This window comes from Methylobacterium sp. BTF04 (genome assembly GCF_010692745.1).
GTDB lineage: Bacteria > Pseudomonadota > Alphaproteobacteria > Rhizobiales > Beijerinckiaceae > Methylobacterium.
Window position 1 is genome coordinate 55872 of sequence record NZ_JAAHTB010000013.1, and the last position, 54143, is coordinate 110014.

62 protein-coding genes (2 of these 62 cut by a window edge) are annotated in these 54143 nt (G+C 68.4%); 35 read left to right on the forward strand and 27 right to left on the reverse strand.

Annotated elements, in window-relative coordinates:
* The 16 genes from G3T14_RS10435 to folK form a co-directional block, all read left to right on the forward strand.
* Window positions 1-845, forward strand: the 3' portion of a protein-coding gene (locus G3T14_RS10435; protein WP_163642403.1) for a formyltransferase. It extends 235 nt beyond the left edge of the window; only the last 845 of its 1080 coding nucleotides appear in the window; its start codon lies beyond the left edge, outside the window; it ends in the stop codon at window positions 843-845.
* Window positions 839-2482 carry a formylmethanofuran dehydrogenase subunit A gene (locus tag G3T14_RS10440; protein WP_163642405.1) on the forward strand — a complete coding sequence of 548 codons (1644 nt, stop codon included), beginning with the start codon at window positions 839-841 and terminating at the stop codon, window positions 2480-2482. The genes G3T14_RS10435 and G3T14_RS10440 overlap by 7 nt, the downstream gene beginning before the upstream one ends.
* A gap of 33 nt (window positions 2483-2515) precedes the next feature.
* Window positions 2516-3472 (forward strand): formylmethanofuran--tetrahydromethanopterin N-formyltransferase, encoded by a 957-nt coding sequence (fhcD, locus tag G3T14_RS10445; protein ID WP_163642407.1) that lies wholly within the window; start codon window positions 2516-2518, stop codon window positions 3470-3472.
* Entirely contained in the window at window positions 3469-4266 is a 798-nt protein-coding gene (locus tag G3T14_RS10450) for a formylmethanofuran dehydrogenase subunit C (protein WP_163642409.1), read from the forward strand. Before fhcD ends, G3T14_RS10450 begins: the two co-directional genes overlap by 4 nt.
* 118 nt (window positions 4267-4384) lie before the next feature.
* On the forward strand, window positions 4385-4591 hold the full coding sequence (locus G3T14_RS10455) for a hypothetical protein (protein ID WP_163642411.1): 207 nt from the start codon (window positions 4385-4387) through the stop codon (window positions 4589-4591).
* A gap of 130 nt (window positions 4592-4721) precedes the next feature.
* On the forward strand, window positions 4722-6335 hold the full coding sequence (locus tag G3T14_RS10460) for a sensor histidine kinase (RefSeq protein WP_163642413.1): 1614 nt from the start codon (window positions 4722-4724) through the stop codon (window positions 6333-6335).
* The gene (locus tag G3T14_RS10465; protein WP_163642415.1) at window positions 6332-7036 is read left to right on the forward strand and encodes a response regulator transcription factor; all 705 of its coding nucleotides are present in this window, start codon (window positions 6332-6334) and stop codon (window positions 7034-7036) included. Before G3T14_RS10460 ends, G3T14_RS10465 begins: the two co-directional genes overlap by 4 nt.
* 199 nt (window positions 7037-7235) lie before the next feature.
* Window positions 7236-7325 (forward strand): pyrroloquinoline quinone precursor peptide PqqA, encoded by a 90-nt coding sequence (pqqA, locus tag G3T14_RS10470; RefSeq protein WP_007564431.1) that lies wholly within the window; start codon window positions 7236-7238, stop codon window positions 7323-7325.
* A 45-nt stretch (window positions 7326-7370) separates the two neighbouring features.
* A complete protein-coding gene (gene pqqB, locus G3T14_RS10475; RefSeq protein ID WP_163642417.1) occupies window positions 7371-8270 on the forward strand; it encodes a pyrroloquinoline quinone biosynthesis protein PqqB in 900 nt (299 codons plus the stop codon).
* Window positions 8271-8418: 148 nt separating this feature from the next.
* On the forward strand, window positions 8419-9501 hold the full coding sequence (pqqC, locus tag G3T14_RS10480) for a pyrroloquinoline-quinone synthase PqqC (RefSeq protein ID WP_163642419.1): 1083 nt from the start codon (window positions 8419-8421) through the stop codon (window positions 9499-9501).
* On the forward strand, window positions 9498-10655 hold the full coding sequence (pqqE, locus tag G3T14_RS10485; RefSeq protein WP_163642420.1) for a pyrroloquinoline quinone biosynthesis protein PqqE: 1158 nt from the start codon (window positions 9498-9500) through the stop codon (window positions 10653-10655). The genes pqqC and pqqE overlap by 4 nt, the downstream gene beginning before the upstream one ends.
* Window positions 10652-11365, forward strand: a complete 714-nt coding sequence (locus G3T14_RS10490; RefSeq protein ID WP_163642422.1) for a hypothetical protein — start codon at window positions 10652-10654, stop codon at window positions 11363-11365. The genes pqqE and G3T14_RS10490 overlap by 4 nt, the downstream gene beginning before the upstream one ends.
* Window positions 11346-11717, forward strand: coding sequence for a hypothetical protein (locus G3T14_RS10495; protein ID WP_163642424.1), 372 nt, complete (start codon window positions 11346-11348; stop codon window positions 11715-11717). Before G3T14_RS10490 ends, G3T14_RS10495 begins: the two co-directional genes overlap by 20 nt.
* A 202-nt stretch (window positions 11718-11919) precedes the next feature.
* Window positions 11920-12693: a dihydropteroate synthase gene (gene folP / locus G3T14_RS10500; RefSeq protein ID WP_246733188.1), complete on the forward strand. Its 774-nt coding sequence runs from the start codon at window positions 11920-11922 to the stop codon at window positions 12691-12693.
* On the forward strand, window positions 12690-13079 hold the full coding sequence (gene folB, locus G3T14_RS10505) for a dihydroneopterin aldolase (RefSeq protein ID WP_163642428.1): 390 nt from the start codon (window positions 12690-12692) through the stop codon (window positions 13077-13079). The genes folP and folB overlap by 4 nt, the downstream gene beginning before the upstream one ends.
* Window positions 13076-13549 carry a 2-amino-4-hydroxy-6-hydroxymethyldihydropteridine diphosphokinase gene (gene folK / locus G3T14_RS10510; protein WP_163642431.1) on the forward strand — a complete coding sequence of 158 codons (474 nt, stop codon included), beginning with the start codon at window positions 13076-13078 and terminating at the stop codon, window positions 13547-13549. The genes folB and folK overlap by 4 nt, the downstream gene beginning before the upstream one ends.
* Before the next feature lie 54 nt (window positions 13550-13603).
* Here the strand turns inward: folK and xoxJ are convergent, their stop codons facing one another.
* From xoxJ to G3T14_RS10540, 6 genes are all read right to left on the reverse strand, one after another.
* Complete coding sequence (xoxJ, locus tag G3T14_RS10515; RefSeq protein WP_163642433.1) at window positions 13604-14458, reverse strand: rare earth element methanol dehydrogenase accessory protein XoxJ; 855 nt, start codon at window positions 14456-14458, stop codon at window positions 13604-13606.
* Window positions 14458-15087, reverse strand: coding sequence for a c-type cytochrome, methanol metabolism-related (locus G3T14_RS10520; RefSeq protein WP_281409803.1), 630 nt, complete (start codon window positions 15085-15087; stop codon window positions 14458-14460). Before G3T14_RS10520 ends, xoxJ begins: the two co-directional genes overlap by 1 nt.
* A 113-nt stretch (window positions 15088-15200) precedes the next feature.
* Window positions 15201-17003, reverse strand: a complete 1803-nt coding sequence (gene xoxF1 / locus G3T14_RS10525) for a lanthanide-dependent methanol dehydrogenase XoxF1 (RefSeq protein ID WP_163642435.1) — start codon at window positions 17001-17003, stop codon at window positions 15201-15203.
* A gap of 682 nt (window positions 17004-17685) precedes the next feature.
* Window positions 17686-18462, reverse strand: coding sequence for an ATP-binding cassette domain-containing protein (locus tag G3T14_RS10530; protein ID WP_163642437.1), 777 nt, complete (start codon window positions 18460-18462; stop codon window positions 17686-17688).
* On the reverse strand, window positions 18443-19180 hold the full coding sequence (locus tag G3T14_RS10535) for an ABC transporter permease subunit (protein ID WP_163642439.1): 738 nt from the start codon (window positions 19178-19180) through the stop codon (window positions 18443-18445). The genes G3T14_RS10530 and G3T14_RS10535 overlap by 20 nt, the downstream gene beginning before the upstream one ends.
* A 44-nt stretch (window positions 19181-19224) precedes the next feature.
* Window positions 19225-20211, reverse strand: coding sequence for an ABC transporter substrate-binding protein (locus tag G3T14_RS10540; RefSeq protein ID WP_163642440.1), 987 nt, complete (start codon window positions 20209-20211; stop codon window positions 19225-19227).
* A gap of 218 nt (window positions 20212-20429) precedes the next feature.
* Between G3T14_RS10540 and G3T14_RS10545 the strand changes: the two genes are divergently transcribed.
* The gene (locus G3T14_RS10545) at window positions 20430-20807 is read left to right on the forward strand and encodes a 4a-hydroxytetrahydrobiopterin dehydratase (RefSeq protein WP_163642442.1); all 378 of its coding nucleotides are present in this window, start codon (window positions 20430-20432) and stop codon (window positions 20805-20807) included.
* 57 nt (window positions 20808-20864) lie between these two features.
* Here G3T14_RS10545 and G3T14_RS10550 read toward each other — a convergent pair whose 3' ends face one another.
* From G3T14_RS10550 to G3T14_RS10560, 3 genes are all read right to left on the reverse strand, one after another.
* Window positions 20865-21086: a hypothetical protein gene (locus G3T14_RS10550; protein ID WP_163642444.1), complete on the reverse strand. Its 222-nt coding sequence runs from the start codon at window positions 21084-21086 to the stop codon at window positions 20865-20867.
* A gap of 103 nt (window positions 21087-21189) precedes the next feature.
* The gene (locus tag G3T14_RS10555) at window positions 21190-22035 is read right to left on the reverse strand and encodes a metallophosphoesterase (protein WP_163642446.1); all 846 of its coding nucleotides are present in this window, start codon (window positions 22033-22035) and stop codon (window positions 21190-21192) included.
* A 10-nt stretch (window positions 22036-22045) separates the two neighbouring features.
* Window positions 22046-22666 carry a cation transporter gene (locus tag G3T14_RS10560; protein ID WP_163642448.1) on the reverse strand — a complete coding sequence of 207 codons (621 nt, stop codon included), beginning with the start codon at window positions 22664-22666 and terminating at the stop codon, window positions 22046-22048.
* A gap of 346 nt (window positions 22667-23012) precedes the next feature.
* Here G3T14_RS10560 and croR point away from each other — a divergent pair, with 346 nt between their 5' ends.
* From croR to G3T14_RS10605, 9 genes are all read left to right on the forward strand, one after another.
* Complete coding sequence (gene croR / locus G3T14_RS10565; RefSeq protein WP_163642450.1) at window positions 23013-23492, forward strand: 3-hydroxybutyryl-CoA dehydratase; 480 nt, start codon at window positions 23013-23015, stop codon at window positions 23490-23492.
* Window positions 23493-23500: 8 nt separating this feature from the next.
* A complete protein-coding gene (locus G3T14_RS10570) occupies window positions 23501-24298 on the forward strand; it encodes an RNA methyltransferase (protein ID WP_163642452.1) in 798 nt (265 codons plus the stop codon).
* A 129-nt stretch (window positions 24299-24427) separates the two neighbouring features.
* Window positions 24428-26008, forward strand: coding sequence for a phytoene desaturase family protein (gene crtI, locus G3T14_RS10575; RefSeq protein ID WP_163642454.1), 1581 nt, complete (start codon window positions 24428-24430; stop codon window positions 26006-26008).
* 47 nt (window positions 26009-26055) lie between these two features.
* Window positions 26056-26448, forward strand: a complete 393-nt coding sequence (locus tag G3T14_RS10580) for a DUF2141 domain-containing protein (protein ID WP_348645255.1) — start codon at window positions 26056-26058, stop codon at window positions 26446-26448.
* Between the two features lie 11 nt (window positions 26449-26459).
* Entirely contained in the window at window positions 26460-27464 is a 1005-nt protein-coding gene (locus tag G3T14_RS10585; RefSeq protein ID WP_163642458.1) for an ABC transporter ATP-binding protein, read from the forward strand.
* Complete coding sequence (locus tag G3T14_RS10590; RefSeq protein ID WP_163642460.1) at window positions 27461-28663, forward strand: ABC transporter permease; 1203 nt, start codon at window positions 27461-27463, stop codon at window positions 28661-28663. The genes G3T14_RS10585 and G3T14_RS10590 overlap by 4 nt, the downstream gene beginning before the upstream one ends.
* A 112-nt stretch (window positions 28664-28775) precedes the next feature.
* A complete protein-coding gene (gene crtI / locus G3T14_RS10595; protein WP_163642462.1) occupies window positions 28776-30302 on the forward strand; it encodes a phytoene desaturase family protein in 1527 nt (508 codons plus the stop codon).
* A 128-nt stretch (window positions 30303-30430) separates the two neighbouring features.
* Entirely contained in the window at window positions 30431-31189 is a 759-nt protein-coding gene (locus G3T14_RS10600) for a lysophospholipid acyltransferase family protein (RefSeq protein WP_163642534.1), read from the forward strand.
* Window positions 31189-32319, forward strand: coding sequence for a glycosyltransferase family 2 protein (locus G3T14_RS10605; RefSeq protein ID WP_163642532.1), 1131 nt, complete (start codon window positions 31189-31191; stop codon window positions 32317-32319). Before G3T14_RS10600 ends, G3T14_RS10605 begins: the two co-directional genes overlap by 1 nt.
* Here the strand turns inward: G3T14_RS10605 and cutA are convergent.
* Entirely contained in the window at window positions 32298-32645 is a 348-nt protein-coding gene (gene cutA, locus G3T14_RS10610) for a divalent-cation tolerance protein CutA (RefSeq protein WP_163642464.1), read from the reverse strand. The two genes, G3T14_RS10605 and cutA, sit on opposite strands and share 22 nt — an antisense overlap.
* Before the next feature lie 129 nt (window positions 32646-32774).
* Between cutA and G3T14_RS10615 the strand changes: the two genes are divergently transcribed.
* A complete protein-coding gene (locus tag G3T14_RS10615) occupies window positions 32775-33545 on the forward strand; it encodes an NAD kinase (RefSeq protein ID WP_163642466.1) in 771 nt (256 codons plus the stop codon).
* A 16-nt stretch (window positions 33546-33561) separates the two neighbouring features.
* Here the strand turns inward: G3T14_RS10615 and G3T14_RS10620 are convergent, their stop codons facing one another.
* From G3T14_RS10620 to G3T14_RS10630, 3 genes are all read right to left on the reverse strand, one after another.
* Window positions 33562-34995, reverse strand: coding sequence for a DUF2336 domain-containing protein (locus G3T14_RS10620; protein ID WP_163642468.1), 1434 nt, complete (start codon window positions 34993-34995; stop codon window positions 33562-33564).
* Window positions 34992-36134 carry a lytic transglycosylase domain-containing protein gene (locus tag G3T14_RS10625; protein WP_163642470.1) on the reverse strand — a complete coding sequence of 381 codons (1143 nt, stop codon included), beginning with the start codon at window positions 36132-36134 and terminating at the stop codon, window positions 34992-34994. Before G3T14_RS10625 ends, G3T14_RS10620 begins: the two co-directional genes overlap by 4 nt.
* 99 nt (window positions 36135-36233) lie before the next feature.
* Entirely contained in the window at window positions 36234-37922 is a 1689-nt protein-coding gene (locus tag G3T14_RS10630; RefSeq protein WP_163642472.1) for a methyl-accepting chemotaxis protein, read from the reverse strand.
* Between the two features lie 493 nt (window positions 37923-38415).
* Here G3T14_RS10630 and G3T14_RS10635 point away from each other — a divergent pair, with 493 nt between their 5' ends.
* Window positions 38416-39180 (forward strand): abortive infection family protein, encoded by a 765-nt coding sequence (locus tag G3T14_RS10635; protein ID WP_348645256.1) that lies wholly within the window; start codon window positions 38416-38418, stop codon window positions 39178-39180.
* A 3-nt stretch (window positions 39181-39183) separates the two neighbouring features.
* On the opposite strand, the gene G3T14_RS10640 is transcribed toward G3T14_RS10635, so the two are convergent.
* On the reverse strand, window positions 39184-40431 hold the full coding sequence (locus G3T14_RS10640; RefSeq protein ID WP_163642474.1) for a tyrosine-type recombinase/integrase: 1248 nt from the start codon (window positions 40429-40431) through the stop codon (window positions 39184-39186).
* Between the two features lie 533 nt (window positions 40432-40964).
* Between G3T14_RS10640 and G3T14_RS10645 the strand changes: the two genes are divergently transcribed.
* The 3 genes from G3T14_RS10645 to G3T14_RS10655 all read left to right on the forward strand — a co-directional run bounded on the left by G3T14_RS10645 (window position 40965) and on the right by G3T14_RS10655 (window position 42609).
* Window positions 40965-41525 (forward strand): metallophosphoesterase family protein, encoded by a 561-nt coding sequence (locus tag G3T14_RS10645; protein ID WP_163642476.1) that lies wholly within the window; start codon window positions 40965-40967, stop codon window positions 41523-41525.
* Window positions 41526-41707: 182 nt separating this feature from the next.
* The gene (locus G3T14_RS10650; RefSeq protein WP_163642478.1) at window positions 41708-42058 is read left to right on the forward strand and encodes a hypothetical protein; all 351 of its coding nucleotides are present in this window, start codon (window positions 41708-41710) and stop codon (window positions 42056-42058) included.
* Window positions 42058-42609: a hypothetical protein gene (locus tag G3T14_RS10655; protein ID WP_163642480.1), complete on the forward strand. Its 552-nt coding sequence runs from the start codon at window positions 42058-42060 to the stop codon at window positions 42607-42609. Before G3T14_RS10650 ends, G3T14_RS10655 begins: the two co-directional genes overlap by 1 nt.
* Before the next feature lie 45 nt (window positions 42610-42654).
* Here G3T14_RS10655 and G3T14_RS10660 read toward each other — a convergent pair whose 3' ends face one another.
* The 10 genes from G3T14_RS10660 to G3T14_RS10705 all read right to left on the reverse strand — a co-directional run bounded on the left by G3T14_RS10660 (window position 42655) and on the right by G3T14_RS10705 (window position 48368).
* Window positions 42655-43836, reverse strand: coding sequence for a hypothetical protein (locus G3T14_RS10660; RefSeq protein WP_163642482.1), 1182 nt, complete (start codon window positions 43834-43836; stop codon window positions 42655-42657).
* Complete coding sequence (locus tag G3T14_RS10665) at window positions 43833-44354, reverse strand: hypothetical protein (protein WP_163642484.1); 522 nt, start codon at window positions 44352-44354, stop codon at window positions 43833-43835. Before G3T14_RS10665 ends, G3T14_RS10660 begins: the two co-directional genes overlap by 4 nt.
* Window positions 44355-44357: 3 nt before the next feature.
* Window positions 44358-44564, reverse strand: a complete 207-nt coding sequence (locus G3T14_RS10670; RefSeq protein ID WP_246733181.1) for a hypothetical protein — start codon at window positions 44562-44564, stop codon at window positions 44358-44360.
* A gap of 74 nt (window positions 44565-44638) precedes the next feature.
* Window positions 44639-45202 carry a hypothetical protein gene (locus tag G3T14_RS10675; protein ID WP_163642488.1) on the reverse strand — a complete coding sequence of 188 codons (564 nt, stop codon included), beginning with the start codon at window positions 45200-45202 and terminating at the stop codon, window positions 44639-44641.
* Between the two features lie 61 nt (window positions 45203-45263).
* A complete protein-coding gene (locus G3T14_RS10680; RefSeq protein ID WP_163642490.1) occupies window positions 45264-46040 on the reverse strand; it encodes a hypothetical protein in 777 nt (258 codons plus the stop codon).
* Window positions 46041-46125: 85 nt separating this feature from the next.
* On the reverse strand, window positions 46126-47031 hold the full coding sequence (locus tag G3T14_RS10685) for a hypothetical protein (RefSeq protein WP_163642492.1): 906 nt from the start codon (window positions 47029-47031) through the stop codon (window positions 46126-46128).
* An 11-nt stretch (window positions 47032-47042) separates the two neighbouring features.
* A complete protein-coding gene (locus tag G3T14_RS10690) occupies window positions 47043-47342 on the reverse strand; it encodes a hypothetical protein (protein ID WP_163642494.1) in 300 nt (99 codons plus the stop codon).
* Between the two features lie 11 nt (window positions 47343-47353).
* Complete coding sequence (locus tag G3T14_RS10695) at window positions 47354-47593, reverse strand: hypothetical protein (protein WP_163642496.1); 240 nt, start codon at window positions 47591-47593, stop codon at window positions 47354-47356.
* On the reverse strand, window positions 47590-48153 hold the full coding sequence (locus G3T14_RS10700; RefSeq protein WP_163642498.1) for a GcrA family cell cycle regulator: 564 nt from the start codon (window positions 48151-48153) through the stop codon (window positions 47590-47592). Before G3T14_RS10700 ends, G3T14_RS10695 begins: the two co-directional genes overlap by 4 nt.
* Window positions 48150-48368: a transcriptional regulator gene (locus G3T14_RS10705; protein ID WP_163642500.1), complete on the reverse strand. Its 219-nt coding sequence runs from the start codon at window positions 48366-48368 to the stop codon at window positions 48150-48152. Before G3T14_RS10705 ends, G3T14_RS10700 begins: the two co-directional genes overlap by 4 nt.
* Window positions 48369-48554: 186 nt before the next feature.
* Between G3T14_RS10705 and G3T14_RS10710 the strand changes: the two genes are divergently transcribed.
* On the forward strand, window positions 48555-49475 hold the full coding sequence (locus G3T14_RS10710; RefSeq protein WP_163642502.1) for a hypothetical protein: 921 nt from the start codon (window positions 48555-48557) through the stop codon (window positions 49473-49475).
* 66 nt (window positions 49476-49541) lie between these two features.
* Window positions 49542-50159: a hypothetical protein gene (locus G3T14_RS10715; RefSeq protein ID WP_163642504.1), complete on the forward strand. Its 618-nt coding sequence runs from the start codon at window positions 49542-49544 to the stop codon at window positions 50157-50159.
* Between the two features lie 52 nt (window positions 50160-50211).
* On the opposite strand, the gene G3T14_RS10720 is transcribed toward G3T14_RS10715, so the two are convergent.
* From G3T14_RS10720 to G3T14_RS10730, 3 genes are all read right to left on the reverse strand, one after another.
* The gene (locus G3T14_RS10720; protein ID WP_163642506.1) at window positions 50212-50535 is read right to left on the reverse strand and encodes a hypothetical protein; all 324 of its coding nucleotides are present in this window, start codon (window positions 50533-50535) and stop codon (window positions 50212-50214) included.
* A 185-nt stretch (window positions 50536-50720) separates the two neighbouring features.
* Window positions 50721-51128: a hypothetical protein gene (locus G3T14_RS10725; protein WP_163642507.1), complete on the reverse strand. Its 408-nt coding sequence runs from the start codon at window positions 51126-51128 to the stop codon at window positions 50721-50723.
* A 158-nt stretch (window positions 51129-51286) separates the two neighbouring features.
* Window positions 51287-51445: a hypothetical protein gene (locus G3T14_RS10730; protein WP_163642509.1), complete on the reverse strand. Its 159-nt coding sequence runs from the start codon at window positions 51443-51445 to the stop codon at window positions 51287-51289.
* Window positions 51446-51928: 483 nt separating this feature from the next.
* Here G3T14_RS10730 and G3T14_RS10735 point away from each other — a divergent pair, with 483 nt between their 5' ends.
* Together G3T14_RS10735 and cydB are read left to right on the forward strand one after the other, a co-directional pair.
* Complete coding sequence (locus tag G3T14_RS10735) at window positions 51929-53371, forward strand: cytochrome ubiquinol oxidase subunit I (RefSeq protein ID WP_163642510.1); 1443 nt, start codon at window positions 51929-51931, stop codon at window positions 53369-53371.
* A 5-nt stretch (window positions 53372-53376) separates the two neighbouring features.
* On the forward strand, window positions 53377-54143 hold the 5' portion of the coding sequence (gene cydB / locus G3T14_RS10740; protein WP_163642512.1) for a cytochrome d ubiquinol oxidase subunit II. It continues 247 nt past the right edge of the window; only the first 767 of its 1014 coding nucleotides appear in the window; it begins with the start codon at window positions 53377-53379; its stop codon lies beyond the right edge, outside the window.

The following is a 54143-nucleotide window of genomic DNA, read 5'->3' on the forward strand; positions in this document are numbered from 1 at the left end:
CCCCGGCCGAGGCCATCGGCCGGGCCGACACACTGCTCATCGTCGGCAATGCGCCCTGGGACCGGTCGATCGTCCAGGAGATTGCCGAGTCGGTGCCGTCGCGCGGCAGGGCCGCCGGCACCGAGCGGAGCATTCTTTCCCTCGGCGGTCCGCGCAACGGCGCCACCCGCCACGTGGCCTATCCTGCCGAGACCGGTGGTCTTGCGATCTCCGTGGCGCATCTGCGCGCCTTCCTGAAGGGACATCTGGCCGGCGAGGCCGCCTATGCGGATCTGGCCAAGCGGCTGGCCGCCGCCCAGTACGGCGTCGTCCTCTACGATCCGAGTGAGCTGGGCGAGCTTGGTGTCGAGATGCTGCAGGGCATGGTCAAGGATCTCAACGAGGTCACGCGGTTCTTTGCGCTCGCCGTCTCCGACCCGTTCCAGGGGCGCGCCTTGCTGCAGCTCGCCGCCTGGACCACCGGTCAGGCCCCGCGCGTCGGCTTCGGCCGCCATGTGCCCGAGCACGATCCGTGGCGCTTCGACAGCGCCCGTCAGATCGCCGCCGGCGAGGTCGATGCCGCCCTGTGGCTCGCCTCCCTGCCCGCCCCGCGGCCGGATTGGCTCGCCACGCTTCCGAGCATCGCCATCGTCGGCGAGGGCAGCCCCGAGGCGGCCGGCGACGTCGCCGACATCGTGATCGCGGTGGGCGTGCCCGGTGAGAGCACCGGTGGCGCCCTGTGGAACGAGCGTCGCTCCACGATCACCTACACGCCGCCGGCCGGACAGCCGGCCGAATTGAACGCAGCCGGCGTGATCGCCGCCATCCAGGACCGTCTCGTGCAGATGAAAGGCGCCTCATGCTGATCCGGATCAGTGGTGGCCGGGTGGTCGATCCGACGGCCGGGCGCGATGGCGTCGGCGACGTCTGGATCGAGAACGGCCGGGTCGTGGCCGCCTCGGAGCGCGTGCCCGACCGGACCATCGACGCCAGCGGCTGCGTGGTGATGGCGGGCGGCGTCGAGGTGCATTCGCATATTGCCGGCGGCAACGTGGTGATGAGCCGCCTGCTGCTGCCCGACCTCTACGCCAGCGAGGCCGCTCCCGACGGGCATCCCTTCGCGCATGCCGGCGGCTCGGCCGCCTGGATCGGCGCGAACTACGCGCGGATGGGCTACACCATCGCGGTCGAGCCGGCGATGCCGCCGGCCAATGCGCTGGCGACCCATCTCGAACTTGCCGATATTCCGCTGCTCGACCGCGGCGCGCTCACGGTGATGGGCAACGACGACCACCTACTGCAGCTCCTGCGCGAGCGCGAGGGCAAGGCCGCCGTGCGCGATCTCGTGGCGTTGTCCGTCGCCACCTCGCGCGGGTTGGGCGTCAAGTGCATCAATGCGGGCGGCGCCTCGGCCTTCAAGGACGGGATGCTGAAGCTCAGCCTCGACGACGAGATTCCCGTCTACGGCCTGTCGACGCGCAAGATCATGACGGCGCTCCTCGACGCGGTCGAGGAGATCGGCGTGCCGCATCCGCTTCACGTCCACGCCAACAACCTCGGTATTCCGGGCGCTGACGATTCCTTCGTCGCCACGATGGAGGCGGCCGAAGGCCGGCGCATCCACTTCGCCCACGCCCAGTTCTATGCCTATGCGGTCGCCGACGCGGAGAACCCGGCCACCGGCGGCTTCCGCTCCGCGGCCGAGCGCATCACGGAGGCGATGGAGAAGCACCCCAACGCCACCTACGATGTCGGCCAGGTCGCTTTCGGTCAGACCGTGACGATCTCGCTCGACATCCTGCGCCAGTTCGCTGGCCGCAAGGGCGCCAATCCGAAGAAGTGGATCCTGACCGCAGGCGACGCGGAAGGCGGCGGCATCGTACCGTTCGTCTACAAGCCGCGCGGGGCGGTGAGCTCACTGCAATGGGCGATCGGCCTCGAGCTGATGCTGCTGTCCAAGGAACCCGAGCGGACGATCCTGACCACCGACCATCCCAATGGCGGTCCGTTCACGGATTACCCGCACATCATCCATCTGCTGATGGACAAGGAAGAGCGCGATCGCGAGATCGCGGGCCTTCACAAGGTCATCGGCGAGCGCTCGGGGCTCTGCGCCATCGAGCGCGAATACAGCTTCTCGGAAATCGCTCAGCTGACCCGGTCCGGCCCGGCCAAGCTGCTCGGCCTTTCCGATCGCGGGCACCTGCGCGAGGGCGCGCGGGCCGACGTCGCGATCTATCGCGACGACAAGAACCGCACGGCGATGTTCGCACGGGCCAAGATGGTGCTGAAGGACGGCGACGTGATCGTCGAGGACGGCGAGATCGTGAACTGGCGCGCCGGCCGCACCCTCGAACTCACCGTCGAATCCGACAAGGCCATGGTCGCCCGCTCCGAGACCTACCTGCAGGACCGCTTCGGCGCCGGGGTAAGCAGCTTCGCGGTGCCGGATGAGGCCTTCCCGAAGGCGGACGTGTTCGAGGATGTCGCATGCCGGGCTTGAACGGAACACGTCGCGTGGGGACCGGTGACTGAGATGGCGGAACTCATCCTCAACGGCATTCCGGTGATCGACACCTTCGCCGAGGCGTTCGACGTCGCCGGCACGGCGATCATCATCACCAACGACACACCCAAATGGGCAATGATCGCCGCGACCACGATGACGGGCTTCGCCACGTCCGTGATCGGATGCGGTGCCGAAGCCGGCATCGATTGCGAACTGTCTCCCGACGAGACTCCCGATGGGCGTCCCGGCGTGCGCGTGCTGCTGTTCGGCTTCGAGCCGAACGGGCTGAAGGACCAGCTCCTCAAGCGCGTCGGCCAGTGCATCCTCACCTGCCCCGGCACCGCCTGCTACGCCGGCGTCGACGGGCCGACGAAGATCAAGCTTGGTGGCGCGATCCGCTATTTCGGTGACGGTTTCGCGGTCGCCAAGCGCCTGCCCGATCCGATCACCGGCAAGTCGAGGCGCTACTGGCGCATCCCGGTCATGGACGGCGAGTTCCTGTGCGAGGATTTCGTCCGCGCCGTCGACGGCGCCGTGGGCGGCGGCAATCTGCTGTTCCTCGGCCGCAATCACGCCGAGACCCTCAAGGTCGCCGAGATCGCCGTGGATGCGGCCCGGACCGTATCGGGGGCGATCCTGCCCTTCCCCGGCGGTATCGTCCGCTCCGGCTCGAAGGTGGGGGCACGCACCAAGGGCATGATGGCGTCCACCAATGACGCCTATTGCCCGACGCTGAAGGGCCGGGCCGGCACCGAACTCTCGTCCGAGGTCGGTGTGGTGCTGGAGATCGTCATCGACGCGCTGACCTCGCAAGGGGTCGCCGATTCGATGCGTGCGGCGCTTCATGCCTCGACGGCGGCGGGAGCGGCCCATGGGCTGGTCGCCGTCACCGCCGGCAATTACGGCGGCAATCTCGGCCGCCATCATTATCATCTGAAAGACCTGCTCACATCGGGGCCGGCAAGCGAGGCTGGAGCGGCATGACCACCCTCACCCTGCGCCAGGAGCCGTCCGAGCGGCTCGACTTCCTGCACGTCAACCCGCTCGCCCTGAGCGGTCTGTCCGAGAGCGAGGCCGCCAAGCTGCCGGTCGGCACCAGCCGGCGCGGCTTGACGCTCGGGGATTGCTTTTCGCTGTCCCTCGACGGCTCCGATACCCTGATCATCGAAGGCGGTTCCTCACGTCTCGACCGGGTCGGCGCGGCCTTGAGCGGCGGCACGATCCGGGTCGTCGGCGATGTCGGCCAGCGCCTCGGTGAGGGCATGAAAAGCGGCAGCGTGACGGTCACCGGTTCTGCCGGACCGTTCGCGGGCGCCGGCGCCACCGGCGGTACCATCACCATCGAGGGCGATGCCGGGGATCATGCCGGCGGCGCGGTCTATGCCGCGAAGGCCGGCCTCGACGGTGCCACCCTGGTGATCCGCGGCACAGCCGGCGACCATCTCGGCGACCGCATGCGGCGCGGCCTCATCCTGGTCGGCCGGGCCGGAGCCTATGCGGGTTCGCGGATGATCGCCGGCACCATCGCCGCCACGGCGCTGGGCGACCACCCTGGCTTCGGCATGCGCCGCGGCACCATCCTGGCCGGTGCCGCCGGGGCCATCACCCCGAGCTTCGTCGAGACCGGCACCCACGACCTCGTGTTCCTGCGGCTGCTGGCCCGCTCCCTGCGACCGCTGAGCCCGGCCCATGCCGATCTCGCGGCCAGCGCGCTCACGCGCTATTCGGGTGACCTGGCGACGCTGGGCAAGGGCGAACTCTGGGTCGCGGCGACCTGAGGTCGCCGATCGCACCGGATTGCGTGATGTCCCCGCCGCCTTTTCCGGTCTTGCCCGGGAGCATCGGCACAAAAGTGCAGATGGCGGGTTGTCCTCGGAGTGAAACGAGGCCCGGCCGATGCTCATCCTGCTTTCGATCTGCCTCGTGGCGCATCCGGCGCAATGCCGCGAGGACAGGATCGACCTGTCGTTCGAATCCCGCTCTCCGACGGTTTGCCTGCGCAATTCGCAGAGCGCCATCGCCAAGTGGCAGGCCGAGCATCCCGACTGGCATGTGAACCGCTGGCGCTGCGCCGTGCGCGAAAACCTGCCCAAGGATCTGTAGTCGACCCCGTACTTTCCGGCAGCCTGCTCTTGCGAGCACTGAGCGCCTGAGCCTAGACAGCTTGCCCGCCACGGTTGATCGCATGGTCATTCGAGTCGTGTGGGAGGAAGTGGCAAGAATTGGCACGAGAATGCGCTCGCTGAAGGTCAGGTTCGCGCTGCTCCTGGGCAGCACTGCGCTCCTCGTCATCCTGGCGGCCCTGGGCGTACTCGGCTCGATCGGCGCGGCCGAGCGCACCATCGACCGGACGCTCGCCGCCCAGGGGCGTCTCGAATTGCTGGTCGAGCTGTCCGGCCGCATGACCCAATACGGTCTCGCGGCTCTGGAGGCCGTCAGCAACCCGGATGCCCAGCCGGAAGGCCTCTCCGTCGCCCGTACCAATGTCGACCGCGCGCTGGTGGCGGTGGATGAATCCCTCGGCCGCAGCATCGCCGTCAGCGACGATCCCCTCGACCGGACGCAATATGCCGCCCGCACCCGCCCGCTGGCCCAGCTCCGTTCGGCCCGCGCCGTCCTCGACCGTCAGGTCGCCCAGGTCCTGCGCCAATCCGAGGACGAGCAGCGCAGAAATACGATCCGCGGCGCGCTCAACGGCTTCGGTGCCATGACCGGGCAGCCACTCTCGTTCCTGATCGAGGTCGAGCGCCGCTCGATGATCGCCGGGTCAGACGCCGCCCGCACCCTGTCGCAGACCCTTCGGATCGCCTCCCTGGCCGCGGTGGCCGTGGCGCTCACCATCGTCTTCGTCCTCTACCGCGCGGTGACGCGTCCGACCCTGGCGCGCATCGAGGCGATGCGGCGCGCCGCCGGCGCGGTCGGACGCGGCGAACTCGAGACCCGCCTCTCGGTGGCCACCCGCGACGAACTCGGCCTCCTGGTCGCCAACTTCAACCGCATGGCCGCGCGTCTCGCCCGCCGCGAAGGCAACCTGGCCGCCGACAGGGCCGCACTCGAGGACACCGTGGCGGCCCGCACCACGGATCTGCGTGCCGCCAACGAACGCCTGGAGGCGGTGGACCGCTCGCGCCGGCGCTTCTTTGCCGACGTCAGCCACGAGCTGCGTACGCCGCTCACGGTCATTCTCGGCGAATGCGATATCGCCGCGCGTTCGGCCGGGCGGCCGGGCGTCGATTACGCGCCGGTCTTCTCCACCATCCGCAAGCGGGCGCTGCGCCTGCAGCGCCGGGTGGAGGATCTGTTGCGCGTTGCGCGCTCGGAATCCGGCCAGATCGAACTCGACCGACGGGCGGCGAGTGCGGCCATCATCCTCGCCGATGCGGTGGACGGCATGGCCTCGGAGGCCGCCCGTCGCCGGGTCGGGCTGACCCTGGAGACGGGGCCGCACGATGCCACCCTGCTCGCCGATCGCGAATGGCTGCGTCAGGTGGTGGAGAGCCTCATCGACAATGCGCTGCGCCACGCATCCGGGGCGACCCGCATCGGCGTCGCGCTCCATGCCGGAGACGGCCCGGTCGCCACCATCACCGTCAGCGACGACGGGCCGGGCTTTCCCGAGACCGGGGACGGCCTGTTCGAACGATTCCGCCGGGCGAGTCCGTCGCCCGAAACCGGTTTTGGCATCGGCTTGGCCCTGGCGCGTTGGGTCGTCGAACGCCATGATGGCACGATCCGCCTCGGAACCGGCGAGAACGGACGGGGTGCCCGCGTGGCGCTCGAGATGCCGGTGCTCGATCTGAGCCTCGGCCCGGACGACGAGCGAATGGACAGGGAGACGACGGCATGACGCGCGTACTCATCGTCGAGGACGACAGCGATATCCGCGCCATGCTCGCGCGCGGGCTCGAAGCCGAGGGCTTTTCGGTGGGCGTCGCCGGCTGCGTCGACGATGCGCTCGCCGCCGCCCGAGACGAAGCCCCGCAGGCGGTCGTTCTTGATATCACCCTCCCCGACGGCTCGGGACACGACGTCTGCCGGTCCCTGCGCGAGGGCGGCTATCCCGGCCCCATCCTGTTCCTGTCGGCCCGCGACGAGGTCCGCGATCGGGCGGAGGGCCTGGCGCTCGGTGCCGACGATTACATCGTCAAGCCGTTCGTCTTCGACGAATTGCTCGCCCGCCTTCAGACGCATCTTCTCCGGCGCAAGGAATCGGATGAGCCGCGCACCATCGTCACCGCCGGCCGCCTCGTCCTCGATCTCAACATCCGCCAGGTCGCCTTCGCCGATGCGACCGCGCGCCTCACCCCGCGCGAGGCGGAACTGCTCGCCTTGCTGATGGACAAGGCCAACCAGCCGGTGCCGCGCGGCGACATCTTCGACAAGCTCTGGGCCGGCCAGGGTGGCCTCTCGCTGAATGTCGTCGATGTCTACGTGGGTTACCTCCGTACCAAGCTCTCCGACTTCGTGCGCTTCGGAGGTCCGGTGATCGTCACCGTACGCGGCCGAGGCTTCATGCTCGATCTGCGCGGCCAGGATTTTCGCCATTGAGCCACCCGGCAGGGTGTTAAGCTTGAGAGGTTTCTCAGAGAGTCGCGGGACGATCCGGCAATTTAGCGCTTGAAGTGAGGTCCGGAATTGTCGATATAGCTCCCGCGACAGAAAATGACTGCGCCGTCAGGGTCTTACGATCTCCTTAAGGAGATATTCGGACCCTGTTACGTTCAGAAAAATCTCCAGGAGAAACACCATGAAGTGGGCAGCCCCCGTCGTTTCCGAGATCTGCGTTGGCATGGAAGTCACCAGCTACGAGTCCGCTGAGATCGATACCTTCAACTAACGTGTTTTCGTCGCGCTTGAGGGTCCGGGCAGCGTCGGTTCAACCATGCATCTCGTGATCCTCGGCTCGGCCGCGGGCGGCGGCCTTCCCCAGTGGAATTGCCGCTGCCCCATCTGCTTCCTCGCCCGTCAAGACAGCAATCGCGTAAGGCCGCGAACCCAGTCTAGCATCGCCGTGTCTCCCGATGGAGAACGCTGGCTCCTGGTGAATGCCTCCCCTGATATCCGCCAGCAATTGTTCGACAATTCCGCGCTCCATCCGCGTGAGGGGCTGCGCCACTCTCCGATCCATGCGGTGCTGCTCACCAATGGCGACGTCGACCATGTCGCCGGCCTGCTCACCTTGCGCGAGGGGCAACCCTTCACCCTCTACGGCACCGCCGGCATTCTTGATTCGGTCAATGCCAATAGGGTCTTCGACGTGATGGCGCAGGGGGTCGTGGCGCGCGAGCCGATCGGCCTCGACGCCGCCTTCGAGCCCGTGCCCGGTCTCACCGTCACTCTGTTCTCCGTGCCCGGCAAGGTGCCGCTGTGGCTGGAGGACGAGACCATGGAAATCGGCGCCGAGACCGAGACCACGGTCGGCGCGATGATCGAAGCCGGCGGACGTCGTCTTGCCTACATCCCCGGCTGCGCCCGCGTCACCGAGGGTCTGAAACGCCGAATCGACGGCGTCGATGCACTCCTGTTCGACGGCACCGTTTTGCTCGACGACGACATGATTCGCGCCGGCGTCGGCACCAAGACCGGCTGGCGCATGGGCCATGTGCCGATGACCGGCGAGGGCGGCTCTATCGCCGCATTGTCCGATGTCGTGCTCGGCCAGCGCATTTTCGTCCACATCAACAACACCAACCCGGTGCTGGTGGAAGGCTCGGCCGAACGTGCCCTGGTCGAGGGCGAGGGCTGGACCGTGGCCCATGACGGGTTGAGCCTGTCGCTCTAAGATGAGCTGACCGCTTCGGCTGGCATTTTAATGCCTTCGAGATTATATTGCGAGCAATCAGATCGCGCCGACAGCAACGCCTGCCTCACAGGCGCTGCCGCGATGCCTACAAGACAATACCCAGGAAACGCTTCGAGACGGACGCCCCATGACCGCGCCTTTCCCAACCCCCATCGCAGATGAGACCCAGCGCCTGCTGAGCGCCGATGAACTCGCGGCGGCTTTGCGCGACATCGGCGCGCGCCGCTACCACAACCTGCACCCGTTCCATCGTCTGCTGCACGACGGCAAGCTCAACAAGGATCAGGTCCGGGCCTGGGCGCTCAACCGCTACTATTATCAGGCGATGATCCCGATCAAGGACGCCGCCGTGCTCGCTCGCATGGAGGATGCGAGCCTGCGCCGCATCTGGCGCCAACGGATCGTCGACCATGACGGCGATGCCCCCGGCGATGGCGGCATCGAGCGATGGCTCAAGCTCGCCGAGGGCGTCGGGTTCTCGCGGGACTACGTCGAGTCCACGCAAGGCATCCTGACCGCGACCCGGTTTTCCGTCGATGCCTACGTGCATTTCGTGAAGGAGCGCTCGCTGCTCGAGGCCATCGCCTCTTCGCTCACCGAGATGTTCTCGCCGACGATCATTTCCGAGCGGGTCGCCGGGATGCTGAAGAATTACGACTTCATCACCAAGGATACGCTGTCGTATTTCGACAAGCGCCTGACCCAGGCGCCCCGCGACGCCGATTTCGCCCTCGAATACGTCCAGAAGCACGCCACCACGCCGGCGCTTCAGCGCCAGGCCATGGCCGCGCTCACCTTCAAGTGCACCGTGTTGTGGACGCAGCTCGACGCGCTGTACTTCTCCTACGTCGCGCCGGCGATGACCCCGCCCGATGCCTGGACTCCCGGCACCGGTCTCGTGCCCGAGACGCCCGTGACTCAGGCGGCCGGCACCGGGACGATCGGTCCCGACGACGTGCCGCGCCTGCCCCGCGGCGTCCGTCTGCGCCACGACGCGGTGCGCGGCCAGTATGTGCTGCTCGCGCCCGAGCGCACCTTCGATCTCGATGACAATGCCGTCCTGGTGCTGGACCTCGTCGACGGCGTCCGCACCGTGCGCGACATTGCGGCAGCGCTGGCCGAAAAGTTCGCCGCCGATCGTGCAGTGATCGAGGCCGACATTCTGGTGATGCTGAACGATCTGGCCACCAAACGGGTTCTGGAGAGATGAACGCCATCACGCCGAACGCCCCTGCGCTGCCGGCTCCGGTCGGGCTCCTCGCCGAGCTCACCCACCGCTGCCCCCTGCGCTGCCCTTATTGTTCGAACCCGCTCGAACTCGATCGACGTTCTGGCGAACTCGATACGGCGACATGGCAGCGGGTGCTCACGGAAGCGGCGGGGCTCGGTGTGCTCCACGTGCACCTGTCGGGGGGCGAGCCGACGGCGCGCAACGACATCGTCGAGATCACCCAGACCTGCGCCAAGCTTGGCCTGTATTCCAATCTCATCACCTCCGGTGTCGGCGGCGCGCTCGCCAAGCTCGATGCCCTCTACGATGTCGGCCTCGACCACGTGCAGCTCTCGGTGCAGGGCGTGGATGCCGCCAATGCCGAGAAGATCGGCGGCCTCAAGAACGCGCAGCCGCAAAAACTCGCCTTCGCCGAGCGGGTGACGCAGCTCGGCCTGCCGCTCACCCTCAATTCGGTGATTCACCGCGGCAACATCCACGAGGTCGAAGGCTTCATCGATCTGGCGGTGAAGCTCGGCGCCAAGCGGCTTGAGGTCGCCCACACCCAATATTACGGCTGGGCCTACGTGAACCGCGCCGCCCTGATGCCCAACAAGGCCGAGGTCGATCGCTCGATCCGGATCGTCGAGGCGGCGCGAGAGCGCCTGAAGGGCCAGCTGGTCATCGACCTCGTAGTGCCGGATTACTACGCCAAATACCCCAAGGCGTGTGCGGGCGGCTGGGGCCGCAAGCTGATCAACGTGACGCCGGCCGGCAAGGTGCTGCCCTGTCACGCGGCCGAGACGATCAAGCAGCTCGAGTTCTGGTATGTCACCGATCATTCGCTCGGTGACATCTGGGCGAACTCACCGGCCTTCACCGCCTATCGCGGCACCGATTGGATGCAGGAGCCCTGTCGCTCCTGCGACCGACGTGAGAAGGATTGGGGCGGCTGCCGCTGCCAAGCCCTCGCGCTTGCCGGCGATGCCGCAGCCACCGATCCGGCCTGCTCGCTGTCGCCGCTTCATGCGAAGGTGCGCGAACTTGCCGTCGAGGAAGCGGCCGAGACGCCACCCGACTATACCTACCGGACGATCGGCATGAACGTGCAACCCAACGTCCGATCGCCGTTGAATGAGGAAGCGCCGCTGTGAAGCCCGTTACGATTGCCGCCTTGCTGGTGCTGGCGACTGCGCCTGCCCAGGCGCAGACCACGCCGCCGGCCGATGCGCCGGCCGTCACCAAGGCGAATACCGCCACTGCGCCCAACGCCTCGGACCTGCTGTTCGAACAGCCGCAGATGAAGAACGTCGCGCCCGGCACGCGGCTGACCTACGATTACGTGCGTCGCAGCGGTATCTCGAAGGGGCCGTTCGGCCCGCCGATGGACGACACGATCAAGCTCGGAATCGAGCCGGGTGCCACGCCTGACAGCCGCAACATCAACGTCCAGATGTTCTCCGGTGGCAACCGCTTCCCCGCCGGCCCATTCGAGGACATGCCGGGCAATCCGGTGATGACGCTCTTCCTCGAGCATCATCTCATCGATCTCGCCCGCGTGCTCTCGGCCAACCCGCGCTACATCAAGAATGCGATCCGCAAGTCCCTGCGCGAGAATGCGACGGTGACGGCGACGCAGGTCGATTACAAGGGCGCCAAGGTCTCCGGCTGGCGCATCGAGACCCAGCCCTTCGTCGACGACAAGATGAAGGAGCGCATGCGCGGCCTCGAGAATCTCAAATACATCTTCGTGACCTCGGACGCCGTGCCCGGCGAACTCGTCTCCATCGAGGCGCAGTCGAAGAATGCCGAGGGCGGCGAACTCCTCCAGGAGAACCTGACCTATGATCCCAACGCTGGTTGAGCGCCTCGCGCTCGGCGCCGCCGCGCTGATGCTCCTCGCGACGCCGCTGGCCGCCGCTGAGCTCGAGAACGACTATCCCACCGAGACGCGGGCCGATTACATCTTCGGCTGCATGGCGGCCAACGGACAATCGCGTGAATCGCTCTCGCGTTGTTCGTGCTCGCTCGACGCGCTCGCGGCGATCCTGCCTTACGACAAGTATGTCCAGGCGAGCACGGTGCTCTCCATGCGCCAGGGCGTCGGAGCGCGGGCGAACGAGTTCAAGTCGACCAAGGTGTTCGACGACAAGGTCGCGGATCTGCGACGGGCTCAGGCCGAGGCCGAAATCCGCTGCTATCGCGGCGGAGCTTGACGAAACGCGCGGCGGCATGGCCGTTGCTCCCGCTGCGTAATCGGGCCAAAGCAGGCGCGACCACTCCCGGATGAGCGCCTGCGGCGCGGTGCTGCGTTCTCTTCGGGGAGCGTCCCGCGTCCCGACCCGAAGAGGCTCCGTGCCCCCTCCTCCTTCGCACCTTCAGACCCTGCTGCCCGATCTCGGCCAGCGCGTGCTCGTCATGGGCATTCTCAATGTCACGCCGGATTCGTTCTCCGATGGCGGCCGGTTCGACGGGCTAGAGGCCGCGCGGCTCCAGGCGGATGCGCTGGTGGCCGAGGGTGCGGCCCTCGTCGACATCGGCGGGGAATCGACCCGGCCTGGTCATACCCCCATCTCGGCCGAAGAGGAGCAGGCCCGCATCCTGCCGGTGATCCGCGATCTCGCCGCGCGCCTGCCGGTGCCGATCTCCATCGACACTTACAAGGCCGCCACCGCGCGGGTGGCGCTGGAAGCCGGGGCGCGTCTCGTCAACGACGTCTGGGGCCTGCAGCGCGAGCCCGAGATCGCCCATGTGGCGGCCGCGCACGGCGCACCCGTGATGGTGATGCATAACCGCGAGACCATCGAGCCCGAGATCGACATCGTCGCCGACATGCTGCGCTTCTTTGAGAAGTCCCTTGCCATCGCTCGCAAGGCCGGCATCCGGGATGCCGACATCGCGCTCGATCCGGGCATCGGGTTCGGTAAGAGCTGGGCTCAGCATCTCGAAGCTCTGAGGCGGCTGCCCGAGATCGTCGCCCTGGGCTTTCCCGTCCTCGTCGGCGTCTCGCGAAAGTCCCTGCTCGGCCGCCTCCACAGCACTGAGACGAAGCCGGCTGACCGTCTGTTCAGCTCGGTGGCGAGCCACGTGCTGGCCGCGACCCTTGGCGCGGCCATCGTCCGTGTCCACGATGTCGGTCCCCATGTGGACGCCCTGCGCGTCGTCGATGCCGTGATGCGAAAGCCCGTATGAGTCAGTCCCTTCCCGGCGACCGCATTCTCGTCCAGCGCATCGCGGTCTTTGCCTATCACGGCCTGCTGGAGGAAGAGGCGCGCATCGGCCAGCGCTTCTACATTTCGCTCGATTGCCGGCTCGACCTGGCCCGGGCCGGCCGGTCCGACGAGGTTGCCCACACGGTCAGCTATGCCGATCTCACCGAGATCGTGACCCGCATCGCCACGCAGCAGCGATTCGCTCTGATCGAGGCCCTGGCCGAGGCGATCGCCACCGAGATCCTGGCGCGGCACGCGGCCGTCGAGGTCTTGAGCGTGCGGGTGGACAAGCCGAGCGCCCCGGTGCCGGCGGTGATCGACGGCGTCGCCATCGAAATCACCCGCAGCCGGAATCCCGCGCGATGAAGGCGGCCTATCTTGGCCTCGGCAGCAACATCGGCGACAAGGCCGCGACCATCGCCGAGGCGATCGCGCGGCTTGCCGCGACGCCGGGCATCCGCCTCACCGCCCGCTCGTCCGACTACCGGACACCTCCCTGGGGAGACACCGACCAGGACTGGTTTCTGAACGCTGCCATCGGCGTCGAGACAGACCTGACGCCCCACGCCCTGTTGGAGGCGGGCCTCGCCATCGAGACCGCCATGGGCCGTGTCCGCGAGCGCCGCTGGGGGCCGCGGGTCATCGACATCGACGTGCTGTCCTATGCGGGCGCCGAGATCGCTGACGAGCGCCTCGTGCTGCCGCACCGGTTCGTTCGTGAGCGGGCCTTCGTGCTGGTGCCACTCGCCGAAATCGCCCCCGACCTGAGGATCGGCCCCGAGACGGTGGTGGAGGCTCTGGCCAAACTCGATGCCAGCGGAATCGAGCGGGTCTAATCGCCCAAAGAAACAGCCGGAGCTTTCGCCCCGGCTGTTTCTGAAGTTAGGGACTTAAGGCTTGGCTGCTGGGAGCAGCGTATTGCCTTCTTCTTCCAGGAGCGGGACGTCGTACTCCCGCAAGACCGCCTCGATATCGGCGCGGCGCTTGCGCAGGATCGCGTTGAGGCTGCGCTTCCAGTCGTTTTCTTCCATCCGCACCCCCATGGCGATGCGGAAGGTGAGCGGTGGCCGGTCGGGCTCTTCCAGCAGCGGGACGACCTGCATCGCGACGCCGCTCTGCTTGGCCAGCCAGCCGGCGGCCGGTCCCCAAAGGATCGCCGCGTCGGTCTTCTTCTCCGCGAGGTCGGCGATGGCCTCGGCCGCGATGGTCTGATGCTTCCGCGCCGGATCGAGCTGATACGGAGCGTAGGCCTTCATCGTGCTCACGAGCCCAAGATCGCCCATTCGGTTCACCGGTGGCGTCCCGCCGATCACCCCGATGACCTTGCCCTTGAGCCGGGGATCGTCGAGGCGCTTGACGCCGTCGAACTCGCCCTTGCGCGTGATCAGGGTGTAGGCGGACCGGTAATACGGGTTGGTATGCTGAACGAGTTCGCCACCGGCGGCCGAGCCGATGATCACGTCGCACAATCCGGTGCCGAGGGTGTTGCGGACGAACCCCGGTCCCTGCGTCAGCCAATAATAGCGGACCTTGACCTTCAGCTCGTCGGCGACGATGGCGGCGATCTTGTTCTCGAACCCGTCCTCCTTGCGCTCGGAGAACGGCATGTTGCCGGGGTCTCCGCAGACGCGCAGAACGTCGGTGGTGACGAGGTCGGGAAGCGATTGTGCCAAGGCCGGTCGCGCCCCTGCCGACATCAGCAGGAGCGCGGCGAGCGGGGCCGCGAAATGCCCTGAGCGCATCATTAGCCGCCCAGGCACTCCTTCTCCGCCTTCTTGGCGGCTTCCGGCTTCTCTTCCTTGTCGTTCGGGCGCACGCGGGGCATCGCGCCGGACGCGCGGGCCTTCAGGTACACGTACAGATCGTCGGCGTAGCACATGACGTTCTTGTTCTCGCCGAAGGCGGGCATGACCTTCTGCTCGCTCGAGCTGACGTCCTGCTTCCCGCCGGCGAGGATGCCGATGAACTCCTCGTAGGAGAGGTGCTTGAGCGAGTCCTTCAGGGCCGGGGCGTAGGTGGAACCCATGCCGTCCGGGCCGTGGCAGACGTGGCACTCGGCATGATAGCGGCGGTAGCCGGAATAGGCGTACCAATCGAACTTCTTGCCATCGTTGGTGATGTGATAGGTCGGGTGACCTTCTGCATCGGAATACTTGCCGTCATCGACTTTCACTGCCGTGAACTTGTCGATCAGCGTGGCGTCTTTATCAGTATTGTTGGGATCGAGCTGGTTCGCCACCGCGGGATTGGCAGCAGGCTTGGCGTCTTCCGACCGAACGGCAACGGTGGAGGCAAGGGCCATGACGAGGGCGGCCACGAGCGGACGGATGGCGGCTTTGCTTTCGTACTGCAACGACGTTTCTCCCAGGAGCATTCATCGATCCATACGACCGACGTTCGAAGTGTTCTTAACAGCGACCTAATCATAAAGATGCCGGCGCGGAAACCCGCGCCGGCACCCAAACACCTAAGGCTTCGTGCGACCGATTAGTTCGGCAGCGAGAAGACGGTCAGCTGACCACCCAGGTTGGTGTAGTTCGAGAGGGCGGCGTAACCACCCACCGCGCCGAGACCGGCGTTCGGGTCGGTCAGGCCGGCTGCGAGGCCGATGCCGGCCCATCCACCAACACCCGACAGGATGCCGACGAACTGCTTGCCCTTATGGGTGTAGGTCATCACGTTGCCGATGATGCCCGACGGGGTCTTGAACTTGTAGAGTTCCTTACCCGTCTTGGCGTCGACAGCCTTCAGGTAGCCCTCGAGGGTACCGTAGAAGACCACGTCACCGGCGGTGGCGAGAGCGCCCGACCAAACCGAGAACTGCTCGGCGTTCGACCACTTGATCTTACCGGCGACGCCATCCCAAGCGATGAAGTTACCCATGCCGCCATGGCTGTTCGGGGCAGGGTACATCGCGAGAGTCGCACCGACGTAGGGCTGGCCGGGGGTGTAGGACACCCGGAACGGCTCGTAGTCCATGCAGACGTGGTTGGTGGGCACGTAGAACAGGTTGGTCTTGGGCGAGAACGCAGCAGGCTGCTGGTCCTTGGTGCCGAGAGCGGCGGGGCAGATACCCTTGGAGTTGGTATCTTCACCGTTCTGCTCGGTGGAGTACTTGGCCTGGACGAGCGGGCGACCGTAGGTCTTGGAGCCCTTGTCCATGTCGACCTTGGAGGCCCAGTTCACCACCGGATCGAACTTCTCGGCAACCAGGAGCTCGCCGGTGGCGCGATCGAGGGTGTAGCCGAAGCCGTTACGATCGAAGTGCGTGAGGAGCGGACGCTCCTTGCCGTCAACCTTCTGATCCGTGAGGATCATCTCGTTGATGCCATCGTAATCCCACTCGTCGTGGGGGGTCATCTGGTAGACCCACTTGGCCGCGCCGGTGTCGGGGTTACGTGCCCAAATGGTCATCGACCACTTGTTGTCGCCCGGACGCTGCTTGGGGTTCCAGGTCGAGGGGTTGCCCGAACCGTAATACATCAGGTCGAGCTTGGGATCGTAGGAGAACCAGCCCCAGGTGCAACCGCCACCGGTCTTCCACTGGTCGCCTTCCCAGGTCTTCAGGGACGAGTCCTTGCCGACCGGCTTGCCGAGCGACGTGGTCTTCTCGCCGTCCATGATCATCTGCTCGTCGGTGCCGACGGAATAGCCGCGCCACACCTTCTTGCCCGTCTTGGCGTCGTAGGCGGTGACGTGGCACTGCACGCCGAACTCGCCGCCGGAGATGCCGACGATGATCTTGTCCTTCACCGGAAGAACGGTAGCGGTGTTGGTCTCACCCTTCTTGGGGTCGCCGTTGACGACGGACCAGTTCACCTTGCCGGACTTGGCGTCGAGCGAGACGACAGTGGTGTCGGCCTGGTGCAGGATGATGGCGCCGTCGGAGTAGGCGAGACCACGGTTGACCGTGTCACAGCACATCACCGGGATGACGCTCGGATCCTGCTTGGGCTCGTACTTCCAAACGATCACGCCGTCCTTATCGAGGTCGAGGGCGTAGACGATGTTCGGGAAGGGGGTGTGCACGTACATCATGTTGCCGATGACGAGGGGCGAACCCTCGTGGCCGCGCAGCACGCCGGTCGAGAACGTCCAGGCGACCTGCAACTGCTTGACGTTGCTGGCGTTGATCTGGTCGAGCTTCGAATAACGGGTGTTGGCGTAGTCGACCGTCTGAAGCGCTTGGTCGCCCGGGTTGGCGAGGTGCTTCATCAGGTCTTCGTTGGCGAGGGCGGGGGCCGAAGCCACCAGACCGGCGCCGAGTGCGAGAAGATGGACCGCTCTCATGCATTCCTCCGACAGGTCTTTACAGCCGGCATCACACTCAAAAAGAGTTGCGACGAACGATGCGACCTGATGTTTGCGACAGGGATGTTTAGCTTCGATAGCGGGCGAACGACGGAACGAGGGGCCAGTGTGACCCGGATTCAATCGTCTTGGCCAAGGACCGCTATCCCTTTGCGGCGCCCCTCGAAACCGAAGCTTGAATGAACTCTAAGAAAAATTCGGGCGGCGTCAACTCGCTTTGGCACGTCCGACCGAGGCTTCATTCAAGTCCTCGTTATCAAGAGCTTGCCATGAGCCAGCTATCGTGCCCCGCAATATCCCTTTGTGCGCCGCAATATCGATGGGTCGCGGAGAAAATACTTTTCGAAGTGAACGGATCGATTATGCGGTGGGTGCATGATGGTGTGCCCGAATCGATCAGGCCATGCTTCTTGCTGCGGAGATCTGCCGTGTCGGCTGGTTGAGCCTCGTTCGGCGGTCAGCACACGATTCTCGCCATGAACGATAATGCAATGGGGTCGGGCGTGCCGTGTGCGCTCCAACCCATCGCTCGTCGGTACGTTCACCGGGGCGTGGCACCGGATGCGCCTTCTCGCCGCACAGGCTTTCGGTATTTCCTACGCAGGGCGACGATCGTCCGGAGACGGCACTCCGCACGCGTCCGAGCACTTTAGTCCCGCCTTTAGCCGGCGATGACGCCGGGATAGCGACTCGCCAGGGCGGCGCGCTGCGACTCGACCCAGCTCCGATCCCGCTCCCGGCGGGGCCGATCGAGCGGCACCGCCGCGATCAGACTCGCCGGTCGTGCCGAGACCAGGAGGAGCCGGTCGGCGATCTCGATGGCCTCGCCGACATTGTGCGTGACCATCAGCACGCTCATGCCGGCCCGCGTCACGCTCTCCACTACGAGGGCCCGCAGGGCCGCGGCGGCCGTGTCGTCGAGGGAGACGAACGGCTCGTCGAGGATGAGGATGCGGGGCTCCAGGGCGAGCGCGCGTGCGAGGGCCACGCGCCGTGCCATCCCGAGTGAGAGCGCACCGGGGTAGCGCGTGCGCCAGGGAGTCAATCCGAGCGACGCGAACAGCGCGTCGAGATCGCGCCCCCGCTCCGCCCGCGGCAACGCAAGGCGAACGTTGTGCTCGACACTGCGCCACGGCAGCAGCCGCGGCTCCTGGAACACCATGGCGATCCCGGCCTCTGCCGGGTCGGGCGTCACGCTGCCGGTATAGGCATGGTCGAGCCCGAGGAGGATGCGCAGGGTCGTGGTCTTGCCCGCGCCGGAGGGACCGATGAGACAGGCGATCTCCCCCGGTTCGATGGAGAAGGCGAGGTTGCGCACCGCCTCCACCGGCTCCGGACCGCCAGCGCCGTAGACCTTGGAGGCAATGTCGACGCTCAGGACCACCTGAGTCTTCATCTCAGCGCCACTGACGGATTTCTCAGCGCCACCGGCGGACATGGGCTTCCAGACGTTGGAGGATCATGATGTCGATGGCGATCATCACGCTCATGAAGACGACGCTGTACCCGACGATGGCCGCCACGTTCAGGCTCTGGACGAAGTAGTAGTTGATCGCGAAACCGACCCCGTTGGGGCGTCCGAGCAGTTCGATCACCAGCACGATCTTCCAGGCGAGGGATAGACCCGAGCGGGCGGCGGCCACCACGAAGGGCTGGAGCTGGGGCACGAGCACGTGGGCGATCCAGGTGCGGCGGTCGAACCGGTAGGTCCGGGCCATCTCCTCCAGTTGCGGATCGAGGCCGCGCGCGCCTTCGCGCAGGATCACCGCGACGTTGGGCAGCTTGTTGAGGACGACCGCGAGCACCGCAGCGCCTTCGTTGAGGCCGACCCAGATGTAGGCCAGCACCGTGATGACGAGGGCCGGGGTGTTGAGCAGGATCAGGAGCGGCGTGTCGAGGACGAGGTTCAGGCCGCGCCAGCGTCCGAGGGCGATGCCGAGCAGGACTCCGAGCGCCATGGCGATGACGAACGAGATGCCGACCCGCGCGAGCGTGATCCCGACGTTCCACCACAGGTCGCCGGTGGCCGATTCGCGGATGATGAAATCGACGATCGTCAGCGGCGCCGGCAACAGCCGCGATGCGGCCAGCGAGGCCGCCACCTGCCAGCCGCCCAGGAGGACGAGGACGGAGACGAGACGGGTGGCAAAGCCCATGGAGCTAGAGTTGCCCCCAAGGGTGGAGCAGCCGCGCGTGCGCCTCAGCCATTTCCCGTCCCGTCGAAATAGAGCCCCGGCGGCAGGGTGGTGCCGACCCCGACCAGGCGTTCGCCGCCCAGCCGCGCCAGCACGGTGTAGAGGCGTTCGCCGTCGCTCCGCTCGTTGGCGAGGGAGCGGCGCGGGATGCCGGCGAGGAAATCGCGCTTGAGCGCCACGAAGGTCGGCTCGTCCTCCGCCGCCATCAGCGGGCGCACCACGTCCCAGGTCGCGGCGTCGTTGGCCAGCATGTCCTTGGCGGTCTTCGAGGCGCGGGTGAAGCCAGCCACGGCGTCGGGCTTGTCCGAGAGGGTGGCGCCCTCGAACAGATAGCCGATCAGCGCCATCGAGCCGGAGGCGCCGAAGGCGCGCATGATGTCGTCCGAGCTGATCAGGCGCCTGAAGCCCCTGGTCTCCAGGCGGGCACAATAGGTCCAGTACAGGAGGCCGGCGTCGAGCTCGCCCTGTTCGAGCTTAAGCGCGAGGAGCGGGGGCGCTCCGAAGGCGATGGTGGCCTCGTTCTCGAGGTCGATGCCGGCGGAATCGCGCGCCTGCGCCTTGAGAAGGAGCCAGTTCTTGTCGAGGGGACCGCCGGCGATGCCGAGCTTCTTGCCCTTGAGATCCTTGAGGGACGCGATGGCACTGCCCGCCGGCACCATCAGCGAGCCTTCCGTCGTGGAATAGGGGAAGAACCGCATCGCCCGGCCCTCGTTGCCGAGGCGGGCGGCCCAGAGCAGGTCGCCGACGATGGTGTCGACCTGGCCGCCGAGGAAGGCGATGCGCGCCGCATCGTTACCGGCGAGCTTGACCACGTCGAGGGTGAAGCCATTGGCGACGTCGAGCCCGCGCGCCTTGATCACGGCCGCTTCCCACGACACCGTTCCGAACGGCAGGCTTCCGACCCGAACCGCGGGTGGCGCGGCCTGGGCGGGGCGGGTCAGGATCGTGGGCAGGAACGCTGCCGTCGCGAGCAATCCGCGCCGTGACAGCATGGACGCACCCTCCCTGGTCGGCTCGATCGGCCTCTCGACCCCGGTTTTCCGGAGCTACGGCCTCTTGGGCCTCTTCTTAGGATGTCCCTTCTCGGCCGTCCACCGGGTGCGGCATTCCGGTGCGGGAGGCGAAAGGGGTGCGGTCCAGACGCGCTTGCGCCTCCGTCGCGCTCGGGCCAGGATTCCGGCAGAGACCCAACCCATCAGGAGCGACAGGCATGGCCGAACCGCGCGAAGGCGTCCTCGACGACGCGACCATCGAAGAGCGGTTGAAGAGCGAGCTGTCCGAATGGCGCCTCGAGGAAGGCTGGATCAAACGCACCTACAAGACCGCCGGCTGGAAGAGCACGCTGATGGTCATCAATACGGTGGGCCACCTCGCCGAGGCCGCCTGGCACCATCCCGATCTGACGGCGTCCTACGCCTGGGTCGAGGTCCGCCTCACCAACCACGCGGCCAAGGGCGTCACCGAGAAGGACTTCGCCCTGGCGCGCAAGATCGAGGAGGTGGTGGGCTGGCAACCGGGCGCGGAGGGCGGTGCCCTGGAAGGCACGCCGACGGACGCGCGCTTCGCCTATATCAAATACGACAAGTGACCTGACACTCTCGACGATCCGGTGCTGCCACGACGGGCGCACCGGATCACGACGACGTCACTCCGCATTCTTCACCCGGCGGCACTCGGTCTTGAGGTAGCTGGTCTTGCCGATCTCGTCGCGCAGATCGGTGCGGGCGATGATCTCCTGCCAGCCGTTGGTGCAGCCGAGTTCGTTGGCGACGCGGACCTTGCGCACCTCGCTCGCCTTGTCGTCGGTGCAGGCCTCAATGGGGATGCCGTTGGTACAGACGAGGACGACGGCGATGAAGGCGTTCATGAGAAGCGTCCGTGTCGGCGATGGAGAGAGATGATCATGGCGCGGCCGGCCGCTGCGCCAAGGGCCGGTGCGTCGAACGTCGCCGTCGAGAACGTCGCTTGGCTCAGCCGACCGTTACGAGGCAATCGGCCGAAAAGTTCTTGCCCTCCACCGGATTCGCCACCCAGCGCGTGCGCCCCACCGTGATGTCGTGGCCGGCGTGGAAATGGCCCGAGATCCACACCTCCGGGCGCACGGCAACGGGCAGATCGTCGAGCAACGTGGTGGCATAGAAGGCCGGCAGCCACCACGGCACCCCCGGAGCCCCGCGGAAGGCATCCGCCGCATGCGTCCCCGCCGGATGGTGGGTGATGCACACGGTGGCTCCCGCATGGGGGACCCGAAGTGCTTCTATGAGGTCCGCCCGCTCGCGTGTATGCGCCGCCATGGCGTCGGCGGGCGACCAGACCGAGCCGTCGCCGTTGCGGATCGAACCGCGGAATTCGCGCGAGCCGGTGATCGGGTCGGTCATCCGGGCTGCGGCATAGGCCACCGGATCGTCCGGCCGGTCGGGCGTGGACTCCTCGAGCCAGCGGCCGGCGAGGGACCAGTCGCTCCACAAGGTGGTTCCGACGAAGCGCACGCCGTCGATCACGATCGATCGCCCGTGCTGCAGCAGGTGGATACGCGCCCCTGCCGCGTTGGCGCCGGCGACAGCAGCGTCGAGGGCCGCGATGAGTTCGGGGGCCGTGCGCTCGTCGCCGGTGGGGGCGTAATGCTCGTGATTGCCCGGCACCAGGACGATCGGCGTCCCCTGCGCGATCTCCACCAATGCGGCGAGCCCGCGCTCGGGGTGCCCCTCCCACAGGTCGCCGGCACAGGCCAGAACGTCGAAGGACGCCTGCGGGCGCGGGATCAGGTCGAGCCGGCGGCGCTCGAGATGGAGATCGGAGAGGGGAAACAGGCGCATGCGCGGTGTTCTACGATGCCACCTTGGCCGCGCGCCACTCGGCGCGGGCCGCCGTCAGGATTTCCACGGCCGAATCCGCGTTGAGGATCGCGATGCCGACGGCCACGATCAGATCGGGCCAGGGCGAAAGCGTCAGCACCGTGAGGAGGCCGGCCGCGATGATGGCGAGGTTGGCGAAGGCGTCGTTGCGGGCCGAGAGGTAGGCCGCGCGTGTCAGGCTGCCGCCGCCGGCGCGATGGCGCGCCAGTATCGTCGCGCAGGCGAGATTGACGGCGAGCGCCCCGAGCCCCGTCAGGGTCAGCGGGAGTGCGGCCGGCGGCGCCATGTCCGAAAATTTCTGCCAGACGGCGAAGGCGGTGGCCAGCGCCGGCAGCAGCAGGATGCCGGCGAGCGCCATGCCGAGGCGCGCCCGGTTGCGCATGCTCCAGCCGATCCCGGCGAAGATCAGCAGGTTGACCGCCGCGTCTTCCAGGAAATCGAGGCTGTCGGCCAGCAGCGCGATCGAGCCGATTGCCAGCGCAACGACGATCTCGACCCCGAAATAGGCGAGATTCAGCGCCGCGACGCGGGCGACCACCGTGCGCAGGCCAGCCGGGGTCGCTGTGGGGGAAGACTCTAGGGGTGGGGACATGAGAGGTCAGAACACAAGTGGGTCGGAATTCCGCATGCGGGCCAGGGCGTCATGGCGCGGCAGCGGGTCCGCTGTCGAGAGCAATGGGTCTGGCATCCGGGTTTGCTGCGGGCTTCCGCTCCGCGCCACGCCTCTCGGACTACTGGTCCCGAAAATACCACTCCGGAGGGTGCCCTTCGCGTCATGACGCAGCTTCGGAGGCTTCACGCGATCGCCATGGGATTTTGCCGCGCGATACTGGATTTGGGCGAGCGGCTATGCGACGCGGTGGGGCTGCCACACGAAGACTGGCGTAGTTGTGGGACGGTCGGACGGACCGGCCCGACAAGACCGGGAGAGACTGCCGATGATGCCCGAACTGCGCGTCCTGTATTTCGAGGACCTCGAAGTCGGATTGTCCGAGACCCTCAACAAGGAGATTTCTTCCTCCGACGTGGTGGGCTTCGCCGAGATCACTGGTGATCGCAATCCGATCCATCTCTCCGAGCACTTCGCGGCCCGCACCCCCTTCGGTACCCGCATCGCCCATGGCCTCTACACGGCCGGCCTGATCTCGGCGGTGCTCGGCACCCGCCTGCCCGGCCCCGGCGCCATCTACATCAGCCAGACCCTGAACTTCCGTGCGCCGGTGCGCATCGGCGATACCGTCCAGGTGACGGTGGAGGTTGCCGAACTCGTGCCCGAGCGTCGGCGCGCTCGGCTCAAGTGCACCTGCTCGGTGGCCGGCGAGATCGTCCTCGATGGCGAGGCCCTGGTGAAGGTGCCGACCAAGGCCGAGGCCGATCCGCTCGCGATCCGCATGGGCGGCCGGCCCGCCAGCGCCTGACGCTGCCCTTGGCCGAGATCATCCCGATCGCGGACCCGCACGATCCGCGCATCGCGCCCTACACGGCGATGCGCGAGCGCGACCTGATCGGGCGGGAGCGCCGCTTCATCGTCGAGGGCGATGTGACCTTGCGGGTCATGCTCTCGGCGCGCGCCCGGTTTTCCCTCGAATCGATCCTGCTCTCACCTGAGCGCGCGGTGACGCTCGGCGCCGCCATCGCGGCCTCTCCGGATCCACCGCCGGTCTACGCGGCATCGAAGGCGGTGATGAGCGCGATCGCCGGATTCCCGATCCATCGCGGCGTTCTGGCGGTGGGCCTGCGCGGACGGGAACCCGACCTGACGCTTCCGCCCTCTCCGGCCCCTGCCCTCGTGGTGGGGCTCGTCGGCTTGACCAACCACGACAACGTCGGCGGCTTGTTCCGCAATGCCGCCGCCTTCGGGGCCGCCGGCATCCTCCTTGACGCCGCCACCTGCGATCCGCTGTACCGCAAGGCGATCCGGGTCTCGGCCGGTGCGGCGCTGACGGTGCCGTTCGCCCGCCTGCCCGACGGGCTGGCGCTGGTGGCCTGGGCCGAGCGCCACGACCTCGTGGTCCTGGCCCTCAGCCCCGCTGGCCGCGAGACGCTGTCTGCGCTTCCGCCCCTGCCCCGCGCGCTCCTGTTGCTCGGCTCCGAGGGGCCGGGGCTGCCCGATGGCCTGATGGCCCGCACCCGGACGGTGCGTATCCCGATGGCGCCCGATTTCGATTCCCTCAACGTCGCCACGGCCGGCGCCATCGCGCTTCATCATCTCGCAGTGCGCTGACACGCGACAATCCGTGCCAATTGCCGCGCTGCCACCTACGGTCAAGATTACGCGAGCCGGTCGGTCGACAGGCGTCCATGGGAGGGGCAAGCTCCGCCCTGGGCTGGGGTCGAGTAGGAGTTGCACGCGTTGTTGCAGTCACGGGACGGCTTGCGGACCCTGTCCGGACGCCGGGTCATCATCGTCGGCGCCGGTCCCGGCGGCCTCGCGACCGCGCTCCTGCTGGCGCGGGCGGGTGTTCACGTCACCCTGCTGGAGAAAGATCCGGCAGTGGGCGGCCGCACCAAGACCGTCGAGGCCCCAGGCGGCTACCGATTCGACATCGGCCCGACGTTCTTCCTCTATCCACAGATTCTTGCCGACATTTTCGAGACCTGCGGCGAGAAGCTCGAGGACCACGTCAAACTCGAGCGGCTCGACCCGCAATACCATCTGGTCTTCGAGGCCGGCGGCGAGATTCGCGCCACCAACGACATGGACCGGCTCGAGGCCGAAGTCGCCCGTATCGCGCCTGAGGACGCCAAGAACGTCAGGACGTTCTTTGCCGACAACCGGGTGAAGCTGAAGTTCTTCAAGCCGGTGCTGGAGCAGGCCTTCCACACCCTGCGGGCGATGGCGTCGCCGGCGATGCTCGCCGCCCTGCCCCATCTCCATCCGGGCCGCAGCGTCGACAAGGATCTGCAGCGCTATTTTAAGGATCCGCGGGTCCGCCTCGCCTTCGCGTTCCAGACCAAATATCTCGGCATGTCGCCGTTCCGATGCCCGAGCCTGTTCACGATCCTCTCGTTCCTCGAATACGAGCATGGGGTCTATCACCCGGTCGGCGGCTGCGGCGCCGTCTCGGAGGCGATGGCGGGTCTCGCCCGCCGCATGGGCGTCGACATTCGCCTCGGTGCGGGTGTCGAGCGCGTGCTGTTCACCGGCAAGGCGGCGACCGGCGTCGTCTGCAACGGCGAAACGATTCACGCCGACGCGGTGGTCATCAACGGCGATTTTGCCAAGGTCATCAAGGATCTGGTGCCGGAGACGCATCGTCCGCGCTGGCGCGACGCCAAGATCGCAAAGGCGCGTCTCTCCTGCTCGACCTTCATGCTCTATCTCGGGCTCGACGGTCCGATGCCGGCTGGGCTCGGCCATCACACCATCCTCCTGTCGGAGGAGTATGCCCGCAACATCCGCGAGATCACCGACGGCATCCTGCCGATGCAGCCTTCGCTCTACGTCCAGCACGCGGGCTTCACCGATGGCGGTATGGCGCCTCCCGGCCAGACCAGCCTCTACGTGCTGGTGCCGGTGCCCAATCTCAAGGCCGGTATCGACTGGCCGGCCACCCGCGCGAGCTATCGCCGCCTCGTGCTCGACCGGTTGAAGATCCTGGGGCTCGGCGACATCGAATCGCGCATCCGCTACGAGCGGATCGTCGACCCGACCGAGTGGCGTGACGATTTCTTCGTGCACGAGGGCGCCACCTTCAACCTCGCCCACGATCTGATGCAGATGCTCTACTTCCGCCCGCACAATCGTTTCGGGCCGGGGCTCTATCTCGTCGGCGGCGGCACCCATCCGGGCTCCGGCTTGCCGGTGATCTACGAGGGCGCGCGCATCACCGCCCGCCTGCTCATCGAGGAATTGTCCGCCGGCCGCGTCGGCGCCGAAAGCGCGGGCATTCCGACGACGGCGCCGCTCGCCGCATCGCGCGAGGCGTCGTGAGGCGCCGGCGGGGCTCGTGCCGAGGTGCTGTCACGGCAGTCGCGTGCGTGCTGGTGGCGGGAGCCGCATCGGCGGCCGGCGTGGACGTGACGGTGGAGGGGATCGAGCCGGTCCCCGGCTCGGTCTACGTCGCCTTGTGCCAGGGTGGCCTGTCGGAGGCCGAGTGCCGGATCGGCCAGGACGCACCGGCCCGCGCGGCGAGCCAGCGATTCGTCTTCGACGATGTGGCGCCGGGCACCTACGCGGTGGCGGCCTATCAGGACGTGAACGGCAATGGCCGCCTCGACCGCACCGGACTCGGCCTGCCGCTCGAACCCTATGGCTTCTCCGGTGAGGCTGTGCGCGGCGTGCGGCCGGATTTCGCCCGTGCGCACTTCGCCCTGCGTGAGCCGGGCATCCGCCTGCGGGTGCGCCTGACTCGCGCCCTGCCGCCACGCTGATCGGGCCCGCCATGCCGGTCCGCGCGGAGCTTTCGGTCGCGGCCCCCCTGGTGGAGGTTCGGGGCGCCGTCCTCGCCTATCGTGGGCAGTCCGTGCTCGACGGCGTCGATTTCGGTTTGGTGGCTGGTGAGACCCTGGCGCTGCTCGGGCCGAACGGGGCCGGCAAGACCTCGCTGATGCGCCTCGTCGCCGGGCGCCTGCCGCCGCGCGCCGGCACCGTGCGGGTGCTGGGCGCCGATCCGTTTCGCGAGCGCGGCGTGCGGCGCGCCATCGGCTGGGTCCCTCAGGAGATCGCCCTGTATCCGCGCCTGAGCGTGGCCGAGAACCTCTCGGTCTTCGCCCAACTCGCCGGGATCGGCCGCGGCGGCCGGGCCGCGGCGGTGCGCATGGCCCTCGACCTCGCCGAGATCGGCGACGTCGCCCGGCGTCCGGTCGGGCTCCTGTCCGGTGGCTACCAGCGCCGGGTCAACATCGCCGCGAGCCTGATGGCGCGGCCGCGCCTCGTCCTCCTCGACGAACCGACGCAGGGGGTCGACCTCCACGCCCGCGCCGCGATCCATGCGGTGCTCGGCCGGCTCCGGTCGGAGGGGGCGGCGATCCTTGTCGCCACCCACGATTTTGCGGAAGCCGAACGCCTGTGCGACCGGGTCGCCGTGCTGGCGCGGGGGCGGATCGTGCGCGAGGGGCGCCTCGCCGATCTCCTCGGCCAGGTCCGCGCCGACGCGCCCGAGCACGAGATCACCCTGGGCGCCCCCGCCGATGCGGCGGCCGAAAGCGCCTTGCGTGAGGCCGGCTTCGCCCCGGTGGATACCGGCCTGACCTGGCGGGCGATCCGTTCGGCCTCCGCCGGCCTTGATGGCGTTGCCCTGCTCGGCGCCCTGCGCGGGCAGGGCGTACCGGTGGCCGAAATCCGTATTCGCACCCCGGGGCTGGAGGCGGTCTATCGCGATGCCGTCAACCTCGGCGAGGCGCGCGCACCCGTCCGGGTCCGACGTCGGGAGGCCGCCGCGCCATGATCAGCGCTGCGTTCCGGGTGATGCTGATCGGGCTGGTGCGCGACCGCGCGGCCCTGGTCATGGCCTTCGTGCTGCCCACGGTGATCTTCGTGATCTTCGCGGCGATCTTTTCCGGCGCCATCGGTGACCGCATCCGCATCCATCTCGGCCTTGTCGACCTCGCCCATACGGCGACGACGGAGCGGCTGATGACCGCCCTGGAGGCCGACCCGTCGCTGCGCATCGCCCGCCTGGCCGTGACCTCGGTGGAGCAGGCGACCGGCGCGGTGCGCCGCGGCGACGTCGACGTCGCCCTGGTGCTGCGTGGCGACCTCGACGCCCCCGCCGGCGTAGCGGGCGGCTCCGACCAGCCGGTGGTCCTCATCGAGAACCCGGCCCGCGCGTTGGCGAGCCCGATCGCCCTCGGCCAGTTCCAGCGGGTCCTCAACGAGGCCATGCCCGACGTGGTGCTCGCCCGGATCGTCGCCGACGTGGAGCGCTCCGGCAAGATCGGGCCGGACGAACGCACCTTCCTCAACAGCGCCTTCGCCGAGCAGCGCGCCCGCAAGGAGCCGTTCTCCTTCGCCTCCCTGGTGGAGCGGCAGAGCACCGCTTCCGGCGGCACCAACGACCGGGTGAGCTACTATGCCGGCGCGATCACCGCGGTGTTCCTGCTGTTCGCCGCCATGCAGGGCGCGATGTCCCTGGTCGACGAGCGCCAGTCCGGCCTCGCCGACCGCTTGATGGCCGGGCCCGGGGGGCTCGCCGTGGTGGTGCTGGGCAAGTTCCTGTTCCTGGTGGCACAGGGGCTGGTACAGGCCGGGCTGATCTTCGCCGCCGCCGCCCTCCTCCACGGGGTCGACATCCGCCCGCACTGGGCGGCCTGGATTGTCACCTCGCTTCTGGTCTCGGCCATGGCGGCGGGACTGGCGCTCGCGGCCTGCGCGGCCTCGGCCACCCGCCAGCAGGCGCATCTCGCCTCGACCTTCGGCGTGCTCCTGCTCTCGGCTGTGGGCGGCAGCATGGTGCCCCGCTTCCTGATGCCGCCCTGGCTGCAGGAGGCCGGCTGGCTCACCCCCAATGCCTGGGCGATCGAGGCTTATCAGAGCGCGCTGGCGGAAGGATGGGCCGCGGCACTGCCGGCCTGGGGGGTGATCGGCGCGGTGGCGGCGGCTGGACTCGCGCTTGCGGTAGGGCTTGTGTCGCGTCGCGTGGTATAATCGCTGCGAATGAAACACGCCGCGACCGGTTAACGCGTTGACCCCCAGTCCATCCGGTCTAGCTTCACCGGAAGAGAGTGGGCGTGTCTCCATTCCGGGGAGTGATACTAAGATGCGGGTCGGTTCATCGGTCGCCGTCGTCGGTGCGGGGTTGGGTGGCCTCGCGGCAGCCTGTGTGAGCGCCGCGCGCGGCCACACGGTGACGCTCTACGACAAGAACGATTGGCTCGGTGGCAAGGCCGCGGTGCTGCACGAAGGCGGCTTCCGGTTCGACATGGGACCGACGATCCTCACGGTGCCCAAGGTCCTCGAGCGAATCTTCCAGGAGGCCGGGCGCGACATTCGCGACTACCTCGACCTGCGCCGCCTCGACCCGCAATGGCGCTGCTTCTTCGACGACGACACCCAGATCGACCTGATGGCCGATGTCGGCCGTATGGCCGCCGACATGGACCGGTTCGCGCCGGGCACCGGCGCGGGCGAGGGCTACAAGAAATTCCTCGAAATCTCTGAGCACCTGCACGAAGTCTCCAACAAGTTCTTCTTCTGGAAGCCGGTGGAGGACCTGTTCGACACGATCAACATTCGCGCCAACATGAATCCTGGGACCCTGCGCGACGTGCTCTCGCTGCGCATGGGCACGTCAGTGGCCGGCACCATCCGCTCGAAGGTGAAGGACGAGCGCCTCGCCCAGATGCTCGACCACTTCGTGCAATATGTCGGCTCGTCGCCCTACGGCGCCCCCGCCGTGCTGTGCGCCATCGCCCACATGCAGACGGCCGAGGGCGTGTGGTACCCGATGGGCGGCACCCGCGCCGTGGCCGAGGCGCTGGCCAAGCTCGCCACCGAGCTCGGCGCGACCCTCAGGCCAGGAGACGAGGTCACGGGGCTCGCCATCGAGAACGGCGCGATCAAGGGCGTGAAGACGGCCGCGGGGATCACCCCGTTCGATGCGGTCATCTCCAACATGGATTCGGTGCGCACCTACCGCGAACTCGTCGGGGGCGATGTCGGCAAGGCTTACGAGAAGAAGAGCTTCGAACCGGCCTGCTCCGGCGTGGTGCTCTATCTCGGCCTGAACAAGCGCTACGATCACCTGAACCACCACGACTTCGTCTTCTCCAAGAACCCGGAGGAGGAATTCGACTGGATCTACCGCAAGGGCGAGCCGGCCCCGGACCCAACCGCCTATCTCGCTGCGCCCTCCTCCACCGATCCGTCGGTGGCCCCGGAAGGCGGCGAGGCGCTCTACGTCCTCGTCCACACGCCGTATCTGCGCCCGCATCACGACTGGTCGAAGATGTTTCCGGCCTATCGGCAGGTGATCCTCGACAAGCTCAAGCGCACCGCCCACATGCCCGACCTCGAAGAGCGCATCGTGGTCGAGCGCCATCTGACGCCGCAGGACATCCACGAGCGCTACAAGGTGCTCAACGGCGCGATCTACGGCCTCGCCTCGCATGGCAAGTTCATGGGGGCGTTCAAGCCGGGCAACCGCTCGCGGCAGGTGCGCGGCCTCTACCTCGCGGGCGGCGCGGCGCATCCCGGCCCCGGCATGCCGATGGTGATGATGTCCGGCTGGATCGCGGCGGACGCCCATGACGGCGATGCGCGCGGCGACGTGCGGGCGAGCGCCTGACCGCGCTCGATGCGGTTGACGCAGGCGGCCCGAGCGCACACCCTCGGTTTCCCTGCTGATCCGTGCGCACAGTGAAGGATACGACGGCCGTGAGCCCTCCGGCCCGTTCCGCGCTCGTCTGGCGCTTCATGGTGGCGTATTTCGATCGCTTCCTGAGACGCCACCTCGATGCCCTGCGGTTGGCCCGCTGGGGCCTGCCGCCGGGTACGCAAGCGCCGGGGCCCATCGTGGTCTATCTCAACCACCCTGCTTGGTGGGACGCTGCCGTCGTGATCCTGCTCGCCGGGCGACTCTACCCGGACCATGACAGCCATGCCCCCTTCGACGCGAAGATGCTGGAGCGCTACGGCGTGTTTTCCCGCATCGGCGCCTTTCCGGTCGATCTCGAATCGGCCCGTGGCGCGGCCCAGTTCCTGAAGGCGTCGCGTGGCATCCTGCGGCCCGGCCACATGATGTGGATCACGGCGCAGGGGCGTTTCGCCGATGTCCGCCAGCGCCCGCTCGCCCTCCGGGCCGGCGTGGCGCGTCTGGCCGAGATCGCCCCCGAAGCCCTGTTCGTGCCGCTCGCCCTCGAATACGCCTTTTGGGACGAGCGCGGCGCCGAGGCCTTCGCCGCCTTCGGCGCCCCGATTCGCGGGATCGACCTCCTCGCCCTGCCCCGGCCGGAACGGCTGGCGCGGCTCGAGGCCGACCTCACCGCGACCCTCGACCGCTTGAGCGCCGACGTCGTCGCGCGTGACGCCGCGCGTTTCACGGTACTGACCTCAGGTGCAAAAGGCGTCGGCGGGATCTATGACGCGTGGCGCCGCCTGCGGTCGGGACTGGCCGGCCGGCGCTTCGACCCGTCGCACCGCGCCGAGCCCGCCCCCGGAGATGAGTCCCCGTGATGTTTGCCCTCGCGCTCCTGGCGTTCGCCCTCGCGCTGCTGCCGGCGGTACTCGCTTGGGCAAACCTCACCGCCCTGCGCACGCCGGAACCGGAACCGAGTGCCGTCCCGCGCGTCTCGATCCTGATCCCGGCCCGCAACGAGGCCGCCGCCATCGAGGGGACCGTCCGCGCTGCCTTGGCGAGCCTCGGCGTCGCGCTGGAGGTGCTTATCGGCGACGACCATTCCACCGATGCCACCGCTGCGATCGTCGGCGCGCTGGCCTTGGACGATAGCCGCGTCGTCCTTGTCCCGATCCCGCCCTTGCCCGAGGGCTGGACCGGCAAGAACCACGCCTGCGCCGTTCTCGCCGCGCGGGCTCAGGGCGACCACCTCCTGTTCATCGACGCCGACGTGACGCTGGCCCCCGCCGCCGCCGCGTCCCTGGCGGCGCATGCGGGCCGGACCGGTGCCGCCCTCGTCAGCGGCGTACCGCGTCAGATCATCGTCTCGCTCGGCGAATCCCTCACCGTGCCGATGATCAATTTCCTGTTCTGCGGATACCTGCCGATGGCGATGATGCGCGGGTCGCTCCGGCCCGCGCTCGGCGCAGCCTGCGGCCAGCTCGTCCTGATCGACCGCGCCGTCTATGCCGAGATCGGCGGGCACGGCGCCATCCGGGCCAGCATCCACGACGGCGTGTTCCTGCCGCGGCGCTTGCGCGAAGCGGGCCATTCCACCGATCTCGTGGCCGGCCATGCGCTCGCGACCTGCCGGATGTACGCCGATTTCGACCAGGCCTGGGCCGGCTTCTCGAAGAACGCCCATGAGGGCATGGCGACACCGCGCGCCCTCCCCGTCTGGACGCTTCTGCTGTTCGGTGGCCACGTCCTGCCGGTGCTGCTCCTCGGCTTCGCCCTCTGCGGCTTCGGCTCGGCGGGCGCCACGTTCCTGGCCGCCGCCGCGCTCGTCGCCTCGCTCGGCACCCGGACCGCGATCACGTTGGTGACCCAGGAGCCGGCAGCGACCATCCCGCTGCATCCCCTCGCCGTCCTGGTGGCGCTGGCGATCCAGTGGAACGTGCTCCTGCGTCCCCGGCACGCGGGCGCTGCGGTCTGGAAGGGCCGCAGCTATCCGCTCGGCGGCGCTTGAGGCTCCTGGGTTGCTGTCTCGGAGAGGATCCAGGCCACGGTGTCCGGATCGGCCCCGGCCACCGGCAGATGCAGGATGATCGGCGTCTCGTAGGGATGGCGCCGCTTCAGGGCCGCGTTGACCGCGTCGGCCAGGCTCTCGCGGGTCTTGATGAGCGCCACGACCTCGTCGGCCCGCTCCACATGGCCCTTCCAGGCGTAGACCGAGGCCATGCCGGGTAGCACGTTGACGCAGGCCGCCAGTCGCAGGCGCACCAGCGCCTCGCCCACCGCGAGAGCGACCTCGGCGTCGGGGAAGGTGGTGTAGACGAGAAGTGGACGCTCCATGCTATGGAACTCCCTACGAGGCTCTGCCGCTCGACCGGCACGGGCGTTCCGGCGCGGCCCTGATGTGAGATGCGAAGTGCAGGCTTCGCGTCAACGAGGCGGATGAGAGTCCATGACGCGTGTGAGCCCATGACGCGGCGTTTCCAGCGGATCGCCTTCATCGCCAGCCCGACGCCCGATGCGCGTCAGGCCGCCGACACTCTGATGCGGCGCTACGACCACGTGCCGCCCGACGAGGCCGACGTGGTGGTGGCCCTCGGCGGCGACGGCCTGATGCTTCAGGCGCTGCACCGCTTCATGCATGCCGGCACGCCGATCTACGGGATGAACCGCGGCACCGTCGGTTTCTTGATGAACGAGTTCCGCGAGGACGGGCTGATCGAGCGCCTGGAGAGCACCAAGCGCAGCCTGATCCATCCCCTGATGATGGAAGCGGTGGACACCGAGGGCCGGCGTCATCAGGCGCGGGCTCTCAACGAGGTCTACATGCTGCGCCAGACCCACCAGACCGCCAAGCTGCGGATCTCGGTGGATGGCCATGTCCGCCTTCCCGAACTCATCGCCGACGGCGTACTCGCCGCCACGCCAGCCGGCTCCACCGCCTACAACCTCTCGGTGGGCGGCCCGATCCTGCCGCTCAACGCGCGGCTCCTGGCGCTGACCCCGATCTCGGCCTTCCGCCCGCGCCGGTGGCACGGTGCCCTGTTGCCGGATTATGCCCGCATCCTGATCGAGGTGCTCGACGCCGAACACCGTCCCGTGGCGGCAGTGGCCGACCACACCGAGTTCCGGCGGGTGGCCACCGTGGAGACCTGGCTCGACCGGGCCACCAATCTCGTCCTGCTCCACGATCCTGGCCACAGCCTCGACGAGCGTATCCTGCGCGAGCAGTTCGGCTGACGAACGGCAGGCGCGGTCAGGCAGCGAGCCGCATCCGCTCGCGGTCCTCGCGGTAGCTCGCCACGAGGGCTTCGGGGATCGAATCCAGCACTACCGACACCGTGATCTCGCGGACCCGCTCCTGCTCGCCGCGGAACTCCGCCAGGATCGCATCGGGCAGCGCATCGAGGATGAGGCCCACCGGGTCGGTCCTGACCGTTTCGACGGCCACCACGATGAGCTCCGCCTCGGGCTGATGCGCGACCTGACGCTGGGCCTCGCGCCATTCGGCGTCGAGAATCTCGCTTGCTAGAGCCTGTGCGGCCTCGCGCTCGGCATCCTCCACGAGGTCGCGGGCGACGAGGCGGGCCTCCTCGCGGGCGGCCTCGGCCTCGAAGCGCGCCAGCAGCGCCATCACCCCCTGGGCCTCGGCGAACGGCATGCCCTCGCAGGCGGTGAGCGCCCGCTCGATCATCAGGCGCGACAGGCCGGCACCGAAGGCGGCGATGGTGCCCCGGCCCGCTTCCCGCCACGCCGAGAGCGCAGCGGTGAAGGCCGGCAGCAGGGCCGGCGGTAGTCCGGCCTTGCGATGGAGTGCAGCGAAGGCGGCCGAGCTTTCGAGCATCAGGCCGGCGACGCGCTCGGGCGAGAGGCGCGAGAGGTTCGATAGGGCGGCTTCTGCGAAAGCCATGTGGCCCGACAGGATCGCCCGCAGCAGCAGGCCGGCGGTCAACTGGCCCTGGGCCTTGAGGTGGACCACGAGGCGGGCGAGGTCGACGGGGTGTGCCCCTGCGCTGAAGGCCAACGTGGTGCGCTCCTGCGCCTCACGGCTCGCGCGGGCACTGCGCACCGGCGTGAGCCAGCCCGAGGACACCGCGAAGGCCGAGAGCACGTCGGCGAGACGCGTGGTCACTGCCTGACGCACCTCCAAAGGCAGCTCGGGCCGGGCCAGCACGGCTTCGCGCAAGCCCGCATCCGATCCGTGGCGCTCGACCATCCGCAGCAGGCTACCGGTGGTGATCCGGGCGCTGCGGTTGCGGACGAGCACGGCCAGCGCCGACGCCTCGGCGATCTCCGCCATGGCACCCGCGACCGCGTGAGAGAGATCCACGCGCCCAGCGATCGCCCGGCGGGTGGCCGCGCAGCCGATGGCGATCCCGTCGACGAGGTCGGCATCGCTGAGTACTGGCGAGCGCGCCAGGACCACGCAGGCGATCTCGGATTGGTCGCCGGCGAGGGCGACGATCAGGGGCCGGGGCGCCGTGGCACACCCGGCACAGGCCTCGGCCAGCGCCTTGCGGACCAGGTTCGACGGATCGTCGAGGAGAGCGAGGATCGCCACCTCCGCCTCCCGCGCCGTGTCGGACGCCAATCCGCCATAGAGGTAGGCCCGGACCAGGGCACCGGCGGCCTCCGCCCGGCGGGCGGTGGAACCGTGCTGCATCCAGGCGAGGAACTGGCGGATGATCATAAGCCGCTCCGGGTCGTGAAGAGAGAGAGATCGAGGGGGGCACTTGCCTGGGACGCGCGTCCCGCGGCGCCGAATTCCGCCGGACGGCGCGGCGGCAGCGGCGCTCCGAGGAGGGCGGCCGAAGCGGATGCTTGGTAGGTCGAGGCTTGGTAGGTCGAGGCTTGAGAGGCGGAGGCCGGGGGGACCGAGATCGAAGCGGGCTCGGTGACGGCCTGTGCCGATGCGCTGCCGGTGTCGTCGGAGCGCGGGAAGTAGGTCGGTGCGCTGCGCGCCGAATCGGTCGCGGCCCGGCCCTGCCAAAGCTTGGCGACACCCGACGACACGGCGCCCTGGCGCCGGTCGGTCTGGAACATCGAGCGCAGGCCGCCGCCGTCGAGGGCTGTATAGGCCGTCGGTGCCTCGGTCAGGACGGGGGTGCCCGCCCCGGCCTGGACCGCCGTCGCCTGCGCGCCGCCCGATCGGCTCGTCGCCAGCAGCGCGTAGAGTTCGGCGGCGCCACGCGGCCGTCCGGCCTTGTCGTAGAACAGGCCCCGGTTGGCGGCGGCGGCCTCCGGCATGTCGAGGGCTGCGGCCCGTGCCGGGCTCGCCTGTGCGGTGTTGATCAGGGCGGACGCCCCGCGGGCGCCGAGGACATGCGCGGCGTAGAGGTCACCCCCGGTCGGCTCGCGGCCCAGCGCGGTGGTGAGGGATTCGCGATTCCGCTCGGTGAGGGCGCCGGCCATGGTCGCGGCGATCTTGGGATCGCGCCGCAGGTCGAGGATGGTCTGGCGGGCGGCCTGATCGTCCACCGCATAGGTGCCGTCGGACCGCGTCGTGATGGCGTCGGCATAGGTCGAGAGCCCGAGCTTCGGGCCCGCGTTCTTCATGGTGCCGAGCCAGGTCTGCTCGATGAACTGGAACAGGCCCGTGGCCGAGGAGGTGCCAGCCTTGGCAGACGGGTCGAGGGCGGATTCGCGCTGCGCCGTGGCGAGCAGGTAATCGAAGCCCGAGCCCGAACTCTGCGCCCCGTCGCGGATCGCATCCACGACACCGGCGGACGCGCCCGCCCGGCCCGACCCGGTCGTCGCTCCGCGCGTCCCCACGTCCCGGCCGGTGCCGGTCTCGCGGGTGGTGGCGGGGGGCGTGGTGAACAGGAACATGGCTGTCCGGCTGGAGACGGACCCTGGCGCCGCCTCGCGGAGGACTTTGTTCCGGTATGGTAAAGGAAGCTTGAACGCCGGCCCGGTTCCGGCGTCGCTTCAGGCGGCGCGGACAGTGGCGAGGAATCGTCCGACCTCGGCGCCGAGATGCTCGGATTGGCGCGAGAGTTCGGAGGCCGAAGCCAGCACCTGGGCGGCGGCGGCACCGGTTTCCTCGGCGGCTCCGGCGACGCCGGCGATGTTCTGCGTGACCTCGCCGGTACCGGCGGCGGCCTGAGACACGTTGCGGACGATCTCCTGCGTCGCCGCGCCCTGCTCCTCGACCGCGGCCGCGATCGAGGTCGCCACCGTGCTGATCTCGCCGATGCGCCCGCGGATCGCCTCGATCGCCCGCACGCTCTGCCCGGTCGCGCCCTGGATGCGGGCGATCTGCGTGCCGATCTCGTCGGTGGCGCGCGCGGTCTGGTTCGCCAGTTGCTTCACCTCGGCGGCCACCACGGCAAAGCCGCGGCCGGCTTCTCCGGCACGTGCCGCCTCGATGGTGGCGTTGAGCGCCAGCAGGTTGGTCTGCCCGGCGATGTCGGAGATGAGCTTGACCACGTCGCCGATGCGGGATGTGGCGCCGCTGAGTTCCTGAACCAGGACGGCGGTGGCGCCGGCCTCGGCCACGGCAGCCTCGGCGAGGCTCGCCGACCCTTGCACCTGACGGCCGATCTCCTGGACCGAGGAGCCGAGTTCCTCGGCGGCCGCCGCCACGGTCTCGACGTTGGACGCGGCTTCCTCAGCGGCTGCCGCCACCGAGACGGACTGGCTCGCCGTCTGTGACGCCGTCGCGGTCATCGCCTGGGCGGTAGCCTGCAACTCGGTGGCGGCGGACCCCACCGATCCGACGATGCCGCCCACGGCACGCTCGAATCCGTCGGCCATGTCGCGCATGGCCTGGCGCCGCTGGGCTTCCGCCCCGGCCCGGGCCAGCACCGTCTCCTCCTCCAGCGCCTTCATGCGCAGGAGCCCGTCCTTGAACACCTGTACGGCGTCCGCGATGCGGCCGATCTCGGTGCCGCTTCCCTGATGCGGGATCGCCACCGCGAGGTCGCCCCGGGCCAGTGCCGTCATCGGGCGCACCACGGAGCCGATGCTGCCCGAGATTCCGCGAATGATGATCGTCGCGAGCAGGATCGAGAGGATCAACCCAGTCGTGGCCGCGCCGACGACGATGGCCAGCATCCGCTCGAAGGCCTGCTCGCTCGCGCTGCGGGAGGCCGCGGCATGCCGATTGTTCAATTGGACGAGCGCGTTGGCGGTGTCGATCGCCGAACGCTGAAGCTGGGCGGCCTTGCCCTGCAGCCGTTCGAAGGCGTCCTCGTTCATGCCGCTGCGCGAGAGCCCGAGGATGGTCTTGATCTCGGCCTGATACGCATCCCAGGTCGCCGTGATCGTGTCGTAGAGGGCCCGCTCCTCCGGCGAGCTGACGAGCGGGCCGTAATCGGCGATGACGCGTTCCGTCTTCAGACGGCGCTCCTCGACCTCGCCGTCGACGCGCTTCTTCGAATCCGGATCGATGACGCCGGTATGGCGGTAGACGCTGATGGCGTAGCGGGCCATCCACCCGGAGATCTCTCCGGCCTTGGCGACGCTCGGCAAATCATTCGACTGAACCTGAATCAGATAGCCGTTGATGGTTCGTGTCGAGAGAAGGGCCACCGTGCCGATGCCGAGCATGAAGACGATGACGATCGCGAAAGCGCCGACCAAGCGGTTTCGGATCGAGAGTCGGCGCAAAGACATCGGATCACCGAGTAGTTCGAGGGAATTTCTGCAGGGAATGCTTCGCGGGTAAAATCACTGAAACGATTGAAGAATTCCTGAAGCTCAGGCGTATCTTAAATTTGGCGGTAAAATGCTGAGAACTGTTTCGGTGAGCGGCGATTGATCCACATTTCGTGGCCCGGCCTGCACGATTTCGCAGAGCTTCGTCCGGCGGCCGTATTCCGCGCCGTGTCTGGACGCAGGAACGACGAAGGCCGCCCCAAGGCGGCCCTGACGTCGTTCGTGCTGTCGGAAGATAATTGGAGCGGGCGAAGGGATTCGAACCCTCGACCCCAACCTTGGCAACGCTAGGGCCTTGATCCATGATGCCGTCTTAGCGGCACGGTGCGCCTAGGGAAACCCCTTTCTCCCGTGCGATGCCGTTCGCTCCCGTGTCGGCCCAATCCAACCCAAACACGGGGTTTCCAACCCGTTTCCGGCCCGGGCCCGGGATCGTCCGGGGAGCCGTTGCGTGGACGATATTCCGGAGAGCCGGCTTGAACAGGTCGCGATGATGGAAGGCATCCTTGTCGCATCGGCTACGGGAGGCTCGGGCGATGGGCACATCTACGAGCACCTGCGCCGCGAGTTCCTCCACGATGAGGCGATCAAGGCCCTTCTGCCATCGTTCGTCAGAACCTACCGCAGCCTCGATGCCTTCTGGCCGTATATCAAAGGGCAGGCCGGAACCTACGCCGAGCGAAGGCAGATCCTCAGCGAGGCGTTCACGCCACTGATCGACCACCTGGAGGGCCGGAACCGGGCGCCGGGGGACGCGGTGGTATCGGACGCGCTGGCGACGTTCGATGCCGACGGCGTTCACTCGGTGCGGGCCAAGGCCCTGGCGCGCCGGACCTCCGACCCGGAGGGCGCCATCACCGTCGCCCGAACGCTCCTTGAGACGGTGTGCAAGCACGTCCTCGACGACCGGGGCGTGGCCTATGCCGAGAAGGACGACCTGCCGAAGCTCTACGGGGCGGTGGCGAAGGCGTTGCGGCTGGCCCCGGACCAGCACACCGAGGAGCCGATCAAGGCCATCCTCGGCGGCGCGATGAACCTGGTCAACGGGCTCGGGACCCTGCGCAACCGCTTCTCGGATGCTCATGGCCGGGGCGTGCCGAAGGAGGCGGGCGCGCCGGTGAGGCCCTCCCCCCGCCACGCGAGCCTCGCCGTGAACGCCGCCGGCGCGGTCGCGACCTTCCTCGTCGAGACGCACCTCGAACGCGGCAAGGCCTGAGGCTCAGGCCGCCGCCGCCCGCTGCTGATACTCCACGTGGTGATGGCCATAGACCTCTAAGACCATCTTGACGGTCATGCCGAGGTACTCGCCGACCTCGTGCGGCGGGATCCCAGCCCGGAGCATGAGCGTCGCCCTGGTGTGCCTCAACGCGTGCGGCGTCGGCAGGCCGATGTCGTCCTTCGGGTCCGGGTTGCCGATCCGCATGGTGCCGTCGATGTCCCGCCGGTCCAGCCCGGCCCGGGCCGCGGCGAGCGCAAAACCCTTGCTGACCCGCAGGATCCGCCGGCCGTTGTCGTGGACGACGACATCGATCCCCCGCGCCAGGTCGGCCTCGCGCCACTCCCGGAACAGCGGGAGCAGCTTGTCGTGGATCCGGCACGGCGGCTCGCGCTTGCGGGTCTTCGGCTCCGCCGGGCCCGAGCGGTGGAGCGTGACGGCCGGGATGTCTACCCACCCGTGGTCGAGAGCCCTGGTCCAGCCCAGCCCGAGGATCGCGGACGACCGGGTGCCCGAGTAGAAGCCGATCTCGATGAAGCGCGGCAGGTGCTCGCCCTCCTCGTCGCCTCGCCCGACGACGCGCGTCCAGTACGGCTCCCGCGTCGCGACGTCGGACGAGAGCCAATCGAATCCTTGCGCCGCCTTGAGCAGGCGCTGGTGCTCCACCTCGGTCAGCCAGTCCGGATGCGCCTCGGCCGCCGGCGGCAGGGTCACCACCGGCCGGGACGTCAGGGTGAACTCCCGGTGCCAGACGCCGATCGCGGCGGAGAGCGTCTGCAGCTCGCGCCTGGCGGTCGATGCGGTGACGTGCTTGAGCTTGGACGAGCCCGGCGCCGAGTACGTCTCGGCGCAGCGGCTCTTCACATAGCCGCGGCAGGCCTGCCCGCGGACCTGCGCGAGGGTCATCCCCTTCCAGTGCCGCAGCAGGTGGGCGATGTGCTGCCCGGCCAGCACGGCGTTGCCGGTCCCCTCCTGGCGAAGGCCGTAGAACGACAGGCAGGCCGCGAGGCTGACGAGCCTCGGGTTGCTGTTCGTCGGGTCCTCGGGATCGGGCGCGTCGGCCTTGGCCTCGGCCTCTATCCGCGACCGCTCCGCGAGGTAGACCGCGAACTCCGCTTCAGCCTTTCCGCGAGCCTCTCGGCCATGTCGTGTTCGACGCTTCCACGGCTTCCCGGCGATGGTGTCGTGGATCGCCCAGACGCCTCTGTCGAGGTCGAACTTGAGGCGGGCGTGGTCCCGGGGGCGTGCCATGATTGGGTCCATTCGAGCAGGGATCTTCGGGTCGTGAGCAGTGCGTGTCCGGGGCGCATCGTTTTGAGCCGATGCGGTTCCGGGGCATGCGTCGCGGCCCTCAGCTGCGCGGTGGAGAAAACGGGGAACCCGGCGTCATCCAGAACCTCCGGCGCCCATCCGGCGACGTCGAGGGGTAGGAGCGTGTCGGGCTCGGCGCGCCGCGCCTTGGCGCTCGCACCTTCGGACAGGTCGATCGGTCCGAGAAAGAATTGGAATGTCATGACGGGATTCTGAATCACCCGGTGTGCAGTCGCAACGGCTAAGGAAGCGCTCGGTTAACAAGCGGCCTGGTTATCCACCTGGGCTCACCTTCTCAGGCCAGGGAAACATCAACTAGACCCTTAGCATCCGCTTGCCCGCCGCCCTCGGCCCTGGCACGGTCAACCCAGTAGGAGAGCCGACCCGTGAAAATATTGCGCGCCCCGACCCCGACGATCTGAACCCGGAGCGCTGACGGTCCTGCCTCGCCTCCAAGTATTCGGAGGCTATTGATGAAGACCTATCTCACGTCCGACACGCATTTCGGTCACGCTGGTATGATGTCGGCGCGCATGAACCGCCCTCGCTCGTTCACCTCCGTGGAGGCTATGAACGAAACGGTGATCCAGAACTGGAACAACCGCGTTCGCAAGGATGATGAAATCTGGCACCTCGGTGACTTCGCCTACGGGGCGTCGGTAGCCATGTGCCGGGAGGTCTTCGCAAGACTGAACGGCAGGAAGCATCTCATCCTCGGCAACCACGACGCCGGCCGGACGACCTCGCTGCCGTGGTACTCCCAGCAGCAGATGGCGGAGCCCGTGATCGAGGGCGTGCGCGTCGTCCTCTGCCACTACGCGCTCCGCACGTGGAGCGGTATCCACCGGGGCGCGATCCACTGCTACGGGCACTCCCACGGCAGCCTGCCGGGGACGTCGCGGTCCTGCGATGTCGGCTGCGACGACTGGGATTTCCGCCCCGTCACGGTCTCTGAAATTCTTGAGCGCCTCGCTGAGAACGCCGCCATGGAGACGGGGCCCGCCGCCGTCGCCGCGCTGGCCGAGGCGGCGTAGACGGCTCGGTAAGGGGGGGCCTGCTACGCAGGGGGATGCCCTGGCGTCGACGCACCCTCAAACCCCTCTCGCACCGGTACCATGTGCACTCCGAGACGACGCGGCCGAGCCTCGTCGTCGAGTCGTGCAGGGTTCCGAGGTTGATTGGGATCTGCCATCAGCCAGTGTGGGACATCCTGGCGTTGAACGACAAGGCGAGGGCGCATCTCCGCGAAATGGAGCATCTCGCCGATGGCTGGCTCGTCCGGTGGCCCGGCGAGACGGAGGCATTCGCGATCGTCGTGTACTACGACCCATGGCCGGACGATCTCAAGGTCCGTCTACACGACGTGAGCCGGATCGACGGGATGGATACCGGTTCCGGCGAGATGGACCGGTCATACTCGGTACTCGCCGCCACAAGGCACAGTGCCTCGGCGACCTGGGGCGGCTCCGCGAATGTGGGATTCCAGCTATTGGCCGACGACGTCTGGCGTGAGCGCGAGCGGATCCCGGCGCCCGACATCGACGCCCTGATGAGCCTCACCCGCTGATGCCCTGGCGTACGATCCGTCCCTATCCGTCCCACTTCACCGACTGCCGACGCGCGCCCCGTGAGGCGGCTTGGCCGACGCGGCGGATCTGGTTCACGTCCCTCCAAGCCGCCGACATCGTGGAGGGCGAGCAGATGCGGTTCGGGATCTGGCACCGGCTGCGGACCACGCGCCTCTGGCAGACCGCGCCCTTAAGCACCGAGCTCCGGGATTGGGCTGCCGATCCGAGGAGCCGGTTCGAGGCCTGGGAGATGGCCGAGAATCGCCAGGATCCGGCGTTCGCCTTGGTCTACCGGTTCTGGGCCGACCTGGCCCACTACCAGCACATGCCCGTCACCACGGACGGGGTGGCGATGGAATACGACACGCACACGATCGGGATCATGGCAAACCGTGTGTTCACCGTCCGACGCGAGTTCCACGCGTTCTCAGCGGCCGTGGACTACCTGGAAGGGCGGGACCCCGAGACGCAGAGATCCCTCTCGGTTCTGCCGGTCAAGGATCCCGTCGACGACGATGTCGCCGCCGACGATCTCGCTGGCCTCGGCTGAACGCGAAGGCCCCGGGGTGCCGGGGCCTCGATGGATTGGGGTGGCTTAGTCAGCCTCGGGCTCGTCGACCCGGGCCCATGTCTTGGCGGCCTCGTCCCAGTGGAAGGGGCGACCGTCCCCTCCCGTCGTCCTCCATCGATATCCGTGCGCGCCAGGCTCACCCGAGATCTCCAGGCGCCCTATTCCGCCGTCCCACAGGACGATCTCAGCGAGGCGACGGGACTTGGACCGGGGCACCCGCCCTACGTAAAGGATCTCCCGGACGTACGTGGGCACCCCCTTCGGCAAGATCGCCTGGATCGCGTCCTTGACGTAGGCGACCTCGGCGGCCGGGAGGGCGAATTTCACCTTCCTAGGCTTGGGCGGCGGCGGCGGGGGCGGCTCCTTCCCGAGGCTGCGCCAGCCGGCTTCCGTGACCCGGGCGAATGTCGAGCGCTTCGGGTTTCCTGGGATGACGAGGCCGTCCTCGATGGCGTGGACCGCCTCCCAACCGTCGAGCGACATCGTTAGGCTAGACGACGAGCTCGGCATGATGTTCGGGCATGACCGCGTCCCGGGCTCGGCGACGCCGGCGGCCGAGAGAAGCCGGCGCGCGTTGATCACGGAGAGGCTGCCGTAGCCGAGGTGGATCCCGGCGGACCTGGCGACCGCCGTCGGCGTCGTGTGCTCCATCGAGGATGCGAGCCTCTCCCAGTTCGCATCGTTGGCCAGGTCAACGGCGTGATGCCACTGCCCACACATTCCCCGATTGAAGTCCGGGTCCCATCTTGCCTTGAGCCCCGTGACCTCCTCGATCCGACGCACGAACGGAAGGGCTGCGCACGCCGGGGTGGAGAGATGGAGCTGCCAGATCCGCGGGGCCGTCGGCGGCTGGAACATGCCGCCCACGCGGCGGATCTCGACCGGGAAGCCGATCGAGCGGGGCGTGAACGGGGCATCTGGATCCCTCAGGGCGCCGAGGGTCGCGATGTATTCGTTCGCGATCCCCGAGGCGACGAGGCGCTGCATGGCGTCCAGCGGCGCCGGGGCCGGCTCCGCGACGACGGGCGCCTCCATGACAGGGAACTCGTCGGGATGGGCGTCGAACAGGCGCATCGTCCGCCCCAGGCGGCGCGGCACGGGGATCCTCCGGGGGCCGGGGGGGAAGTTGGGATCGAGCAGAGAGGCGACCGCGCGGCCGGGATCGGGGATCACGTCCCAGATCGTCATGTTGCGGGGTGCGTTCACGTCGGGTCTCCCTTCAGGCGGGCGGCGTCGGCGTCCGGGGTGAGGAGTAGGAGAGCCTCCAGATGTTCGGCCGGGGCGGTGGACGGACGCACACGCTGGCGCGGTCGTTGACGCGTGCCCACCATCTCATCCGCGAGCAGCGACCAAGCTCGGCGCACCTCCACTCCACGCACCATCAACAAAAGCTCGGGCATGATGACGATGGAACGATCGGTCTGGGCGATAGCACCTTGTTCTCGTCCCCGCGACAGGATGCGGCCGCCGAGTAGGTGCGGGTTCAGCCGCACAACGATCGCGAACGGATCGACCGTCCCTAGGCGCCGCACATGCCACGCCTCGCGCACGACGGGAGGCAGGTCGCGCCTCCCTCCATCCGTCAGCAGCGCGTCGCGCCAGATGGGGGACGCGCTGATGTCGAGGACGGGCTCGACCTCAACGACGAGGCCCGGATCGTACGTCCGGTTGTTCTCTCCGAACGGCAGGAAATTCGGCGTGATCGCCTTCCGTCTCCAGGGCATCTGTCACTTCCCCTTCAGGCGGGCTGCGAGCGCGAGGCATGCCTCGCCGTGCTCGGCGAGGAGCCGCGCGAGGACAGGGGCGACCCACGGCGGGACGGGCCTGCCCTTGTTGTTGTCGGGCTCATCCCGGTCAGGCCCGCGGGCCCACCGGAACGGCGCGCGCGGATCGATCGAATCGCGGGCCCCGTCGGGGTGGTGAGGTCCCAACATCCGGGCCATCGGCCGCTTCCACGTCTCGCCGAGCAGGAGCCGACCGGCCGCGGCGAGGTCCTCGGGGGAGACGGTCACCGCTTCACCAGGATGGCGGCGAGCTGATCTCGGACATCGTTGCCGCCCGCCGTGAAGCCCATGGCGTGGGCCGCGTCGTGCGTCCGGAGTATCAGCAGGACGGTCTCGCGGCCGAGACCGCGCGGCAGGAACATCAGCGGGTCGTCCGCGCCGTCGTCATAGACCGCGAGGCCCTGCCCGTAGTAGCCGGGCCCGATACACCGGCCGCCACCGACGTCGCCGATCGCCGCGATCTCGATCTCGTCGGCGAGGATGCCATGGCGCTGCCTCATGTTCTCATGGGCGCCGGACAGCGCCGAGTACGTGTCGGCGTCGGGGTTGGCCGGCTTCTTCTCGTAGAGCGACATCCAGTTCCGGGTGGCCGTGTAGGCCGCGGCCGCCGCCGTCTCGACCCGCGTCGGTTCGGTCTTGTCCCAGTCCTCGGCCGTGTGCGGCTGGGGCTCACAGCTGGCGATCATCTCCGCATCGATCGCCATCGTGTCGACGATGTCGGTGTTGGCGTCCGGATCCAGCAGGGCGATGTCCGAGGCGGAGACGGGGGTCGGGGTGTGCGCGTTCATGACGGTGCTCCAGGGCGTGGGAGGGCGCGGGTCGGGGGATTCGGTCGAGGCCGGGCGGGCGTCAGCGGGCGGGGACGACGTAGCCCCAGACCCGGAAATCCTCGGCGAGATCGAGGGCCTCCCGGTGGCTTGCGCAGTCCCGGCTTAGGCGGCCGTCCGTGACGATCCACAGGGAAGCCTCGAACCCTTCGGGATCGCAGGGGAAACCGAGATGGCCGAGCGCGGTGACGCGGATCTCGCGCGGCTCCGGCGGGCGCTGGTCGCGCGCCTGCTGCTGCTGGACCGGCTGCATCACCATCGCGGGGCCCATCGCGATCCGTGCCTTGAGCGATGCCCGGCGCTCCTCGCGCTCCTCGTCCCGAAGGTAGTCGCAGGCCTCCCAGTAGTCGTTGAGGCAGCGATCGAGCGCGTCGGTAGCCTCGTCGGCCGCGGCCTCGGCACGCTCCTCGTTCGTCCAGCACACGCCGGGGCAGGCGTCGATCTCGCCGGCGACGGCCGCGATGCGCTCCTTGCGGCATTCGCTCACCAGCGCGAACGCGGCCCTCTTCTCATCGCGCAACTTGGCGCACTTGGCCTCCAGCCGCTCGACCTCGGCCATTGCGGTCACGACCGGCGAGACGGCCTTGGCCGGGGCGGCGCAGGCCTGCTGCTGCTGGCAGGGCGTGGGCACCATCTCCGGGATGGGCGCGGGCATCAGGCCCTTCGCGAGGGCCCAGGCGGTCCGCATCGTGGCGCCGATGAACGAACGGATCGGCTGGCCGAGCGTCTCGGCGATCAACCTGGCGTGGGACCAGGCGGCCCTGACGATGTGCGAGCGGTTGAGGGTTTTGGTGGTCATGGAGGTTTCCCTTCTTCAGCCGGTGGAACCAGCTTAGGCCATCAAAATATGGCCTGTTTTTGTTAATGTCAACCCGATCCGCCGGCTAGAACGCCAGCCCCGCCAGGGCGTCCGCGTCCTCGGCGGGGATCTCTCCGTTGGACAGGATCGCCGGTGCGATTTGCGGGGGCGGCCCCATGGAGGCCGTTAGGACGGCGAGCACGCCCGGGACGGCCGGCTGGGGATCACCCCGGCGGAGGCCACCACGGCGGAGGTGGAGGTTCGGCTGGGCATACCGACCCAGGAGGACAATCTGCTCCATCTTGAGCGCCCATATCCACGCCTTGATCTCGTCGCGCCGCATGCCGAGCCGGTGGTGGGTCTCGATCAGGATCGGGCTAATCTCGGCGAGGCGGCGCCCGTAGCAGATCTCCGGCAGGCGGGCCCTGAGCCGCTCCGACTCGAACCGGACGTCGCGATCGAAAGCCTGCATCGCGGCGACGATGCTCCGGATCTCCGGATCGGCGGCGTCGCGTGCCTTGCGATCCAGCGTGCAGTGTAGCCGGACGCGTGCTGCCTCCTTCTTGTCCTGCGCGGCCTGCTCCGCCGGCGGCAGCCCGCGGATCTGCACGGCCCGCCACGGCCTCCGCGCGCTGCCTTCGTAAGTCGCCTCCTCGCGAACGAGGCGCCACGCCGGATCGCCGTCGGGGTCGAGCGGGTCGGCCACAGACAGGACCAGCCTGAACTTCTGACCCAAGTGGAGCACGTTCCCCAGGCCGGACCAGTGCCTCTTGTCGACGCCCGCCGCGGACCACATCGACCGCGGGAATCGGAGGCGCATCATGTCGGCGAATCGGGGCGCGAGGTCCTCGGGGCCGAGGATGCCGTCCTTGCCGAAGATGGTCTGCAGGCTGCCATCGACGTAGGCCGGCCAGCGGTCCAGGGGGTTCGAATACGTCGGGACGGCCAAGGCCGCGTCGAAGTCTTTCTGGAACTGCGGGGGCACGGGCATTGGATGTCTCCTTAGGTCTGGGTGACGGGACGGGCGGTGGGCAGCCGGCGCGGCTCGGGCAAACCCACTCGCGGCGTCGAGCGGGCGACGTCGTACCGGGGCGGCTCCGGCGCGAGGGGCGTCGCGACGAGGGATTCGTAAGCCTCGATCGCCGCCCGCATGGCGGCCGAGACAACCAGGTCGTGGGCGGCGATCTCGTCGCGCAGGGCGACCGACGGGTGGGCGGCGAGGTGGTCCCGGACGGCGAGGCGGCTGGCTACGAGGCGCTCGCGCAGGTCGATCCCGCGGAGGGTGGCGAGGGCGTCAGTCATCGGGGCCTCCATCAGAACGGGATGTCGCTGTCATCGTCGTAGGGGGCGGACGGGTCGTACGGGGCGACGACCAGCGAGCGCTCCCAGTCCAGGAGATCCCTCGGCACGGGGAGGCCCTGAGCGCGGAGCCGGTCGATCTCCGCGAGCATGCGATTGTCGCGATCGGCCTCCTGCATCTCGCCTTCCTCGCCGTAGCGCTCCTGCTCCTCGGGCGTCATGGTCTCCCAGTATTCGTCGAAGACGCGGCTCATGCGGCCCTCCGGAAGGAAACGAATCCGGACTGGACGCGGGGCCGGTGGACGGTCGTGCACAGCCGGGCGTGCGCGGGGCACCAAGACGAACCGAGCTCCACCGCGTGCCCGCAGCACGTCGGATCGGTCTTCGGGTCCCCGGCGATGTAGCGGCACTCGTCGTGGCGCAGGTTCTGGATCGCCACGCGCCGGGATTCGGGGAGATCCATCGGCCGCGGCGCCGGCCGGGGAACCGAGGCAACGAGCACCGGGGCGGCCTTCGGCTTCGGCGCCGGCTTGGCCTTCGGGGCGGCGGTCGCGCGCACGGGACGCGGCGCGCCCTTCGTGCCCTTCGGCAGCATCACGGGCAGGGCCGGCCCTTTGAAGCTGAGGCCGCACCGGTGCATCTTGGCGATGATCGCCTTGCGGCTGACGGACATCCCGAACCGGCGGTTGATTTCGGCAGCGACGTCGGCGGCTGAGGGCGCCGACGTCCACAGGGAGATCGCCAGCTCGGTGGCAGCCGGTGACCAGTGACCGGCCGGCAGCGCTCCCGGTTCGCGCTGGATACGCCGCGTCACGAGCGTGCCACCTGCGAGGGGGCCTCGTCGTAGGCGTGCTCCAGGCGCACGAGGCCGAGGGGGCGGAGGACCGCGGCGCCCGGCTCCCGCCTGCCCTTGACGACGTCGCCGAGGTAGCTGGGGCTCACACGGTGGACGCGCCCCCAGGCGGTGGCACCTCCCGCCTCAGCCATCTGCGCCGCCAGGCGCGTCCGCACTTGCTCCGTCGTCAGCATTCCAAGCTCTCCCGTGTGACGGGGATAGAACTGATGCAACAAGACGGGCCACGCTAGATGCGCGGATAAGCGATTCTGGGGGTAAATGCTTGTCAATACCGAATGACGCCCTCGGTTAACGTGCCCAAGTTGACATGTTTAGAGGGGGTCCAGCGGCGAGAGGTAACGCGTTTCTCAAACGAATCCTTGGGAGAAACCCGCAGCGACCCTTTTTCCAGGGCGCCACCAAATATGCGTAGATTTCGGGCCGCCGTTTCAGGGGTGCGTCCTGTAGCCGCATCCGCGCATTCGCGCATCTGCGAGGTGGTATCCTGTGGACAACCACCAACACCGCCGGAGCCCTCCATCACCACCGCCGCCGTCACCGCCCCGCCCTTCTGCGACCTGACCTGGCACCAAGCCGGCGCGGCCATCTTCACGGCTGAGCGCACGCCGCTCTACGACGCGGCCGTCTCGTGCGCTCGCACGGGGATGGAGGGAGCCGGCTTCACGCTGGATGGGCCCCACGTCGAGCTCGACCTCACCGGCTGCACGGACATCGCGATCGTCGCGAAGCGCCTGACGATCTGGACGGGTGCGGCGAGGAAGGCGCTGGCCTTCGCGCAGAAGCGAGACGCGGCGCTGAAGCCGCTGACCGGCGAGGCGATCGCCGGTGTGCAGGCCGGCCTCGTCGCGATGCTCGCGGAGAACGAATGGGCGCTCGGCACGAGGGCCGACCTCGCCGAGCAGTTCGCCCACGCGGACGGTCTCTCGCGCGCGCAGCACCTATGGGCATTGGACATCCTCGGCGCAGCGCGGTCCGCGGTCGAATCGGTCGACGCGCGCCTATCGACTGAGGCCGGCGCCGAGGCGATAGCGCGGGCGTATCACGCGGAGATCCGCGAGGACCTGCTCGCCGCCTGCGTCGAGCTCACAGACCTCGACCACGACCGGTGTCGCGAGGCGAACGGGCGGGGATGGAGCGCGGTCGCGTCAGCCCCGGGGCATCGGCTCGCCAACATGGACAGCTTCACCATCCTGCAGGCCGCCCACGCCTGGAGCCTCGTCCATCCTCATCGGCGGCAGCTTTCCGAGGACCTTAGGGGACGGCTGTTCGGGATCTCTTGAAGGCGTGACTGGTGCCTTTCAGGCCGGCGCGGGATCGTAGCAGCGGGACACAACAGGAGGACGGACATGGACGAGATGACAGCCCCGGCGCCGACGACGACGCCGGTGTCGATGACGAAGGAGGCCTTGGCGGCGCTCAGGCTTTTCCTCGACGCCCTATACGAGATGGTGATGCTGCTCGTCGCGGTGCTCCTCTTTCCGTTGCGCTGGGCCGGGATCGTCCCGCCGCGCGACGCGACGGACGTGGCGCGGGAGACCCTGGCGGCGGACGACGGCACCGTCGGTCCGGCCGTCGCGGACGAGCCGGCCCCGCTGGGGGAGCTCGTGCGGAGGCACGCGATGGCGAGGAGGTGGCCGCAGCCGGGAGCCCCCGAGCTCGCGCCGCTGCCGCCGCTCGTCGCGTCGTGGCTCGACCGGATGGACCCGGCGCAGCTGAAGACGCTGACGAGCGGCGTACCCGTCGGCTCCATCGAGCGGCACGTACTCGCCGGGGCGCACGGGGACCTGACGAGCCTCCTCGGGGCCTGCACGGGGGAGGATGTCCGAGCCCGTCCGATCCGCACGAGAGCGCCGGCGCCCATCGAGCCCGCGCGGACCGAGCCGGCCCCCGACGGCGAGCCTCCCACGCTGGAGGAGATGCTGGAGCAGGCCGGGATCGACCCGGAGACCCTGGAGTACCGCTAGGCCAAGGGCACCGCGACGACGACCAGCCCGCCGGTTCCCCCGGCGGGTTTTTTCATGCCCGGGCGAGCCGCTGGCGGACCACGCCGGCGAACCGGGCGAGCGCGCTCTCGGCCCTGTCGGCCCGCTGGTTCGCGGCGGCGAGCTCCAGACCGAGGGCGACGCTGTCCCGGCGGGCCCGGGCGGCCTCGGCCTGTGCGTGGGCGACGAGCCGGCGGAGGCGGTGGACCTCGTCGGCAAGGGCCTCGGCGGCGGACAGGTCGTCGAGCCGGCGGAGGTCTCGGCGGGCTGCATGGCCTCGTGCAGCGCCGACGAGGAGGCCGGCGATCTGCAGGCCCCGGCCCGCGACGTCCCCGGTGATGTGCGCGACGTGGGACATGGGCTCTCTCCGGCTAGGCGATCTCTCCCGTCCAGAAGGCACCTGGGCTGAGTCCGCCGTCAAGAATCCCTCGCCCCTTAACCGGCATTATCCCTGGGCTTCGGTTAACGCCACCAACCGCATCGAATGCTTTCGAAGACCTACTTGATGTTCCCCCGTTACTTCATTCTAGTGAAACGCCGAAGTCAAACGCCGGCAGCGTCACGGTGTGACGCCTTCCCCCTCTCCGTAGCGGGCGGGACCAGGAGGCGGAGCCGCATCGCCTCGGATACGGCAGTCCCGTCGTAGGGGATGGCCCCGTCCGGAGCCGCTGACCGACGCGCCTTCGCCTGGAGGAACTGCGTCGCAAGGACGAGGATCGACATCGGATCGATCGGCCGGAGGAGGCTGTCGTCATGGCGCAGCAGGAACACACGCATCGCATCCACGATGGCGCGATCGAGGGCCTCCGGCTCCGGCGTGCCTGCCGCCCGACGGCGCTCTCGCAACTCGCGTTGGCGATCGGCACCGAGGCGCCGGCGTCGGGATATACGGGCCGCGCCGGTGCAACGGCGGGTCGGCTTGGATTCGGGGGTGGGGGTCGGGATCTGCATGACGGCATCGTGCCATGGCCGGATGCAAGAAAGGCCATCACGCGTGACGCGAAAAATCACCGGGACGGCGACAAGTAACGCGAGGCTATTGTGCCTTGCCCTGTGCGCACGATTCGGCACGACGTCGGCGCGACGTCGCCCCCGCATTTTCCAGGGTTTCAGGCGGCCCGGGGGCGCAGGGTTACGACGACGTCCTGCCCGAGGCTGTGGGCCACGGCGCACAGCCTCTCCCATCCCCAATCGGCGATGTCGCCGGCGCGGAGGTCGGTCCGGACGTGGCTGTCCCGCATGCCGGCGGGGTGGGACATCTTGGCCATGCGGGACGGCTTGGCCGACGGGACGGCCCCCTTCACACGCTGGCAGAACGCGTCCCGGTCCCCGCCATGGGCCGAGACGATCTCGGCGGCGAACCCGGCGCGCGCCTGGTCGGCAAAGGCCTTGCCGGCGGCGACGTCGTGGCGGGCGATGAGCTCGTCGCCCCGGACGCCTCGGTGGCGGCGATTGCTCGATTACCGCTCTGTAGCCGTCGACCGGATCTACAAACGCCTTGCCACGACCTCCGCCCCTGGCCACCGGCCATGACTTCATGTTCGTAACGCCTCAGAATCTCGTACGACCTATAGAGGGATTAAGGGCGGTTTGAGGAGCGACAGTTCGGGAGCCATCTCGCTTTTGGGATAATGGAGGCGATCGAGGCGATCCTAGAAAATTCTTGATCCAGCGCAAAGCGCCAGGCGACGGATAGGGGCAGCGTGCCGGGGACCGATCCGGGAGCGTCCCCTGGACGCCCGGAGAGCCCGATGCCTTCCCTGACCTTGCCGAGCGCGGTGGATCTCGCACGCACTCAGTTTGCCCTCACCATCGTGTGGCACTTCCTGTTCCCGGCCTTCACCATCGGCCTGGCGAGCTTCCTCGCCGTCCTGGAAGGCCGCTGGCTGGCCACCGGCAGGGCGGTCTACCTCGACACCTACCGCTACTGGCTCAAGGTCTTCGCGGTCGCCTTCGCCATGGGCGTCGTGTCGGGCCTGGTGATGTCCTACCAGTTCGGCACCAACTGGTCGGTGTTCGCCGACCGCACCGGACCGATCCTGGGGCCGCTGCTGGGCTACGAGGTGCTGACCGCCTTCTTCCTCGAGGCCGGCTTCCTCGGGGTCATGCTCTTCGGCCTGGAGCGTGTCGGGCCCCGGCTGCACTTCCTGGCCACCTGCCTCGTCGCCTTCGGCACCCTGACGTCCGCCTTCTGGATCCTCTCGGCCAACTCATGGATGCAAACGCCCACCGGCCATACGATGGGTGCCGATGGACGCTTCGCCCCCGCCGACTGGTGGGCCATCGTCTTCAATCCGTCCTTCCCGTATCGGTTCGCCCACACGGTGACAGGCGCCTACCTGACGACCGCGATGATCGTCGGCGCGGTCGGGGCGTGGCACCTCCTGCGCGACCGCACCAACCCCCGCGCCCGGGTGATGTTCTCGATGGCGATGTGGATGGCCGCCATCGTCGCGCCGGCCCAGTTGGTTATCGGCGACCTGCACGGCGGGAATACCTATGAGCACCAGCCCGCCAAGGTCGCGGCGATGGAGGGGCATTTCGAGACCCAGAGCCGCGCACCCGCCTTCCTGTTCGGATGGCCCGACGCCGAGGCTGGCGAGACGCGCGGCGCCTTCGGCATCCCGGGACTGGCAAGCCTCTACCTCACGCATGACCTCGACGGCACGGTGAAGGGGCTCAAGGACATACCCCGCGCGACCTGGCCGACCAACCTGCCGCTAGTGTTCTGGTCGTTCCGGGTCATGGTTGGGCTCGGTATGCTCATGATCGCCCTCGGCCTTGCCTCGCTCTGGCTGCGTTGGAAGGGCCGGCTCTACGACGCCACCTGGTTCCAGCGTTTCGCGGTCGCCATGGGACCGTCCGGCCTCATCGCCGTCACCGCCGGGTGGACCGTCACCGAAACCGGGCGCCAACCCTTCACGGTCTACGGCCTGCTGCGCACCGCCGACAGCGTCTCGCCGGTCGCCGCCCCCGCCGTCGCCGCCTCGCTCGCCGCCTTCGCGGTGGTCTACCTCGCCGTGTTCGGGGCAGGTATCTGGTACCTGCTGCACCTCTTCAATCAGACCCCGCAGGTCCATGAATCGGGGCCGCCGACCGGCGTGCCGATCCGTACCGCCGGCATCACCCCGGCGCCTGCGCTCGACACCCCGCACCACGGCGCCAGCCGCCCCGCCTTCCAGCCCGCGGAGTAGTCCCCATGGACATCGATCTCACCCTGATATGGGCGATCCTCATCGCCACCGCCGTCTTCCTCTACGTGATCATGGACGGCTTCGACCTCGGGGTCGGCATCCTCTTTCCGGCCATCCGCGAAAAGGCTGACCGGGACGTGATGGTGAACACCGTTGCTCCGGTCTGGGACGGCAACGAGACCTGGCTGATCCTCGGCGGGGGCGGCCTGTTCGCGGTGTTCCCGCTGGCCTACGCCACGCTGCTGCCGGCCCTCTACATCCCGCTGACGCTGATGCTGCTCGCCCTGGTGTTCCGCGGCGTCGCCTTCGAGATGCGGTTCCGGACTGCCACCCCCCTGTCCCAGACGGCCTGGGACGGGGCCTTCTCGGCCGGCAGCTTCGTCGCCGCCTTCTGCCAGGGGATCTGCCTCGGCGCCCTGGTTCAGGGCGTCCGGGTCGAGGGGCGGGCCTATGCCGGCGGCTGGTGGGACTGGCTGTCGCCGTTCTCCCTCCTCACCGGGCTCGCCCTGGTCGCCGGATACGGGCTCCTCGGGTCGTGCTGGCTGATCTGGAAGACGGAGGGCGAACTCCAACTGCGGGCCTACCGCCTCGCAGAGGGATTCGGGGTGGCGACCTTCGCCGCAATCGCCATCGTGTCGCTCGCGATGCCGTTCCTGAGCCTCGCCTTCCGTGCGCGTTGGTTCGCTTGGCCGGCGATGGCCTTCGTCGCCCCCGTTCCGATCCTGGTCGGCCTTCTCGGTTGGCGTCTGCGCAATGCCCTCGACCGCCGTGA

Excerpts from the sequence above, each read along its gene's own strand:
- G3T14_RS10440 (WP_163642405.1), top strand. The coding sequence starts at position 839 with ATGCTGATCCGGATCAGTGGTGGCCGGGTGGTCGATCCGACGGCCGGG.
- fhcD (WP_163642407.1), top strand. The coding sequence starts at position 2,516 with ATGGCGGAACTCATCCTCAACGGCATTCCGGTGATCGACACCTTCGCC.
- G3T14_RS10450 (WP_163642409.1), top strand. The coding sequence starts at position 3,469 with ATGACCACCCTCACCCTGCGCCAGGAGCCGTCCGAGCGGCTCGACTTC.
- G3T14_RS10455 (WP_163642411.1), top strand. The coding sequence starts at position 4,385 with ATGCTCATCCTGCTTTCGATCTGCCTCGTGGCGCATCCGGCGCAATGC.
- G3T14_RS10460 (WP_163642413.1), top strand. The coding sequence starts at position 4,722 with ATGCGCTCGCTGAAGGTCAGGTTCGCGCTGCTCCTGGGCAGCACTGCG.
- G3T14_RS10465 (WP_163642415.1), top strand. The coding sequence starts at position 6,332 with ATGACGCGCGTACTCATCGTCGAGGACGACAGCGATATCCGCGCCATG.
- pqqA (WP_007564431.1), top strand. The coding sequence starts at position 7,236 with ATGAAGTGGGCAGCCCCCGTCGTTTCCGAGATCTGCGTTGGCATGGAA.
- pqqB (WP_163642417.1), top strand. The coding sequence starts at position 7,371 with ATGCATCTCGTGATCCTCGGCTCGGCCGCGGGCGGCGGCCTTCCCCAG.
- pqqC (WP_163642419.1), top strand. The coding sequence starts at position 8,419 with ATGACCGCGCCTTTCCCAACCCCCATCGCAGATGAGACCCAGCGCCTG.
- pqqE (WP_163642420.1), top strand. The coding sequence starts at position 9,498 with ATGAACGCCATCACGCCGAACGCCCCTGCGCTGCCGGCTCCGGTCGGG.
- G3T14_RS10495 (WP_163642424.1), top strand. The coding sequence starts at position 11,346 with ATGATCCCAACGCTGGTTGAGCGCCTCGCGCTCGGCGCCGCCGCGCTG.
- folP (WP_246733188.1), top strand. The coding sequence starts at position 11,920 with ATGGGCATTCTCAATGTCACGCCGGATTCGTTCTCCGATGGCGGCCGG.
- folB (WP_163642428.1), top strand. The coding sequence starts at position 12,690 with ATGAGTCAGTCCCTTCCCGGCGACCGCATTCTCGTCCAGCGCATCGCG.
- folK (WP_163642431.1), top strand. The coding sequence starts at position 13,076 with ATGAAGGCGGCCTATCTTGGCCTCGGCAGCAACATCGGCGACAAGGCC.
- xoxJ (WP_163642433.1), bottom strand. The coding sequence starts at position 14,458 with ATGATGCGCTCAGGGCATTTCGCGGCCCCGCTCGCCGCGCTCCTGCTG.
- G3T14_RS10520 (WP_281409803.1), bottom strand. The coding sequence starts at position 15,087 with ATGCTCCTGGGAGAAACGTCGTTGCAGTACGAAAGCAAAGCCGCCATC.
- xoxF1 (WP_163642435.1), bottom strand. The coding sequence starts at position 17,003 with ATGAGAGCGGTCCATCTTCTCGCACTCGGCGCCGGTCTGGTGGCTTCG.
- G3T14_RS10530 (WP_163642437.1), bottom strand. The coding sequence starts at position 18,462 with ATGTCCGCCGGTGGCGCTGAGAAATCCGTCAGTGGCGCTGAGATGAAG.
- G3T14_RS10535 (WP_163642439.1), bottom strand. The coding sequence starts at position 19,180 with ATGGGCTTTGCCACCCGTCTCGTCTCCGTCCTCGTCCTCCTGGGCGGC.
- G3T14_RS10540 (WP_163642440.1), bottom strand. The coding sequence starts at position 20,211 with ATGCTGTCACGGCGCGGATTGCTCGCGACGGCAGCGTTCCTGCCCACG.
- G3T14_RS10545 (WP_163642442.1), top strand. The coding sequence starts at position 20,430 with ATGGCCGAACCGCGCGAAGGCGTCCTCGACGACGCGACCATCGAAGAG.
- G3T14_RS10550 (WP_163642444.1), bottom strand. The coding sequence starts at position 21,086 with ATGAACGCCTTCATCGCCGTCGTCCTCGTCTGTACCAACGGCATCCCC.
- G3T14_RS10555 (WP_163642446.1), bottom strand. The coding sequence starts at position 22,035 with ATGCGCCTGTTTCCCCTCTCCGATCTCCATCTCGAGCGCCGCCGGCTC.
- G3T14_RS10560 (WP_163642448.1), bottom strand. The coding sequence starts at position 22,666 with ATGTCCCCACCCCTAGAGTCTTCCCCCACAGCGACCCCGGCTGGCCTG.
- croR (WP_163642450.1), top strand. The coding sequence starts at position 23,013 with ATGATGCCCGAACTGCGCGTCCTGTATTTCGAGGACCTCGAAGTCGGA.
- G3T14_RS10585 (WP_163642458.1), top strand. The coding sequence starts at position 26,460 with ATGCCGGTCCGCGCGGAGCTTTCGGTCGCGGCCCCCCTGGTGGAGGTT.
- G3T14_RS10590 (WP_163642460.1), top strand. The coding sequence starts at position 27,461 with ATGATCAGCGCTGCGTTCCGGGTGATGCTGATCGGGCTGGTGCGCGAC.
- crtI (WP_163642462.1), top strand. The coding sequence starts at position 28,776 with ATGCGGGTCGGTTCATCGGTCGCCGTCGTCGGTGCGGGGTTGGGTGGC.
- G3T14_RS10600 (WP_163642534.1), top strand. The coding sequence starts at position 30,431 with ATGGTGGCGTATTTCGATCGCTTCCTGAGACGCCACCTCGATGCCCTG.
- G3T14_RS10605 (WP_163642532.1), top strand. The coding sequence starts at position 31,189 with ATGTTTGCCCTCGCGCTCCTGGCGTTCGCCCTCGCGCTGCTGCCGGCG.
- cutA (WP_163642464.1), bottom strand. The coding sequence starts at position 32,645 with ATGGAGCGTCCACTTCTCGTCTACACCACCTTCCCCGACGCCGAGGTC.
- G3T14_RS10615 (WP_163642466.1), top strand. The coding sequence starts at position 32,775 with ATGACGCGGCGTTTCCAGCGGATCGCCTTCATCGCCAGCCCGACGCCC.
- G3T14_RS10620 (WP_163642468.1), bottom strand. The coding sequence starts at position 34,995 with ATGATCATCCGCCAGTTCCTCGCCTGGATGCAGCACGGTTCCACCGCC.
- G3T14_RS10625 (WP_163642470.1), bottom strand. The coding sequence starts at position 36,134 with ATGTTCCTGTTCACCACGCCCCCCGCCACCACCCGCGAGACCGGCACC.
- G3T14_RS10630 (WP_163642472.1), bottom strand. The coding sequence starts at position 37,922 with ATGTCTTTGCGCCGACTCTCGATCCGAAACCGCTTGGTCGGCGCTTTC.
- G3T14_RS10640 (WP_163642474.1), bottom strand. The coding sequence starts at position 40,431 with ATGGCACGCCCCCGGGACCACGCCCGCCTCAAGTTCGACCTCGACAGA.
- G3T14_RS10645 (WP_163642476.1), top strand. The coding sequence starts at position 40,965 with ATGAAGACCTATCTCACGTCCGACACGCATTTCGGTCACGCTGGTATG.
- G3T14_RS10655 (WP_163642480.1), top strand. The coding sequence starts at position 42,058 with ATGCCCTGGCGTACGATCCGTCCCTATCCGTCCCACTTCACCGACTGC.
- G3T14_RS10665 (WP_163642484.1), bottom strand. The coding sequence starts at position 44,354 with ATGCCCTGGAGACGGAAGGCGATCACGCCGAATTTCCTGCCGTTCGGA.
- G3T14_RS10670 (WP_246733181.1), bottom strand. The coding sequence starts at position 44,564 with ATGTTGGGACCTCACCACCCCGACGGGGCCCGCGATTCGATCGATCCG.
- G3T14_RS10675 (WP_163642488.1), bottom strand. The coding sequence starts at position 45,202 with ATGAACGCGCACACCCCGACCCCCGTCTCCGCCTCGGACATCGCCCTG.
- G3T14_RS10680 (WP_163642490.1), bottom strand. The coding sequence starts at position 46,040 with ATGACCACCAAAACCCTCAACCGCTCGCACATCGTCAGGGCCGCCTGG.
- G3T14_RS10685 (WP_163642492.1), bottom strand. The coding sequence starts at position 47,031 with ATGCCCGTGCCCCCGCAGTTCCAGAAAGACTTCGACGCGGCCTTGGCC.
- G3T14_RS10690 (WP_163642494.1), bottom strand. The coding sequence starts at position 47,342 with ATGACTGACGCCCTCGCCACCCTCCGCGGGATCGACCTGCGCGAGCGC.
- G3T14_RS10695 (WP_163642496.1), bottom strand. The coding sequence starts at position 47,593 with ATGAGCCGCGTCTTCGACGAATACTGGGAGACCATGACGCCCGAGGAG.
- G3T14_RS10705 (WP_163642500.1), bottom strand. The coding sequence starts at position 48,368 with ATGCTGACGACGGAGCAAGTGCGGACGCGCCTGGCGGCGCAGATGGCT.
- G3T14_RS10715 (WP_163642504.1), top strand. The coding sequence starts at position 49,542 with ATGGACGAGATGACAGCCCCGGCGCCGACGACGACGCCGGTGTCGATG.
- G3T14_RS10720 (WP_163642506.1), bottom strand. The coding sequence starts at position 50,535 with ATGTCCCACGTCGCGCACATCACCGGGGACGTCGCGGGCCGGGGCCTG.
- G3T14_RS10725 (WP_163642507.1), bottom strand. The coding sequence starts at position 51,128 with ATGCAGATCCCGACCCCCACCCCCGAATCCAAGCCGACCCGCCGTTGC.
- G3T14_RS10730 (WP_163642509.1), bottom strand. The coding sequence starts at position 51,445 with ATGGCCAAGATGTCCCACCCCGCCGGCATGCGGGACAGCCACGTCCGG.
- G3T14_RS10735 (WP_163642510.1), top strand. The coding sequence starts at position 51,929 with ATGCCTTCCCTGACCTTGCCGAGCGCGGTGGATCTCGCACGCACTCAG.